At 32.4% G+C, this 57,671-nt stretch carries 21 protein-coding genes (1 of these 21 running past the window's edge); 16 read left to right on the top strand and 5 right to left on the bottom strand.

What is annotated here, in order from left to right; translation table 11 throughout:
* Positions 1 to 2,313, top strand: the 3' portion of a protein-coding gene (gene priA, locus ACVC08_RS03590; protein WP_452601018.1) for a replication restart helicase PriA. It extends 141 nt beyond the left edge of the window; the window shows 2,313 of its 2,454 coding nt (coding positions 142-2,454); the start codon falls outside the window, past its left edge; it ends in the stop codon at positions 2,311 to 2,313.
* 208 nt (positions 2,314 to 2,521) lie between these two features.
* Here the strand turns inward: priA and ACVC08_RS03585 are convergent, their stop codons facing one another.
* Positions 2,522 to 3,217 (bottom strand): LytR/AlgR family response regulator transcription factor, encoded by a 696-nt coding sequence (locus ACVC08_RS03585; protein WP_452601017.1) that lies wholly within the window; start codon positions 3,215 to 3,217, stop codon positions 2,522 to 2,524.
* Positions 3,218 to 3,427: 210 nt separating this feature from the next.
* Between ACVC08_RS03585 and rpsF the strand changes: the two genes are divergently transcribed.
* The 6 genes from rpsF to hisS all read left to right on the top strand — a co-directional run bounded on the left by rpsF (position 3,428) and on the right by hisS (position 7,753).
* Positions 3,428 to 3,766: a 30S ribosomal protein S6 gene (gene rpsF, locus ACVC08_RS03580; RefSeq protein WP_452600285.1), complete on the top strand. Its 339-nt coding sequence runs from the start codon at positions 3,428 to 3,430 to the stop codon at positions 3,764 to 3,766.
* Between the two features lie 2 nt (positions 3,767 to 3,768).
* On the top strand, positions 3,769 to 4,065 hold the full coding sequence (gene rpsR, locus ACVC08_RS03575) for a 30S ribosomal protein S18 (protein WP_452600286.1): 297 nt from the start codon (positions 3,769 to 3,771) through the stop codon (positions 4,063 to 4,065).
* A 12-nt stretch (positions 4,066 to 4,077) separates the two neighbouring features.
* The gene (rplI, locus tag ACVC08_RS03570; RefSeq protein ID WP_452600287.1) at positions 4,078 to 4,530 is read left to right on the top strand and encodes a 50S ribosomal protein L9; all 453 of its coding nucleotides are present in this window, start codon (positions 4,078 to 4,080) and stop codon (positions 4,528 to 4,530) included.
* 75 nt (positions 4,531 to 4,605) lie between these two features.
* Entirely contained in the window at positions 4,606 to 5,496 is an 891-nt protein-coding gene (locus tag ACVC08_RS03565; protein WP_452601016.1) for a glycerophosphodiester phosphodiesterase family protein, read from the top strand.
* A 148-nt stretch (positions 5,497 to 5,644) separates the two neighbouring features.
* The gene (locus ACVC08_RS03560; RefSeq protein ID WP_452601015.1) at positions 5,645 to 6,112 is read left to right on the top strand and encodes a DUF6495 family protein; all 468 of its coding nucleotides are present in this window, start codon (positions 5,645 to 5,647) and stop codon (positions 6,110 to 6,112) included.
* A 243-nt stretch (positions 6,113 to 6,355) separates the two neighbouring features.
* Positions 6,356 to 7,753, top strand: coding sequence for a histidine--tRNA ligase (gene hisS / locus ACVC08_RS03555; protein ID WP_452601014.1), 1,398 nt, complete (start codon positions 6,356 to 6,358; stop codon positions 7,751 to 7,753).
* Between the two features lie 69 nt (positions 7,754 to 7,822).
* On the opposite strand, the gene ACVC08_RS03550 is transcribed toward hisS, so the two are convergent.
* The 4 genes from ACVC08_RS03550 to ACVC08_RS03535 all read right to left on the bottom strand — a co-directional run bounded on the left by ACVC08_RS03550 (position 7,823) and on the right by ACVC08_RS03535 (position 22,136).
* Entirely contained in the window at positions 7,823 to 8,899 is a 1,077-nt protein-coding gene (locus ACVC08_RS03550) for an AAA family ATPase (RefSeq protein WP_452601013.1), read from the bottom strand.
* Positions 8,900 to 9,058: 159 nt separating this feature from the next.
* Complete coding sequence (locus tag ACVC08_RS03545) at positions 9,059 to 13,522, bottom strand: LamG-like jellyroll fold domain-containing protein (RefSeq protein ID WP_452601012.1); 4,464 nt, start codon at positions 13,520 to 13,522, stop codon at positions 9,059 to 9,061.
* A gap of 281 nt (positions 13,523 to 13,803) precedes the next feature.
* A complete protein-coding gene (locus ACVC08_RS03540; protein ID WP_452601011.1) occupies positions 13,804 to 19,152 on the bottom strand; it encodes a LamG-like jellyroll fold domain-containing protein in 5,349 nt (1,782 codons plus the stop codon).
* 269 nt (positions 19,153 to 19,421) lie between these two features.
* Positions 19,422 to 22,136, bottom strand: coding sequence for a M14 family zinc carboxypeptidase (locus tag ACVC08_RS03535; protein WP_452601010.1), 2,715 nt, complete (start codon positions 22,134 to 22,136; stop codon positions 19,422 to 19,424).
* Positions 22,137 to 22,843: 707 nt separating this feature from the next.
* Between ACVC08_RS03535 and nusG the strand changes: the two genes are divergently transcribed.
* The 9 genes from nusG to ACVC08_RS03490 form a co-directional block, all read left to right on the top strand.
* Positions 22,844 to 23,368, top strand: coding sequence for a transcription termination/antitermination protein NusG (gene nusG, locus ACVC08_RS03530; RefSeq protein ID WP_452599523.1), 525 nt, complete (start codon positions 22,844 to 22,846; stop codon positions 23,366 to 23,368).
* Between the two features lie 76 nt (positions 23,369 to 23,444).
* Positions 23,445 to 25,583, top strand: coding sequence for a TonB-dependent receptor family protein (locus ACVC08_RS03525; RefSeq protein WP_452601009.1), 2,139 nt, complete (start codon positions 23,445 to 23,447; stop codon positions 25,581 to 25,583).
* Positions 25,584 to 25,779: 196 nt separating this feature from the next.
* Positions 25,780 to 32,394, top strand: coding sequence for a Pnap_2097 family protein (locus ACVC08_RS03520; RefSeq protein ID WP_452601008.1), 6,615 nt, complete (start codon positions 25,780 to 25,782; stop codon positions 32,392 to 32,394).
* 71 nt (positions 32,395 to 32,465) lie between these two features.
* The gene (locus ACVC08_RS03515; protein WP_452601007.1) at positions 32,466 to 33,794 is read left to right on the top strand and encodes a hypothetical protein; all 1,329 of its coding nucleotides are present in this window, start codon (positions 32,466 to 32,468) and stop codon (positions 33,792 to 33,794) included.
* 149 nt (positions 33,795 to 33,943) lie between these two features.
* A complete protein-coding gene (locus ACVC08_RS03510) occupies positions 33,944 to 34,213 on the top strand; it encodes an acyl carrier protein (RefSeq protein ID WP_452599148.1) in 270 nt (89 codons plus the stop codon).
* A 65-nt stretch (positions 34,214 to 34,278) separates the two neighbouring features.
* Positions 34,279 to 35,502 (top strand): cupin-like domain-containing protein, encoded by a 1,224-nt coding sequence (locus ACVC08_RS03505; protein WP_452599149.1) that lies wholly within the window; start codon positions 34,279 to 34,281, stop codon positions 35,500 to 35,502.
* Between the two features lie 43 nt (positions 35,503 to 35,545).
* Entirely contained in the window at positions 35,546 to 35,893 is a 348-nt protein-coding gene (locus ACVC08_RS03500) for a hypothetical protein (protein ID WP_452599150.1), read from the top strand.
* Positions 35,894 to 35,951: 58 nt separating this feature from the next.
* On the top strand, positions 35,952 to 44,147 hold the full coding sequence (locus ACVC08_RS03495; protein WP_452601006.1) for an SDR family NAD(P)-dependent oxidoreductase: 8,196 nt from the start codon (positions 35,952 to 35,954) through the stop codon (positions 44,145 to 44,147).
* Positions 44,148 to 44,182: 35 nt separating this feature from the next.
* Positions 44,183 to 57,671, top strand: a 13,489-nt coding sequence (locus tag ACVC08_RS03490) for an amino acid adenylation domain-containing protein (RefSeq protein WP_452601005.1), incomplete at its 3' end; no start/stop codon positions are given.

The raw sequence follows: 57,671 nt of genomic DNA, 5'->3' as shown, positions 1-57,671 counted from the left end.
TTAGTAGGAGCGATTCATACCCAAGCCCCTTTGGCTTACGAGGCTAAAGCCATTCACCAAATATTAGATGAATCTCCAATAGTAACTAAAAAACAGTTAGAGCTTTGGCAATGGATAGCTAAATATTATATGTGTAGTGTTGGTGAAATTATGCGAGCAGCATTACCCAATGCTTTTATTTTAGAAAGTGAAACACTAATAAGTAAAAACAGCCTAAAAGAAATAAATGATGAAGAATTAAAAGATGATGAGTTTTTAGTATACGAAGCATTACACTTTCAATCGGCATTAAAAATTCAGGAAATATCTAATATTTTAGATAAAAAAAATGTACTACCAGTAATTAAGCGCTTAATAGAAAAAGAAGCCATAACATTACAAGAAGAAATTTACGAAAAGTATAAACCTAAATACGTTAGGTACGTAAAATTAAATGCAAATTATACCTCTGAAGCGTCATTACAACAATTATTAGATGACCTAAGTAGAGCAGCGAAACAACGACAAGTTATAATGACACTGTTTTCTATTTCTGCAAAAACCAAAAAACCAATTAAAGTATCAGATTTAGTAGCAGAGAGTAAAACCTCTTCAGCAATAATAAAAGCATTAATAGATAAAGATATTTTAGAAGAATACCATATTCAAACCGATCGCGTACAATATTCTGGGGAGGACAATGAAAACTCAAAAGCATTAAACGAATACCAAACCGAAGCATTACAGCAAATACAAGAGACCTTTACAACACAAAATGTAACCCTGTTGCATGGTGTAACATCATCAGGAAAAACAGAAGTCTACGTTAAACTTATTGAAGCTATTTTAGAAAAAGGAGAACAAGTCTTGTATTTACTACCTGAGATTGCTTTAACAACACAGTTAGTTAACAGATTACAAAATTATTTTGGAGAACAAGTGGCAGTGTTTCATAGTAAATATTCGGTTCACGAACGTGTTGAGGTGTGGAATAATGTGTTGAATAATTCCGCAAAAGCGAAAATAATTTTGGGCGCAAGATCCTCAATCTTTTTACCATTTCATAAACTAGGATTAGTAATAGTAGATGAAGAGCACGAGCAATCCTTTAAACAGTTTGATCCAGCACCGCGATATCATGCCAGAGATACAGCTATAGTATTAGCACATTTACATGGAGCAAAAACATTATTGGGGAGTGCAACGCCAAGTTTAGAAAGCTATTATAACGCTAAAGAAAATAAGTATGGTTTAGTTGAAATTACTAGACGTTACAATAATGTGCAATTACCAGACATAGAACTGGTAGATATAAAAGATAAGCACAAGCGAAAACTAATGAAAGGGCATTTTAGCGATAGAATGCTAGAAGAAATTGCCGAAACATTAGAAGAAGGCCACCAAGTTATCTTATTCCAAAACAGAAGAGGCTATTCTCCCATTGTAGAATGTAATACCTGTGGGCACTCACCACAATGTCCTAATTGCGATGTTAGTTTAACTTACCATCAATACCGTAACCAATTGCGTTGCCATTATTGTGGGCACACAAATGCCATGCTTCAAAAATGTATGGCTTGCGGTACGGCTAACCTAGACACCAAAGGATTTGGAACAGAACAAATAGAAGCCGAAGTAAAACAACTGTTTCCTAAGCATAACGTAGGACGTATGGATTTAGATACCACAAGAGGTAAATACGGCTACGAAAAAATAATAACTGCCTTAGAACAACAAGAAATAGATATTTTGGTAGGAACACAAATGCTTACCAAAGGTTTAGACTTTAGAAACGTAAAATTAGTTGGTATTATGAATGCCGACAATATGCTAAACTTTCCAGACTTTAGAGCACACGAACGTAGTTTTCAACTCATGTTACAAGTGTCGGGTAGGGCAGGGAGAACCGATAAAAGAGGGAAGGTATTAATACAAACCTATAACCCATATCATAAAATACTACAGCAAGTCTCTACCAATAATTATAAGGGGATGTTTAGTGAACAATTGCAAGAACGCTATAATTTTAAATATCCACCATTTTACCGCTTAATTAAAATAACAATTAAACACAAAGATTACGATCGTGTAAATATGGCTAGCGAATGGTTTGCAAAATCTTTACGACAAGTTTTTAAAGCAAATATTTTAGGACCAGAGTTTCCACCAGTATCTAGAATTAGAAATCAATACCATAAAAATATTCTAATAAAAATAGCGCCAAAACAATCGTTAGGAAAAACTAAGGAAGCCATAGCTAAAATAAATACAAGTTTTAGTCTAGTAAAAGATTTTAGACCAGTACGTGTAATTATTAATGTAGACAATTATTAAGTTCAGTATTCAGTATTCAGTATTCAGTATTTAGTATTTAGTAAAAAAGTGATATAAAGTATAGAATATATTTTGCACTCCATTTTTTATGTTTTGTTTCTTAGAGGTTAGAGGTTAGAGGTTAGAGGTTAGAGGCTAGAGGCTAGAGCATAAAAAAATCCCACTCGTAAAAGCAGGATTTTCAGTATTCAGTAATTTTTCAAATAAATTAAATATTATTTAAGGCATCAACAAGTAATGTCTTCTTGTTTCTACTTAAAGGAATTTCGTAAGAGCCAACTTCAACATTTTTACTGTTAAAGCGATCTACCTTATCTAGGTTTACTATATAAGATTTATGTATTCTTAAGAATTTACCTTCAGGTAACTCGTGCTCAAAAGCTTTCATTGTAGATAACACAACTAAACTAGTTTCTTCAGTAACTAATTTAACATAATCACCTAAAGCTTCAATCCACTTAATATCTTTAACATAAACTTTACGTTTTTTAAGGTTACTTTTTACAAAAATATGTTCACCTTCAGTTTCGTTAAAGTCTAATTTTAATTTATGTTGTTCTAGAGCTTTATCTACAGCTTGGTTAAAACGAGCTCTAGTTATAGGTTTTTGTAAGTAATCGGTAGCGTCGTAATTAAAAGCTTTAAAAGCATACTCCGTTTTCCCTGTAACAAATATAATTTGAGGCTTATTGTTTAATACATCTAATAACTCAAAACCATTTAAAACAGGCATCTCGATATCTAAAAATATTAAATCTACTTTTTGAGTATTTAAACCATTTTTAGTTTCAAGCGCACTACTGTACTCTGCAATAAGATTAAGCGAGTTATGATTTTCTATAAGCTTTACAATAGATAACCTTTGTATCGCCGAATCATCTACTACTACACAATTTAGAGTCATAAGGGTTTTATATTTGGGTTTAATTATCGACAATGTTACAAAAAATTCGGTTAAAAACCAAAAAACATCGGCAAAGTGTTTTCTTTAACATTTATTTAACATAAAAACCGAATGCTTTAAAATTGTCTGAACTTTATTTAAAAAGTATTGTAAGATAGAATAAAATTAATTACTTTTGCAGCCATTTTTAACAATAAAATAGATTTTTATATGAATCATTATGAAACTGTTTTCATCTTAAATCCCGTTTTATCTGAGACACAGATAAAGGAAACAGTAAAGAAATACGAAGACTTTCTTGTTTCTAAAGGAGCTAAGATGATATCCAAAGAAGATTGGGGGCTAAAAAAATTAGCTTACCCAATTCAAAACAAAAAAAGTGGATTTTATCACTTATTCGAGTATCAAGTAGATGGTGCTGTAATTAACCCTTTAGAAGTAGAGTTTAGACGTGATGAGCGTTTTATGCGTTACTTAACAGTTACTTTAGACAAGCATGCTGTAGCATGGGCTGAAAGAAGAAGAACTAAACTAAAACAAAAAGCGTAATTATGTCTTCAATAGAACAACAATCGAAAGGAAAAAAAGAAGGAGAAATTAGATATTTAACTCCTTTAAATATTGAAACAAACAAAACTAAAAAGTATTGTCGTTTCAAAAAGTCTGGAATTAAGTACGTAGATTACAAAGATGCAGACTGGTTATTAAGATTTGTAAACGAGCAAGGTAAAATTTTACCAAGACGTTTAACAGGAACTTCATTAAAATATCAAAGAAAAGTATCTGTAGCAGTAAAAAGAGCGCGTCACTTAGCGTTATTACCATACGTAACAGATTTATTAAAATAAAATACCGTAACAATGGAACTTATATTAAAACAAGACGTTGAAAATTTAGGATTTAAAGACGATATTGTAACAGTAAAGAACGGTTATGGTAGAAACTTTTTAATTCCTACAGGGCACGCTATTTTAGCAACAGCTTCTGCAAAGAAGGTGTTAGCTGAAAACTTAAAGCAACGTGCATACAAAGAACAAAAAATAGTTGATGATGCTAATAAAGTTGCAGAAGCACTTAAAGCATTAGAAATTAAAATAGCATCTAAAGTTGGAACAGGAGACAAATTATTTGGTTCTGTAAATAACATAGATATTGCTGAAGCTTTAGAAAAAGCTGGACAGTCTATAGATAAAAAATTCATTACAGTAGCAGGTGGAAACATAAAGCGTTTAGGTAAATATACTGCCGCTATACGTTTACACAGAACTGTATCTGTTGATTTTCCATTTGAAGTTGTAGCAGCACAAGCTTAATACAAACTCAAATTAAAATTATAAATTAAAACCGTTTAGATACAGTCTAAACGGTTTTTTTAATTAGTATTAGTTATGAAAAAATATGTTGTAATACTCTTTATTATAGTATTTAGCATTTCTTGTAAAAAAGAAACAACTAAAACCGTACTAGATGCTAAAGTAGAAACCAAACAAGTAAAACAATCTGCCTTAATTAATGCATTTAAATATAAACCAAATGCAGAACCAATTATAAGTGTACATAGAGGAGGGAAAGCTATTAAAGGTTATCCAGAAAACTGTTTAGAAACTTTAGCTTACGTTAATGATAGTATTAAAGCAATTTACGAAATAGATGTTGCTAAAACAAAAGACAATGTTTTAGTTTTAATGCATGATAATACTATAAATAGAACAACAACAGGAAAAGGGAAAGTTGTTGAAAATACTTATAATGAGTTAAAAGCATTTAATTTAGTTGATGACTTTGGAGTAATAACAGAATTTAAAATTCCACTATTTAAAGAAGTGTTATTTTGGGCTAAACAAAATAATGTTGTATTAACTGTAGATATTAAAAGAGGAGTTGATGTCGGTGCAGTTGTCGATTTAATTAGAGAAGTAAAAGCCGAAGATGTATCTATAATTATAACTTACGATTTAAAACAAGCTGAAGCAGCCTATGCCGTTGCACCAGAATTATTATTATCAGTTTCAGCTAGAAATACTAAAGAGTTAGATTGGTTATTACATTCTAAAATACCAACTCAAAATATGTTAGCCTTTACAGGTACACGATTATCGGATACTACACTCTATAATGCAATACATGCAAAAGGCATAAAAACAATTTTAGGAACTTTAGGAAATTTAGATAAGCAAGCAGAAATTAAAGGAGACGCATTATATAAAACTTGGGTTGAAAAAGGAATAGATGTTTTAGCAACAGATAGACCTTTCGCAGCAGCGAATGCTGTGAATTAAATAAAAATTACGTCAGTTCGAGTGATTCCGATTGCTATCAGAATTGTATCGAGGACTAATTTTATCTCAATGTAAAAGAAGTTTTAAAAATATATTATATAGTAAAAAATTCCTATGAAAATGGGAATTGAAAAAAAGGTTTTTTTCAATGAAATACGCAAGACTAACAAAAGAACAATTTGAAGAGTTACACCAAGAGTTTATAAACTTTTTGGCAACACAATCTATTACAGCAGACGAGTGGACAAATCTAAAAGCCAATAAACCAGAAATGGCAGAAATGGAATTAGATGTTTTTAGTGATTTAATTTGGGAAGGTGTTTTAGGGCAAGCTAAATACCTAGAGCATATATCGCCTAATAGCATTCATTTATTTGCTTTAAATGATGACCACATGCATCTTATTGGAATTAAAATTAGTAATGATAAAGATGTTACCACTAAAGAAGGGTTTAACTGGCTTAGAGAAAACTTAATGGATGACGCTGTAGAGTTTGTACAAGCTAAAAAAGACTATTCGGAAGATGATAAACTAGATAAGTTTAAGCTAATAGAGCAAGGTGCTAATATTACAAAAGGGGAGTTGTATAATTATATGCACAAGTTGATTAACTAGCAAATAAAATCCTGTGAAAACAGAAATCTTGTTTACGATTATAGAGCATTTCAATGTATTAATATATTTTGAAATGCTTTTTTATTAAAAAGATTCGCAATACCAATAATCATTAATTATTTTTGTCATTCCTGCGCAGGCAGGAATCCACTTCAAAACGCAATGTCACATTGAATGTAGTTGAAGTGTAATAAAATAAAGAGGATAAACATTAAACAGATTTCTGCCTACGCAGGAAATATTATGGCACAAAAACCAAGCACGCCAAAAGGCACAAGAGATTTTAATCCAGAGCAAGTTGCAAAGCGTAACTATATATTTAGCACCATAAAATCAGAATTTCAGAAGTTTTGTTTTCAGCCTATAGAAACCCCAAGTTTTGAGAACTCTTCAACCTTAATGGGGAAGTATGGAGAAGAAGGTGATCGCTTAATTTTTAAGATTTTAAATTCAGGAGATTATTTAAACCCTAAAAAAGGAGCTATTTCTGAGGCTGAATATGTAGAGAGAAATAGTAATACGTTAACGAAATATATTTCAGAAAAAGCATTACGTTACGATTTAACAGTGCCCTTTGCACGCTATGTAGTGCAGCACCAAAATGAGATTAGTTTCCCATTTAAGCGTTACCAAATACAGCCAGTTTGGAGAGCAGATAGACCACAAAAAGGGCGTTTTAGAGAGTTTTATCAGTGTGATGCAGATGTTGTAGGTTCTAAGTCGTTGTGGCAAGAAGTAGAGTTTGTGCAATTGTATGATAATGTGTTTTCTACTTTAAACTTAAAAGGCACAACCATAAAAATAAATAATCGTAAAATTTTATCGGGTATTGCTGAAGTGATTGGAGCAAGCGATAAATTAATTGATTTTACTGTTGCTTTAGATAAACTTGATAAAATAGGAGAGGAGAAGGTTAAAGAAGAAATGCTAACCAAAGGAATCCCGCAAGAAGGCATAGATAAATTACAACCTTTATTTAGTATTTCGGGTGAATTTGGTTCTCAAATAGAAAGCTTAAAAGACATTTTAAGTACTTCTGAAGACGGTAAAAAAGGAATTGAAGAATTAGCATTTATAAATGACGCCATTTCAACCTTAGGTTTAAAAACTGCAACCTTACAACTGGATGTTACTTTAGCTCGTGGTTTAAATTACTATACAGGTGCTATTTTTGAAGTCTCTGCTCCAGAAGGTGTAAAAATGGGCTCTATAGGAGGCGGTGGTCGTTACGATGATTTAACGGGTATTTTCGGGCTTAAAGATGTTAGCGGTGTTGGTATTAGTTTTGGTTTAGATCGTATTTATTTAGTCCTAGAAGAGTTAGGTTTATTCCCTGAAGCCATTACAAAAAGTACCGAGGTAATATTTATAAACTTTGGAGATAAAGAGGCGTTATTTAGTTTAAAAGCTATAAAAACTCTAAGAGAAGCTGGAATAAATGCTGAATTATATCCAGATATGGGAAAATCGGGTAAACAAATGAAAAAGCAAATGAATTATGCTAATAAGCGTGAAATTCCTTTTGTAGTTTTAGTAGGTGAGCAAGAAATGAATGCTAATGTGTACACTTTAAAGAATATGAACTTAGGAGAGCAATCTAAAGTTTCGTTAGAAGAATTAATAGTCTCTGTTAAAGGATAAGCGTTTTAAAATAAAATGATAAAAACTCCTAAAATAATATTTTGGGAGTTTTTTTGTTTTCTATGAGTTTTAAAACCCAATTTTATTACGTTCTAAATTATTATAGTTAGCGTCTGTATAGTTGTAAATATCAGAAATAGTAAGTCCTTTATCTGTATTTTTAAGTTTTAAAGCGGTTAACAAGTTGTTTGTTTTTTCTAGCGTAAGTGTTTTAAACTCATACATAGCAATTAGTCTTCCTTTACGCATTAATGCTGTATCTATTTTAGATAAACTGGTATTAAAAGTGCAAATAACTTTAATGTTTAGATAGTCGCTAAACAAACCATCGGTTAATTGTAAAATGGTAGACACTACAGAGTTTTGATTAGACTGCTCTCTGGATGTTAGTACTTTTTCGGCATCTTCAATAATGAGTATAGCGTTTCGCTGTTGTAATAAGAACGAAATAAAATCGGGATCTAGAAGATTATTTACAAATTCATTCTGGATAAAAATGAAATTTAAATTATTGTGATTACTAATTAAACTCTTTATGTATGTTGTTTTGCCTGTTCCAGGAATACCATGTAGTAGTATTAGCCCAGATTGTTTAGATTGTATTGCTTCAGAAATCGTGTTATGCGTGTTTGCAAAATCATCATTATAGTTACTTTTTATGTCTAAATCTATGTTTTCTGTTCTAACATCTTCAGTGTCAAAATGAGAATGAGATTTAATTAATACTTTAAATGTCGATTTTTTAGAGAGGCCAAAAGTTTGTCTTAACTTATGGTTTGTGTTTATAATCCATTGTTCTAGTTCAAGGTCTTTACAATCATAAAGGAACTCTACATCTAGCATATCATTTTCCAGAGTAATCCATATTAAGCACTTTTTAGTATTGCTTTTATAAAGCATTTGGAAAGGAAAATCTTTACTATAATCTGCATTGCTAGAATCTTCTGTATTCCATGCTTTAAAGACTAATTCGTAATTATTTGTGTCTAGGCTTATAAGATCTAGAACTTTAGCTATATTTTTTTTAGATTCTTCTAAAGGTGTTTTTAAGGTTAGTATAGATGATAGCTCATTGTATAATAGTGTAAAAAACGAAGTGCGTTCAAATTCATTGTAGGAGTCGAATGCTTGAAGTAACTTAGACATGTAATCTGTTTTTTGAAAATGATTGCTTTTTCTAATAGAAATATATGGTAAACTTAATCATTTATTTTTATTAAATAAGTAGGAAGCTGGTTAAACGCTACATAAATAAAAACCCCAAGAGTAATTCTTGGGGTTTCTTTTTAACTTAAAACGAAACTGTTATTCAATTAACACTTTTTTCGATAGTCTGTTGTCTGTGGTTATAATTTCTAAGATATAATTTCCAGTAGCTATCGCGTTTGTTTTAAGTTTTACAAAGTTTTGCAATTCTATAGTGTTAAATTCTAGAACGCTTTGTCCTGTTATATCGTATAACTTAACAAAGGTAATAAATTTTAGTTCAGGATTATTAATAACAATGCTATTAGAGCTATTTTCAAAATAGAATTGTATCCCAGTTTCTTCAATTTCAAAATCATCTATACTTAATGTAATAACCTCCTCATTGTTTTTAAAACGTAATTCAAAACGATCAAAATAATCCCCTGCAGAAATATTTAAAGTTACATGTCCTGCTCTTAAATCATGATAGACTTCTGTTTCAGAATCATATAAGTAAATGTTTAAGTCTTCAGGTACATTTTCTAAGGCATCAATTTTAAAAGTGTTATCTCCATCTGCGCTGGTATGTAGTCCAAGTGGTAGGATGGTGTTTTCATTAATGACATTTATTCCTTGAATAGATAATTTAATATCATCAATCATCCAGAACATATCGTCTATTTGAGATTCTACATTTTCTGCATCATATCCATAATCCATTCCTACCGTTGCATTTTCGTCTGCAGTAATTAATATTTGTCTACGTATAGTATTTACAGAGTTTAGTCCTAATCTAATTTTTAATCTATTATCTATTTCTGGAGTCGTATTATTTGTTAGGTTAGAATTGTTTTTTATAAATATAGAACTTCCATTTTCTTTTTGAAAAGCACGTTGTCCATTGTTAAAAACAATATGTCCTGTAGCTTCTCCACTTACAAAAAAGCCTTGACCTACGGGAATGTAACGACCTGGTAATTTTGTGGGAGTACCTCCGCTTCCTAATGTATTAACTCCTAATGCAGCTGCAGGTACAGCACCAGATAAATTATATGTTGCATAACCACCTTGGTATTCTGCTGTAACGTGAGATCCGCCTCCCCAATGTTCCCAGAAGTATAATGTTCCATTTGTTGCACCTGTTCCTGTAATTGTAGCTGCGTTGTCTATAATAAACTTATTGGCGTCTAATGCAGATGCGTATGGGTTTCCAACAAGGTATTCATTATCTGCTGTAATAGGTAGTGTAATATCTCCGTTATTTGGTTTACCTTCAAAAGTATAATTCTGCTCTAAAGCAACATTGCCTTCTGTATTGTTTACGCCTTTCATGGTAAAACCTTCACCTGCAAGTACTGTTCCTGTACTTCTTATTTGTTGCCAATCGTAGAAACTACCGCTTTGGTTGCTGTATTTAAATAACCAGAAGTCTGCTATGGTTATTGGCGAACCATTACTACCATCGAACCCTAAGTCTGTAAAATTAATATCTATAACATTATTAGGGTCTGTTCCATCTTTTAAAACCGTTGCTACTGTGTACTCGTTATTATTACTTATTGTGTTACTAGTTCCTACTGGAGAGCCCCAATAATTATATGTATATAAGTCTTGAGTGCCTTGTTGGTCGCGTTCTAATGTTCCAGAGCTATTGGCATCGAAGTCGCTTCCAACTGTTTGTATTAATTGAGATTCGCCTTGTAAATCTAATTTACCATGAATATTTAAATAATGTGTAATTGTTAAGCCGTTTCCTGTATCTGTATCATTACTTCCGTTAACTGTTAATTGTGCATTTTCTATAGATAAGGCTAAAAGGGTTCTATTATCTCTATTAGAAATAGGTAAATTATTATTACTTAATGTAATATTGTTTTCTGTTTTAACAATATTCCAGTCTATTGTAATATTGGGGTTTACTATAGAAGCCGAACCTGGAATGTATTGGTCTGTTCCATTTTGCCATGTCGTGTTGTTGTTCCAATCTCCATTAGTGGCAGTTTTATAAGGTAGAGGAGAGGATTGAAACTCTAAAGTAAATTGGTCTGGATTTGCTAAACTCCCTCTATTTCCGTTACCAGAAACATCATTTAGGTGGGTTCCTATGTAGGAATTCATTGAGTAGTAAGCTAAAAGATTGGACCAATCTACTGTTTCTATCTCGTTTTTTGTTATTGTGTTAGGTATAATAACGCCATTTACTTTATCTCCATTTCTAATAATTTCCTGATTCATAATGTAGCGTAATTGGTTTAAAGAAAGTGCTTCGTCCCAAATACGTATTTCATCTAAATCTCCTTTAAAGTGATTACTTATATTACTATTATCTACATATAGCGCTCCAATAGCAAACTGAGAATTATTGGCTGTTGAAGCTATCATTGTTGAAGTGTTGTCTAGTATGCCGTCTATATACAGTTTTACAGTAACTCCATCGTAAGTAGCAGCAACATGATGCCAAATATTATTGGGTAGTGTTGTGTTAGATTCAATTTTATCTAAGGCTGTATTGCCTACGGCAAAACTAACCTTATTATTATCTGTAAGGAATAACTTATAGCCTTCAATTCCGTTGCTTTTAGCGACTATAGTTTTGTTAGAGTTCGCAGCATTTGAACCATCTGGCTTTATCCATGCAGAGACAGTAAAACGTCCTGCTAAATCTAATTTATCTCCAATTAATGTAAAGTTGTCTACACCATCAAACCCTAAGTGTCTTGTTCTAATTTCTTCATGTGCAACTCCAAAAGTGAAATATTGAGTGTCATGAAAATCGAATAGACCTTCTCTTGTTGCTAAACCATTAAATGAGCTAGGGTCCATAAAAATTGTTTTTACATCTTGAGTAAAGTTTTCATCGTTAGCAACAATCATAACATAGGCATCATTACCAACTAAAGGAGGTAATCCAGCAAAGTCTGTATCGAAAACAGAAACTTCTACTTCGCCAATGTTACTAGAAGGTGTTTCTGTTATTTTCCAGCTTCTATTCATCATGTCGGTAACTGTGGTAACTGTTGCTGGCCCTAAATTTACTACTATAGAGCTTGCAGATGCGTTGGTGTCTAAACCATTATTTCCCCACATTAAAAAATTGTTATTTGTAGTAAACTCTTCGGTATTTAAACTATTAGTTAACTCTGTGTTTGTTAGGGATAAAGAGACTATTGCACTATTATTAACGCTTCTGGATTGTTTTTGGTTTAATAAGGAATTATCATCTCGTCCTATTCCTGCAATATCAAAATTGTATCCTGTATTTGCAGAGGCATCCCAAATTGTAGTTTCGTTAGAGTCTACATAATCTTGACTTACTCCATTAACTCCAAGTGTAATGCCATATTTAATGGCTAAATAAGACTCAATTTTATTTCGATTTGCTTGATTATTTCTTGCTGTAAAAGAAATAACTTCAAGTATGCGACCGTCTAGACTACCATTAAACCCTTCACTTCGCCCTAGCCAGTATTTCCCATTATCTATAGTGCCAAATTGTGGTACGCCTACTTGTGTATTAACTACGTTTTCACTGTTATATAATAGTTGATATCTAGTATTGTTGTTATTATGTCTGGCATTTATAATCCCTACATTATCGTAATTAATAGTGCTACTTGTTTGTGCTACTCCATAACCTCTACCATTTACAGGTGTAGACCCGTTTGGGGTTGTACCGTGTGCGTAGGCTAATACTTCATTTTCAAATCTTATGGAATAGCGGCCTAATCCAATTCCAGTACCATCAGTTTCTTGTTCTGAAGTGTTAGAATCTGAACAAAAAATATCCATACTTGGTGTTGTTGAAGTTGTATTAGTGTCTGGAATAATAACAAGGTAAATATCGTCTGAATAATATCCTGCTGCACCTTGCATTTCATTTCTATCTGTATCTGTGTATGAAAAATCTAATCCAGCAGTTGAAGGATTGTTTTCAAAATCGACTACAGGATTAAAGTTAACATTAAAATTTGGGTTGTCTCTATAGGTCGGTTCTTGGCCAGGAACATTTACAGTTGCATCGTTGTTATTTGCTTGATCGCTCCATAAGGAAACCGCTTCCCCATCATTTGTACCTGCACCTTGATCTGCTTTTAGCCATAAACCAATATTTGTAGTGATGCCTCCTGGTCCTTCTGTAGGCGTATTATTGCAATCGTTTCCAAATACGTTAAAATTTAATGTTACTCCGGTTGGTGAAGCTGAATTGCCTGAATTAGATAACACCGTTATTCCTGCCGATTGTATAGTAATATTTGAAGAAAAGCCATTCCATCCATCACCAAAATTATCTAACAAAATAACAGAGTAATTTGTACCATTTGGTAGGCATCCTAGGTCTAGTGTTGTAGAAAAAGAGTTGTTGATACCCCCGGTAAATCCATTATCGATAGTAGCTATTAAAACACCACTTGGGTCATATATTTCGGCTCTGTTTTCTGAGGACCAATTAGGCCAGTTTACAGAGATTTCTACAGAGGAATTTTGTGCCTGTATGCTATTGGATAGTAGTGTTAAAATTAAAATAAGCAGTAATTTTTGGGCATAAGTAGTCATGATACCCGTAGGAGTAATTTTTTTCATGGTAGCAAATTTTTGGGTTAATTACTTTCTTTTAAACTTATCTATTGAGGTTTTAAAGAGAGTTTTAGAAAAAACACGTGGCCTAGTGCTTTTTTATGTTATACTCTAACTTTTTATGTTTAAAGCGTTTACCCTATTTAAGACGAATACATTACAATTTGCTTACGTTAGTCTTTAATTTTTTTATGTTAAAGTTTTTGAGAATAAAAAATCCCAAAACATAAAGTTTTGGGATTTAGAAAGTTACTGTTGTTGTATTATAGATTTGAGGCTACAATTAACTACTCAATCAGCACTTTTTTTGATAATTTACCTGTCTCAGTTTTAAGCTCTAAGATGTAATTTCCTGTGCTTATTCCTGCAGTTTCAAATTCAATATACTCTTGAGGTCTAGTCTCGTTTTTAATTTTTATAATAGATTGACCCAATACATTAAATAATTCAACAGATTTTATATTTTCTAACTTAGGATTTTCAATAACTATAGTTTTATTGTTATTTGCAAAGTAAAATAGTATATCATTATTAATTTCAACACCTTCTACGCTTAGTACATTGTCATTAGAGAAGCGTAACTCGAAACGATCTAGATATTCTCCTGCTTCTAAATTTATAGAGAAATCATTAGTTTTTACATCATGATATAATTCTGTTACTGTATCGTATATATAGATTTCAAGATCATTAGGCGCATTAATTAATTCATCTACTTTAAAAGTGTTTATGCCTGTAGTGTTTGTATGAACACCTATAGGTAGTATTGTAGAGTCTTCAATAGTATTTATACCTTGTATTACGTATTTTTTATCATTCATCATCCAATACATATCGTCCATTTGTGTTTCTGTATGTTCTCCATCATAGCCATAATCTAAACCTAAACTAGCATTAGTATCTACTGTTACTAGTAATTGTCTGTTTAGTTCATTTACAGAACTAAAGCCAAGACGAATCTTTAATCTTTCATCTCCACTAGTGGTTGTTATGTTGCTAGCTGTGTTTTTAACAAAAATAGAGTTTGTTATATCTTCTTTTTGAAATGCTCGTTGTCCATTATTGAATACAATATTTCCCGTTGCTTCTCCACCTACAAAGAAACCTTGTGCTACTGCAATGTAACGTCCTGGTAATTTAGTAGGTGTACCTCCGCTTCCTAATGTATTGTTTCCAAGCGTAGCTGCTGGTACTCCTCCTGATAAATTGTAGGTTGCATAACCTCCTTGGTATTCTGCGGTAACATGTGTACCACCTCCCCAGTGTTCCCAGAAGTATAGTGTTCCTGAGGTTGCTCCTGCGTTTTCAATAACTGGTGCGTTATCCAGAATAAACTGGTGTGCATCTATGGCCGAAGCATAAGGGTTACCAACTAAGTAAGAATTTCCTGCTGTTATTGGAAGTGTTATATCTCCGTTGTTAGGTTTTCCTTCTAAGGTGTAGTTTTGTTCTAATGCAACATTTCCATTAGTATTATTAATGCCTTTCATAGAAAATCCTTCTCCAGCTAGTAAGGTTCCAGTACTTCTTACGTGTTGCCAGTTGTAGTAACTTGTGGCATCATTACTATATTTCCAAATCCAGAAATCGGCTATTCCTAAAGGTGATAATGTACCATCGTAACTGGTAGTAAGAAAGTTTATAGGTCCTGGGGCTGCTGGGTTTGTTCCGTCATTAAAAATATCGGGTACTGTATAGCTATTATTGTTTGTAGTTGTATTACTTACGCCCACTGGAGAAGACCAATAGTTATAGGTAAATAAATCCTGAGTACCTTGCTGATCTCTTTCTAGTGTTCCAGAGCTAGCTGGATTAAAATCACTTCCTGTTGTTTGTATTAATTGCGATTCTCCTTCTAAATCTAATTTTCCATCAATACTTAAATAATGTGTTACTGTTAAAGCATTTCCTGTATCTGTTGCATTATCTCCAATAATTTCAACCTCATTAGTATCAATCATTAAACTTAATACAGTTCTTACATCTTTATTTGTACTAGGAAGGCTTGAAGTATTATCCATAGTTATATTATGGTTGGTTCTAATTATATTCCAATCTACAGTAATATTTGGGTCTACTATTGAAGGAGATCCTGGAATGTATTGTTCTCCTCCATTCTGCCAAGTTGTAGCTGTGTCCCAGTCACCATCTGCTAGAGAGCTGTATGGTAAAGGAGACGATTGGTATTCTAAAGTAAACTGATCTGGATCGGTTAAGCTTCCTCTGTTTCCATTTCCAGAAACATCATTTAAATGTGTTCCTATATAGGAGTTCATGTTATAGTAGGCTAAAAGATTAGTCCAATTAACAACTTCTATTTCATTTTTAGTAATGGTATTTGGTACTACTGCTCCGTTTACAACGGTTACTGCTTTTTCTAACTCTTGGTTCATTACATAGCGTAATTGATTTGTGGTAAGAGCTGTGTCCCATATACGTATTTCATCAATGTCTCCTTTAAAGAAGTCTTGTATATTAGATTTACTTACATAAATTGCTCCAATTGCAAAAGCTGCTCCGTTTGGAGTAGGAGAGGTCATGGTTTTAGTTGTGTCTAAAACACCATCTATATATAAATTAGCGGTTGTACCATCGTAGGTAACAGCTACATGATGCCAAATATTATCTGGTAAAGTTGTATTCGAATCTATTCTGTCTGCTGGAGTATTGCCCACAGAAAAGCTAACAATATTTCCATTTGTAATGAAAAACTTATAACCAGATGTGCCATTGTTTTTTGCAACAATAGTTTTATCTGATGACATCGCATTATCTCCATCTGGTTTTACCCATGCAGAAGCTGTAAAACTACCTGCTAAATCTATTCTGTCGCCAACTAAGGTATAGTTGTCTATTCCGTCGAAGCCTAAGTGTCTTGTTCTTACTTCTTCATGTGCAACACCAAAAGTAAAATATTTAGTGCCATCAAAATCGTAAGTTCCTTCTCTAGTAGCTAAACCATTAAAAGTGCTTGGGTCTAAAAATACAGTTTGTAAACCTGTTGAAAAATTAGCATCGTCAGCTACTAGCATTACATAAGCATCATTTCCTGTTAAAGGCGGAAGCCCTGCTAAATCTGTTTCGAATACAGAAACTTCTACAGTTCCAATATCGTCTCCAGCCGTTTCATTTATTTTCCATTTTCTATTCATTACATCTGTTACTGTAGTAATTGTAGCAGGTCCTAAACTTACAGTAATAGAGGTTGCTGAAGAGTTTGTGTCATTTCCATCATTTCCCCATATTAAAAACTCTCTATCTGTACTAAAGCCATTAATGTTTAAGTTGTTTGTTAATTCTGTATTACTTAGAGATATGGCAACTATAGAACTATGATTAACACTTTTTGATTGTTTTTGGTTTAATTCAGAATTATCATCACGACCAATTCCAGCTATATCATAATTGAATCCAGCATTCGCAGAAACATCCCAGATTATATTTCCATCGGAGGATAAGTAGTTTTGGCTAACTCCATTAACTCCAAGTGTAATTCCATACTTAATTGCTAAATAGGACTCTATTCTGTCTCTATCTACTCCATCGGAATTTCTAGCAGAGAATGTAATTAGCTCTACAATTCTGCCATCTAAACTCCCTTTATAGCCTTCACTTCTTCCTAGCCAATAATTAGCGTTATTTACAGTTCCGAATTGTGGGACACCTACTTCTGTATTTACAACATTGTTACTATTATAAAGTAACTCGTAAGCGCTGTTTGATGTGTTATGGCGCCCATTTATTATTCCAGCGTTATCATAATTTGAGGTGTTGTTAACTTGTGCAACACCATACCCTCTATTGTTAACAGGGGTTGTACCTGAAGGAGTAGTACCATGTGCAAAAGAGAGTACTTCGCCAGCATATCTTATAGAATAGGCTCCAAACCCTATGCCAGTACCATCTGTTGCTTGTGTGCTTGTGTCTGAGTCGGCACAGAAAATATCCATACTTGGTGTAGCAGATGTTGTATTAATATCTGGTATAAGCACTACATAAATATCGTCTGAGTAATATCCAGATGCTCCAGCCATAATGTCTCTTGTAGTATCTGAATAGGTGTAATCTACGGGCGCATTATTGTAATTGTTTTCAAAGTCTACTACAGGATTAAAGTTTACATTGTAATTTGGATTGTCTCTATAGGTTGGTTCTTGTCCAGGATTAGGTGTGGTGGCATCATTAGCATTTGCTTGATCGTACCAAGTTGTTAAGGGTTGCCCATCTGTTGTTCCTGCTCCATCGTTTGCTTTTAACCATAATTCTAAATTTGCAGTTACTCCACCTGGCGCTTCAATGACTGGTACACCACCAAAACCTTCAACTAAAAAAGTAAATGGGTTCTCGTCTGTGTCATTATTTGCTATTGTAATTATAGCTGTTCTAACACCATTTGCTGTAGGATCGAAAGTAATATCAAAACTAGTACTACCTCCAGGAAGAATTGGGGTGGTGGGAGATGCAGTTAGGGTAAAATCGGTTGGATTTGTTCCTGTAATAGTTACATAAGGTGCGCCTCCAGTTAAGTCTAAATTTAAAGTACCTAGGTTGTTAATGGTAAATGTATTTGTGATAGAGCCTACTGCTACATTTAAAGCTCCAAAATCGCTATAATCTGCAATACTTGGTGTAGAATCTCCATTAGTAAAAGAGTTGCCATTTCCTGTAACTTCTATTTCGGGTTGCGGTGTACTTATTGTGGTTAATGAGATGTCATCTATAGACATATCGCTTGTGTAATTTGCACCTGTAGTTCCAGAAAACCTAATTTTAATAGTTTGCCCTATATATGCACTTAAATCTATAGTTGCAAGATTCCAAGCAGCACCATTACTAGTTTGTACTTGTCCGGTTTGTGACCATAAATTGGTTGGATATGTAGAGCCTCCATCTGTACTTAAATCTACATTTAAAGTTCCCATACTGTTTCCATACATATGGTAATAAAAAGTAAATAATGCAGAAGACATTGATGTTAAATCAAAACAAGGACTTTCTAGGTATGCATAATTATTATAGTTATAGGATGCTTCTGTATACATATAATATGCGCCATCTGAAGCATTATTTGGGCCAGTAGAAGAGGATATAGTTCCTCCTGTATTTCTAGTCCAATCAAACCCATCAAAAGCATTTTGGGTCCATAAACCTGTGCCAGATTCAAAACTTTCTGTATATGGAAAAGTGTTTACGAAGGTTGTGCATGAGCAACTTCCAGTTACATTAAAGTATAAAGTATAACCAGCTGCGCTTGCATTAGCTCCAGAGTTTGTTAGCGTTGTAACTCCTCCAGCATTTATAGTAATGTTTGAAGCGCCATTCCAGCCATCTCCATAGGTGTCATACATTGTTATGTAGTAGTTATTACCTGTAGGCATGCAACCTAGGTCTAATGTTGTGGAATAGGCATCATTGTATAGTCCTGAGTATCCATTATCTATAGTTGTTATTAGTGTGCCCGAAGGGTCATATATTTCCACTCTATTTTCTGATGACCAATTAGGCCAAGTTATAGAAAGGTCTACAGAGGCGTTTTGAGAGTTAGAAAATTGAAATGAAAATGCTATTATAATTAATAACATTGTACGTTTTAAATTTACATTATGTAAATCTTTTTTGAGGGTAAAAGTTTTCATAAGCAGGTAGCTTTGATTGGTTTGGGACTAATTTTCTATTAACTAAATATATTTAAACAAAAGATTAAATGCAATTATTTTCGATAAACGGTAGTTTATAGAATTATTTTTTCGATGAAATGCGTTTAAAAAGTTTTAAATATCGATGAAGTACATAATTATGATGGTTAAGTGGTTTTATTTAGAATGATATTTTATAAAAAAAGCCTGAAATAATTATTTCAGGCTTTTTTTATAAATATTAATGAGTGTAGTTAAGTCATTTGTTTTTATTTAATGACTTTATGTTTTAGAGTTGCATTGGTTTCTAAATCAGTAATTTGTAATATGTAAGTCCCTTTAGATAGAGTATTTAAATTAGTTATTTCTAATCTATTATTTTCTATGACGGTTTTTCTGGTATTGTAAATAATACGCCCACTTAAATCATATAATCGAATAGTTACATTGTTTAATGTATTAGGGAGAATTATATTTATTGAATTGTTAAAAGGGTTAGGGTATATGTCTAATGTTTCTAATGTGTTTTCTGAAATACCAAGTGTTGTGATGTTAACAGTAACAGAAAGTGTTTTAGAATCATTTCCACATGTAGAGCTTGTACTAGTTAAAGTAACATTGAATGTACCAGATTCTGTATATGTATATGTTGGGTTTAAATTAGTAGATGTTCCAATAGCATCTCCAAAATCCCAAGTGTAATTATCTGAGTTTAAAGAGGTGTTAGTAAAGGTCACTTCTCCATTATTGGAAGCATTAACCTCATAGGAAAAATCGGCTACAGGATTAGGTGTAACAATTACGTTTACAGCTTTTCTGGTACTCTTTACATTAGCAATGTCCCAATTATAAAAGAAATAATAAAAAGAACTTCCTGCACTACTATCTTTTATAGAGATACCACTGTTTGTATAGGGATAGGAAACACCAGTACCTGTTCTGTATAGAGATAACCCACTAGATAACTCTACAGCAGTTAATCTTAAATCTGTAGCGACAGGTATTAAGAAATCTAATTCTATGGTTTGTACTCCAGGAGTTTCAATTAAAATAACTCTAGAGTCTAACATGTTTCCATTACTATCTTGTAGTTGTACTTCCATTTCTCCTGCTTGACTAGGGTTAATAGTTACTTTTTGCAAGAGTACAGATTCTGTAGCATCAAAAACTAAGTATCTGCTACCAGATCTTTGTGCTCCATTATTCTGACTGTCTAAAATTCCTACTGATGGTTTTGTGATTTCATCTTCTACATAGTATGTTGTATTGTTTTGTAATGAAGGTGTATTATATGTTGGTCCTGTATAAATAGGAGTCGTAGCATCTATAGAACTGTACCAATTTAAAACCCCTGAACTGGTAGCTGTTAATGTCGCAGATTGAGAGCTACAAATAGTCTCGTCGCTTGTAACGGGTTCTGGTGTAGTAGCTACTAATGTTACATTTTGTATTGTTTTGGCATTGTTAGTAACAGTAATGTTAATAGTTTGAGGTGTATAACCATTAGCCTCGTATGTAACATTGTAAGTTCCAGCTTCTATTAACCTATAGTAGTCACCTAATGTTTTACTAGAGTTAACCCAAGAATTATTAAAGTCGTGTCCAGTTATAGATATTTTTGCTGCAATTGGATTTCCAGAAGCATCGCTAACAATGCCTTGAAACCCATAATTTGCTTGTTTAATGTAATCTAAAAAAGCTTGTTTATTAAACTCCCATAAATTGGGTAATTGAGCACCATTAATAAATTTAACATTAGAAAGTTCTATAGTTACTTCTTTTGCATGTCTATAATATGTCATGTAATCCTGTCTTCCTCCATATACAGTATACCACGATGCTCCATGGGTAACGCCTGGGCTAGGGTATGTTCCTTGGTCTTCATCTACCGTCATATAATTAGTATCCCCAAGCGCATTACTAGCATTTTGGGCATGAGTTGCATACTCAACCGAAATATATTCGTAATAATTATGATCTGCATGTTGTGTAAATGTATTATCTCCAGGATAGTTAACTAACTCTGTACCTCCATGAAAATTAGCAGACAGAACAAAATCTTTAGAAGCTTCAAAATTCATAAAGGCAGTAGTTTCTAATTCATATACTCCTCCAGTACTATTAACATGCAATCTACTAGTATTACCTGCACCTTCATTTATTCTACCAATGTTTTCATGATCGGGATAGTTTCTATTTAAATCTTGTCCGTTAGCATTAGAACGTGTAGGGCTATTTATAGTTATGCTTCCTGTATTTCCATAAGTTCCATCTGGATTAGCTGAAGGATTAATATATATTTCTGTAGCATTAACTAAATTGGTAACTTCTGTATTTGTACCATAATTATTTAAAAGATAATCTATTAACCTAATCATTAAAGGGAAACCTGCAATTTCATTTCCATGCATAGAAGAGGTGTAAAAAAACTCTGGTTCTGCTTCTTCCATTGTTACATTATCAGAAATTTTAAGCACTAATAGGGCTCTACCATTTTTAGTTGTACCTATATTTTCTAAAGAACAAATAGAAGGGAATGTATTGGCATAGTATGTCATTTTATTTACATATTCTGTATATGTAGGGTAAGCATCCCATGTTACATCCCATCCAGCTGCAATTGCTGCATTTTTTCCGTATTTAGATATTGCTTGAGGTGATTGACCACTTAAATGCGGATCGAACAATAATTCATTGTCTTCAGCTTTTACACTGTATGGAATATTGTATTCTAAGAACTGTTGAAATGTTTTTGAATTTGCATAAGCCTCTACCTCTAAGGCATCTTCATCTACATGTTTATGTCCTATAGAGATTATTTTAGATAATGCATTAAATTGTGCTTTGTTACTTGCTTTAAATGTAAAGCAGACTTCATCCTTTTCTTTTAAGTATTTTTCTGCTTTTTGTTTATGCGTTTCTTGGGCGTTTAAGTTAGTTAACGAGATAACTAACACTACTAATAGGAGTATAGTTTTTTTCATGGTAGGTACTGTTTTTGGGGGAGCTGAGCCTTACTAAAGTATGAAAAAAACTTTAAAAACACTTTGAAATGCAAATAAAATCGATAAAGTGTATGTTTTTAGTCAAACTTGTACTAGTATTCAAAAGAAGTAAAACGCAACTATGGTTTAATAAATAAATGTGTTTATAACATATATGTCGCTTTTCTGTTTCATTAATTACGTAATAGTTAGTCTCTGAAAAAAATATTATAAAATTGGTTTTTCAAAAAAATGTAATTGTATTTAAAATATTAAGATGATTAACAAGAGCTTATTTAAATCCTATTAGGATTGTTTTTCTCAAATGCGTCTAATTTTGAAGGTGTTAATCTCATTTTTAACTCTCAGTAAACTCAAAAAAAGACTTTGATAATTAAATAATTAATAGTAAAAAACTTCTTTTTTTGAATAAAGATGAATAAAAAACAAAGATTTTTTGAAAGTTAATAAAATCATAATATTCGTTTAACCTAGTATTTGAACACTTTATCTATTGATTTAAATAGGTGCAAAAAATGTTAAAAAAAAGTAAGGAACGCCCTTACTTTTTTTATGGAATAGAAGTGTTTTTTCTTCAGTAATATTATCGAGATTTGTTTTAACTAACAATCTTCTCTTTGTAGAAATAACTTCATGTGACTGAGGGAAGCGAAGCTATATTTTGTGCTGAAAAAACACACTTTTTTATGAATTTTAATATTGGTTGGCATATTTTATATGTCAAATCTCGCTGTGAAAAAAAGGTTTATCAATCTCTTAAAGATATAGATTTGGACTCCTTCCTCCCAGAATATAAAACTGTAAAACAATGGAGTGATAGAAAAAAAACTATTATAAAACCATTATTCCCTTCGTATGTATTTGTGAATATTAATTCTTCAATGGATTTTCATAAAGCATTATCCGTTCAAGGTGTTTGTACATATATAAGTTTTGGGAAAGATTATGCAAGAGTAAGCGATAAAGAAATAGATAGAATAAAACTTTTTATTGGAACCAAAGGATTAACAGATATTGAGACTAATGCAGAGCTACCAAAAGTAGGAGAGATTAGAACAATTAATGAAGGTGCCTTGAAAGGATTAGAATGTGAAATATTAAAAGTAGATAATACTAATAAAATAATTGTAAGAATAGAGTCTCTTAAGCAAAATATAATGGCTACTATTCCTGTTGAAATAATAAAAACCCCTCAAGAATTAGTTAATTAGAAATACTTATTTGAAATTGATTTAAAAAACATATAAATTTATAAATACTTAAATAAGTATAAGCTCCCTCTTTATAATGATTAATTTAAATACAATAGCGTTAACACGTTATTTCCTTACATACCCTTTATCTTCCCCAATTAAGCTTAATGTAGCATTGCTTAGTTGCTTTTTAGCACTATATGTAAATGCGCAAACTACACCTAAAGATTCTGTAACAACAATAGAAATAAAAGAAGTGATTTTAACCAATACATTTAAAAAAAATGCTACTGGTATAACGTCTTCTGCAATTGTTAATTCAGAAATTCTAGAAACTTTTAGCCCTTTAGACATTACAACATCAATTAACCAAGTTCCAGGCGTTTATGCTTTATCTGGAGCTTTAAACACTAATAGGATAACGATTAGAGGCATAGGAGCAAGAACGCCCTTTGGTACAGACAAACTAAGACTTTATTATAATAATATACCTATTACAAATGGAACAGGAAGTTCTACAATAGAAGCTTTCGATTTAGAAAATTTAGGAAGTATAGAAGTTATAAAAGGCCCAAAAGGAACAGCATATGGTGCTAATTTAGGAGGTGCAATATTATTAAAATCCAGGACACCAAAATACAATACCACTGTACTCTCTAATAATTTTACTTTAGGTTCTTACAACTTAATTAAGGATAATTTAAGTGTACAGCATAATTCTGATGCTTTTTATATAGGTTTAAATTATAACCATACAGATTTAGATGGATATAGAGAGAATAATAGCTTTAAACGAAACGGACTATTATTAAACACCGAGTATCGTATTAATGCCTCTAATACAATAGGTTTACTTGTAAATCATATAGATTATATAGCACAAATACCAAGCTCTATAAACCAAACAGATTTTAACGAAGATCCTACTCAAGCCGCAGGAAATTGGTTAGCGGCACAGGGGTTTGAAGATGATATCTATACCCTTATTGGTGTGCATTACAAAGGGAAATTAAGTGAAAGACTAGAAAATACAAGCTCTATTTTTTATAGCCATTTAGATAATAACGAAGCAAGACCATTTAATATTTTAAATGAAGCCACAAGCGGATACGGATTTAGAACTCAATTTAAAGGCTACTCAAATATTAATACCACTAAAATTGAGTATACATTAGGAGGAGAATTATACAAGGATAAATACGATTGGAAAACCTTTAGAAATGAGTATAGAGATAATAATGGAAATGGAAGCCTGCAAGGCGAGCAAATAAGTAATAACACAGAATATAGAGATCAGTTAAATATTTTTGGATCTTTTAGTTATCCTATTACAAATAAATTTAGGGCACAGTTTAACCTCGCTCTAAACCAAACAACTTACGATTTTAGAGATTTATTTAATAATGGAGAGGATAATAAAAATGCCTCTAGATCCTTTGATCCCATTCTGCTTCCTAGTTTAAGTTTAGAGTATGCATGGAGCCCTTTATATAATCTATATTTTAATATAAGCAGAGGTTTTTCTAACCCTGGATTAGAAGAAACATTAACACCAGATGGAGTAATTAATCCTAATATAGAGCAAGAAAAAGGAATGAGTTACGAAATAGGTTCTAGTTTAAAACTGTTAGAAAATAACCTGCTGTTAAATATCTCATTATACCAAATGAATATTAAAGACTTATTAGTTGGGGAGCGTATTGGAGAAGATCAATATGTTGGTAGAAATGCTGGTAAAACAAAACACCAAGGATTAGAGATAGATGCAAATTATAAGTTTCCATTTATTGGCGGTTCTATTTTAAAAACTTTTGTAAGATATACCCATAATAATCACTCTTTTGTTGATTTTATAGATGAAGGCGAGGATTTTTCAGGAAATAACTTAACAGGTGTTCCTAAAAATAAGCTAGATGCAGGTTTTTATTTCCTGTTAGATGGATTTTACTGGAATACAACGTATCAATTTGTAGATAAAATTCCATTAACAGATGCCAATACATTAAGTAGCGATCAATTTTCTGTGTTCAATACCAAAATAGGTTATAAAAAAGGAATAACAGATAAATTAACTTTAGGTATAAGTATAGGAGTTAATAATCTATTTGATACCAAATATGCACAATCTGTACTAATAAATGCTGTAGGCTTTGGTGGCGCAGAACCAAGGTACTTTTATCCAGGAAATAACAGAAATTATTATGGAAGTTTTAAAGTAAACTACCGCTTATAGATAAAAAAGAGATAACGTTACCTGTTTTCTTATTGGTAACACGACAATAACTTATTAATCAGCAAAAAACATTCTAGGAGTAGCATAGCAAATATGTTGCTCTACTTTGTAGTACACCGCTTTTAAGGCTTTAAGTACTATATAACGCTATTTTAATTATAGAAAGATGAGCTTAAAAAGACAATACAAATTAAACATGCCTCAACTATTATGGGGAGGTTTAAGCGAAAATTGGTTACTTAAAGAACTAGGAGATGTTCATTGGCAACAAATAACAAATGCTTTAAATACAGCTTCAGACCAATTAACAGATAGTAGAGGAGAAAGACTATATGCAAGTTTTGTACGTTTACATTGGTCCGGAGCTAATATTTCAAAATTTGCAGAGAATGATAGTCTAGAATTACAAAGTAAACTTTCTAGGTACGGAAGTAAAATGTTTTTTAGTGAAACAGATGGAGTAGGAACATCAGGAGCATTTAAAGCGAATTTAATGTCTGTATTTTCTACAAGAGAAGCTTCAGATAATACTAAACTAAAAAAGGGAGCTTTAAAAGCAGAAATAGATTCAGATGCTATAAAACTACACAGTAAACTTCCTCCAGTCGCAAAAGAATATTTAGAAAATAAAAGCGGAATCTTCGATGAAAATAATCAATTAAAACCAGAAGGAGTCGAGCCAATTATTTACCAAAAAGAATACATAATAGATGCTTATGATGATATAAATGGTGTTGGATTATTATATTTTGCTAGCTATCCAAAAATTAATGATAAATGTGAGCGTGAGTATATTAAAAACCAATATCAATTAAAAGGAGACTGGTTAGAAATTGCAGGAGTAATTTCAAGAGATATACACTACTATGGTAATGCTAACTCTGGAGATAAACTTATTTACGAGTTAAATAAACTAGAACAAAAAAAGGATGAAGTAACATTACACAGTTCGTTATACAGAGCAAAAGATCAACAATTAATAGCAAAAGTATACACTACAAAACAATTAAAAAACAGTGATGCTTTAGAGATTAAAAAAGAGCCTGTAGTAGTAAAGCAGCAAGATTTAAAGATAAAACAGTCTAAAATTGACTATAAAACACCAATAACATTAAACGCTAAGCCACTAACAGATTTAGATAAAAAGACATTAAATACAATTGTATTACAATTTTTGAAATCTGTGTTAGAGGTAGACACATTAACAAAAGACACAAAGCTTAATGAGTTAGGAATAGAATCAATAATCTATCAAGAACTATCAGAGTATTTATATGAAAACCACAAAATAGATAGTAACCCTAGTCGGTTTTATGGAACAGAATCTGTTGACACATTAACTAATTATCTTTTAGGAATAGAAACATCAACAATACAAAATAAAAGGAATGGATATAGCGCTTCTATAGAAGAAGATATTGCCATTGTAGGAATTAGTGGTAGATTTCCAGGAGCACCAAACCTAGACACCTATTGGGAAAATTTAAAAGCAAATAAAAATACCATCACAGAAGTTTCTACAGAGCGATGGGATTGGAAAACATTTAATAAAAATCCAGAAGAAACAACAACAGCAAAATGGGGCGGTTTTATAGAAGGAGTTGGTAATTTCGACCCACTATTTTTTGGAATTAGTCCTTTTGAAGCAGAGCTAATGGATCCGCAACAACGTATTACACTAGAAAGTGTTTACACAGCTTTAGAAGACGCAAACATAGTACCATCGGCATTAAAAGGAACAAATACAGGAATATATATTGGTGTCTCTGGCTCAGATTACGCACACATATCTGGAGAAGCAAGAAAAGGAAAAGCAGAAGCCTACGATGCAATTGGTACAGCCAGTTCTATTTTAGCAAATAGAATCTCTTATTTATTAAATATACATGGGCCAAGTCAGGCAATAGACACAGCATGTTCATCATCTTTAGTAGCTGTAGATCAAGCTGTAAAAAGTATTAAAAACGGAACAAGTGATATTGCAATAGCAGGAGGCGTACATACAATGTTAAGACCAGAGTTAACTGTATCTTACAGTCAGGCAGGCATGTTAAGTGTAGACGGACAATGTAAAACTTTCGATAATGAAGCAAATGGATATGTTAGAGGAGAAGGTGTTGGAATTGTCGTATTAAAAAAGTTAAGTAAAGCAGAGCAAGATGGAGATTACATCTATGGAGTAATAAAAGGAAGCGCAGTAAATCATGGCGGAAAGGCAAATACGTTAACATCTCCAAATCCAGAAGCACAAAAAGCATTATTAATAGAAGCTTACACCTCTGGAGATATAGATCCTAGAGATGTTAGCTATATTGAAGCACACGGAACAGGAACACCACTTGGAGACCCCATAGAAATTGAAGGCTTAAAACTAGCTTTTAATGAGTTATACAAAGAAAAAAATATTAAACCGTCTAAATATAGCTATTGTGGAATAGGAAGCGCAAAAACTAATATAGGGCATTTAGAAGCAGGAGCAGGAATTGCTGGGTTATTAAAAGTACTATTATGTATTAAAAATAAAACACTACCAGGAAACCCTAATTTAAAAACGCAAAATAAGTACATTAATCTAAAAGAAACACCTTTCCATTTAAGAACAGAAACGACACCTTGGACAATTGCTAAAAATAAAACAAGAATTGCTGGCGTTAGTTCTTTTGGATTTGGAGGTGTCAATGCGCATGTTGTTTTAGAAGAGTATAAAAACAAACAAAAAGTATATAAAAGCCTTAGTCCAGCACTTATAATCTTGTCGGCTAAAAATAACGATAGATTAAAAGAAAAAGCAATAGAACTAAAAAAACACCTTCAATCTAACCTGGTGCAACTTCACGATTTAGCCTACACACTTCAGTATGGCCGTGAAGAAATGGAAGAACGCCTTGCATTTAAAGCAGAAACAATAGATGATGTAATAACAAAACTAAATAGTTTTTTAGAAGGCGATACAATAGATATAGCTACAGGGAACTCTAGAAAAGACAATTGCAGTTTTTTACTAGAAGGAGAAGCAGGGCAAGCCTATATGGATATTGTAATTTCTAAAAAAGAGTTTACATTATTAGCAGAACTCTGGGTAAAAGGAACAGATTTAAATTGGGAATTTTTATATGGAAAAACAATACCAAATAAAATAACATTACCAACATATCCTTTTGCAAAACAATACTACTGGGTATCTAAACCAGAACAAGAAACCTTAGAAACGACCAGTACTAAAACCAAAGTATTAGAAATACAGGCCTCAATAGAAGAAACCGTAGAACTTACAACAGAAGAAAAAGTAAAAAACTTTTTAATGACTGTATTAAAAAAGGTTTTAAAACTAGACGAAAAGGATATAGATTTCACGTTAGATATTGGCGATTATGGAATAGATTCTATTATGTCTGGACTTATGATAGCAGATATAAGAGAAGTTGTAGCAGAAGTACCACCATTACTTTTTATGGAGTACAGAACCTTTAATGACATTGTAGAATATTTAGTAGCAGACTTTGGAGATAATTTTAACGATATTAAGCAAAGCGCACCTGTAGTAAAAGAAGTAATAAAGGTTGTTAAAGAAACACTGCAAACCGAAAATATACTACCACAAAAAGAAGCAGAACCTCAAGAAAAAGAAACAGAAAGTAATGCAATTGCAATAATAGGAGTTAATGGTATCTTACCGCAATCAGAAAATACATTGCACTTTTTTGAGCACCTAGAAAAAGGAGACTCATTAACAGAAAAAATTCCACAAAAGCGATTAGACCTATTAGGTTTAAAAGATGAAGAGCGCAAACAAATAGCAGAATTTTATGGCGGGTTTATTGATGGAATAGAGTATTTCGATTATAAGAAATTTAAATTCACTAAAGAAGAAGCAATACAAATAGATCCACAATTAAGAAAACTAATAGAATCTGTATGGAATGCAATTGGAGATAGCGGATACAAAGTAAAAGACTTTCAGAAAAAAGAAACAGGTGTTTTTGTTGCTACCACAGGAAATTCAGGATACTTAGATGTTATGAAGCGTGAAGCGCAGGAGTATGAAGTAGAAACACCAGCACTCTATGCCAATCGTTTGTCTCATGTATTTAATTTAAAAGGCCCTAGCCAAGTAGTAGATACAGCATGCTCATCGTTTATAGCAGCAATGGAAAGAGCCTCTCACGCTTTCCAAAGAGGCGATTGTAAACAAGCTATTGTGGCCACAGCCACACTTAATTTATCCTCTCATGAATTAATTAAAGAAGACCTTACAGGAATTTATTCTAAAAGCGGAGAAACTAAAAGCTTTAGTGAAGATGCAGATGGGTTTGTAAGAAGCGAAACCATAGGATCTATAGTTGTAAAACCTTTAAACGAGGCAGAAAAAGATGGAGATTATATCTATGGAGTAGTTAAAGGAATAGGAGTATACCACGGTGGTAAAGCACCTTTAAAATGGAATAGCCCAAATATAAAAGGGCAGAAAAAAGCCATAGAGAAAGCCATAGCACAAGCAAAAATAGATCCCTTAACAATAGATTATATAGAAGCAGAAGCCAATGGTGTATCTTTTGTAGATACATCAGAGATGGTTTCAATTCAATCCGTATATGGAAACTATTTTAAAAACCCAGTAAATGGAATAAAAGATAAAACAATTTACGTGGGAAGCTTAAAACCATTAATGGGGCATGCAGAAACCTCCTCAACGTTCCCGTGCTTGTTAAAATTAATAGCAAGTACACAAAATAAAAAATTATATGGAGTAAAAGGATTATCGCAAATAAATGGAGCAATTACTCTAGATAAGCACTTTTCTATTTTAAAAAATGATATAGACTGGCAAACTTTAACCGATAACCCTAAACGAATGGCAATGAATTGTTTAGGTATAGGAGGCGTAAACACCCATTTAATTTTTGAAGAATATCAAAATAAGACTACAGAGAATGTTGAAAATGAACGAGAATTTAGTTTCATATTCTCAGATGAAAATGAAGAACAATTAACTAAACTATTAGAACAATTTGTAATAGCATTACCTAAACTAAAAGATAACTTTAGCACATTCGAATTACTAAATAGACTAGAGTTTACTTTACAAGAAGGAAGACATATAGAAACCTGCCGTTTAGCAATAATAACCAACACGTATAAAGACTTACTAGAAAGTATTAAAGCATGGCTGTTAGACAAAAATGCATGGGCAGACAATAAACAACGTTTTTATAACGCAAATAAAATAGAAGCAGGAGACGCAGTATTAGTTCAAGAAGCCTATACTACCAAAGATATAAAGGCGCTCACTAAATATTGGACAAAAGGCGCTGTAATACAATGGAGTCGCATTCAAAAACACACAAGTATTTTAAAACGTATTCCTATACCAACAACAACCCTTAAAACAACATATTGTTGGCCATTTAATATTAAAACTCCCATACAAAATAAAATAAAAATGAGAGAAACAGACCGTCCAAAACCTATTTACGATTTAATAAAAGGACAAACGGAGTCACCTTATAAAATTAATAATAACCATTTATTTCTTTTCGATTTAAAATGGGATAAAGTTGAAAGCAACACTTTTAATGAGGCAACAACTACGGTATTAGAACAACATGCTATTCTATGTTATATAGATACAGTAACATTAAAAGATATTAATGGATTGGTAGTACCAAAACCAGAGTATTATAATGAAAAAACATACACAGAATTAGTAAATAACGTATTCCTATACATTCAAAATGTAATTAAACAAAAACCAAGACATACGGTAAGTATTCAAATTATTTTACCAAAATCTTGTATAGATAATAGTTATGGATTAACAGGGTTAGTACACAGTACTAGGCAAGAATCTACCAAAGTAAAACCACAATTAATTTTTGTTGAAGACACGGTAGAAGAAAATACGTTGCATACTATTTTAAAAGATAATATTGCTAATCTAGATATCGATAGAATAATAAAATACGAAGGGAAAACACGCTATGTAGAATATACTAGTCCAATAAATATTATAAATAAGCCAATAAAATTAGAAAAGACTTATAAGTCTGGAGACGTTATTTTAGTAACAGGAGGACTTGGAGGCTTAGGTATTGCTATGACTAAAAATATTTTAAAACATAGTAAGTATGTAACCATAGTACTCGTTGGGAGATCAATACTAGATAAAGCTAAAAGTGAAAAACTAAAAGAATTAAACAACGACACAAACAAGGTTGTTTATTATGATACAGACATTTCTAAAGAAAAAGAAGTTAAAAACTTAATACAGAAAATTCTTAGAATACATCAAAAACTAGATGGCGTTATTCATTGTGCAGGAGTTATTAGAGATAACTATATAATGAAAAAAACAGTAGAAGAAATTAAAACAGTATTCGAGCCTAAAGTATACGGAGCCAAATATATAGATGAGCATACAAAAGACATCGCATTACGATTTTTCTTATGCTTCTCTTCATTACACTCCCTCGGTAATGCAGGGCAAGCAGATTATGCTATGGCTAATGCTTATCTAGATGGCTTTATAAGGGCAAGAAATAAAGCTGTTAAAAATGGTAGAAGACAAGGACAATCAATAACAATGAATTGGCCATACTGGGCAGGTGGAGGAATGCAACTTTCTGAAATCGCTATAGACCTCATGACAGGGACTAAAGGATCTGTACCAATGCCAACAGAAATAGGCGCAGAATTAATGCATTACGCAATACAATTAGGGCAAGAACAAATGTTTGTTGATTTAGGCGATTACAACAAAATAATAAAACAACACAATATAGACCGTTACGAAGCAAAACAGCTTCTTATCTAAACATTTAACCTCTAAAACTATATATAAACAATCCATTTTAAAACTAATAAACTAATAAAAACAAAACCCTCATGAAACATATTGTTACACTATTTGCTATAGTATTTATGGTAAATAGTTCAATAGCTCAAAAAGCAAAAGATTCTATTAAACCGTCTTTAGGAATAAACTCGGAGCTCTCATATAAAATGCTTGAACCAAATCAAGATTTGAGAAAAATAAATATTTTAATAACAGAAAGACAAAAGGGAACGCTTAAAAACAAAAGCTTAACATTTGGAGCATCATTGATAGCATTAGGAGACTATCAAAAGTCTAATACCGATTCAAAATTTGGATATTTAATGCGTCACCCAACACCTAATAATCAATTAGGAAAAGAAGTAAGTGAAGCAGTAATACATTCATTTCAATTTTCGGCAACAGCAGCCGTTAATAATTGGTTAACCGCTTATGCAGAAATACTTTACGATCCACAACAAAGTTTTGGGCCTGGAACTATTACAACACTTACTAGAAACCAATTACAATTACGTAAAGGATATGTGTTAATAGGAGATTTAAATAAATTTCCTGTATACGGTGCTATAGGTAAAATGGATGCCCCTTTTGGCATAACAGGAAGTGTAAACCCTTTTACAAACTCTACATTATGGCATGCCTTTGGTGGTCTGGGCTATGGAGCTCAAGTCGCATTTAAAAAATGGGATGTTCATGCAACATTTATGGCAGTACAAGGCGGATCGCAATTTAGAGCATTAACAATGCCTGTAAACGATAGTAATGTGCCATCTAGACTAAATAATTTTGTTTTCGATTTAAATTATACTTTAAATATTAAAGAAGGGGTAAATTTACTTTTTGGAGGCTCTTATTTACATGGAAGCGCATACTGCCACGGCTTTCCAGTAACTCACTTTTCTGGATGTGCAGATAATAACCCAGCATATACATTTTATGGGAAACTAAATATTAAAGACCGATTAACTTTAAAAGGAGGTTTTGCAAAAACATTAGAAGTTTGGCCAGGAACACATAACCCAACACCTCCACTTGATGTTTTTGAAGCATCAAAAGTATCCTCGATGGAAGTAGGAGCTAAATATAATTTTAATAATAGCGGCGCTTTTAAATATGCAGTTTCTGGTGAGTTCTCTAATTTTATCTCAGGACCAGATGGAGCACCATGGGAAAGACAAAATCAAATAGTATTAGGGTTTTCAGCACTTTTAAATAATTCATCAAAATTATTCTTAGAACTTTTTAGAACAGATGGATATGTACCATTAAACTTTATAAGTGGTAGTGCTCCAAACGCACCATTTCCAGCAGGAGAAACACATAGTGAAAGAGACGTTTTTAGCCATGGGATTGTGCTAGGAGCTCAAATAACACTTTAAAAAAACCAATAAAATATATAGATAATAAAGGTTAAGATATTTAGCCCAAGCTTCCTATTGGCTTTTTTTAAAGTATTTAGAAAGCTTAGGCATATAAATAATAAATATAAACAAGCAAAAATTTAAATAATAATTAAAACTGGTAACCAATGAATGAATTAGAAGAACAAATTAAAGAGTACTTAACAAACAAATCTGCAGAACTATTAAGTATTGAACCGTCTGCTGTAGAGTGGGAGTCGGACATAGACGAATATGGATTTGAATCTATGAAAATAAACAAATTGTGCGTGGACATTAACAACACTTTTGGTATAGAAGTACGTCCAGCAGTACTATTAGAATATACCTCTTTAGCTGAGTTTAGCGACTACCTAAAGAAGGAACACTATGCTAAAATGGAGGAAGTATTAATGTAATGTCTTGCATCTCTATATAACTAGAATCACAACTAATATATATGAATTTTTAAAAACAAATCACAATGAGAAAAGAACTAGATATGAACGCGTTCGAATATGATAGTGATCAGCAACGCATTTTAGAAAATGCTAAGTATTTATACTTAGACGATGCAGAGATGGTAGAACACTACTCGTATGTTCAAATGAGACACCAATTAACCTCTACAAACTATGCGCTAGATGCAGAGAAAGAGTTTATTAAAAATAAGTTTGAGAAGTTTAAAAAAGAATGTAAAGATTTCGACAAAATCGATTACAGAAAATCTCACATAAAACTTAAAGCATACAAACCAGAAGAAATAGATCAAGAAAAACTGACTAAACTACTATGCGATCCTGGAGCACCACCAGTAGTTATAAAAGGGTTAATGAATGATACTAAGGCAGCAAAGTCTTGGAACCATGAGTACTTAATAAAAAACTATGGAGATGTAGAATTATTTGGTATGGATTACTCTAAAAACGATGGAGCAGATAAAAACATTGGTTTTGGAGAAGGAGCTAAAAAAGTAACCGCTAAATATGTTTTAGAAAATCAGTTAGATCCAAAATCTAAAGAAACATTTTACATTAATAACTCTGTAGACTTTTTTAATGCTTATCCAGAACTTTTAGAAGATGTTGGAGTAAGTAAGTTAAATAACATGGTAGATAATTTAGTAAAACCATTATTTCCACAGTTATTTATAGGAAACTTTAAAACCTGGGGAACAGACTGGCATATTAATAATGATGTTAGTGCAACCTTTGGAATTTCAGGAGTAAAACGTTGGTTCTTTATGGATCCTTTACACGCCTATTCGTTACAAATTATACCAACACCACATACACCAGCAGGAATGCTATCTTCTGCCTTTGTTGGCGGTTCTACAAGTATACGTTACGATTTAGATTATCACGTATTACATAACCCTGTATATGCATACATTCCTAAATATTATTACGATCAAGGACCAGGAGATGTTATTTTCTTCCCAAAATGGTGGCCACACTCTATTATTAATCAATCGCCATTAACAATTATGGCAAACCAACGCTATACAGAAGTAGATTTAGTAGAAAACACAAAATCTTTCGATACAGCAATTAGAATGCCATTATACGAAAATATCTTAAGATCAGACCCAAGATATAGAGATTACAACTTCAAGATTTACCAATCCTTACAAAAGGAGGAAATCATTACCGGAGCTACATATTTTGGAAGAGAACAAGAAGAAAAAGAATTAGAAAACGCAGAATAGATAAAGCTAAAACATTATGAAAAGTAAAGAATTTTTATTGAATATGGGATTTTTCTACTCTGTAGTCATTCCAGAAGAAAAAAAGTGTTACATCCTTAAAGGAAAAGAATTTGAACACGCAGATGTTCAGAATTTTATTAATAACGAGACAATGGATTATTCTCAATATGAATCTACAGGTTTCCCTTACGATGTAAATGAGAGTTGGACAAGTTATTTAGAAGCTCAAAACCCGGTAAACTACACATCTGAAAAAGATTTATCTGAAGAGCAATACATAGAACGATTATCAGCAAGAAAAAATACTGATGGATTAGTATTGGCTATAAAAGATCCAGCAAAAGATAAAGTGAAAGTATTTAAGAAAAATATGCAATTATTTCACGGCTAGTAGGTGCTAGTAATAAGTGAAGAGGTTAAAGTTATTGCAAACATAAGCATATATAAAAATGTCACAGAAAGAAGAATATAATAACGTATCTAAAAAGAAACCAGTTGCAATTATTGGAATGTCTGGAGTATTTCCAGAGTCAGATTCAATAGAGCAGTTTTGGGAAAAATTAGAGAATCAGGAACAATTGATCAAAGTAATTCCGGAGGATCATGACCCAAAAAGAACGATACAACCAAAGCGAGGTGCATTTGTGAAAAATCTGCAAGGATTCGACGCAAAACTATTTCATATTATTGGCAAAGAAGCTAAATATATGACACCACAGCAACGTAAGTTATTACAATCTGTGTGGCATTTGTTCGAAGATGCATGTATTTTACCCTCTTCCCTTAAAGATAAGAAAGTAGCTGTTATTGTAGGTAAAGAAGTTAATCCTTACATGGAATACCTTACAAAAGCTCCAGTAACAGCTTATTCTTGTTTAGGTATGGCACAAACCTATTTGCCAAACCGCATCTCTAACTACTTTAATTTAAAAGGGCCAAGTTACTGCATTAATACCTCATGTTCTAGTGGATTAACCGCATTACATCATGGTAAAAAAATGCTTCAAAACGGAGAAGTAGATTATGCAATTGTAGCAGGCGTTAGCTTAATATATGGAGAAGAATGGACACGCTCTTTTTTTGGAGGCTCTCAATCTATGGGACTAATGTCTACAATAGAAGATGGAGGTAGTCCGTTTCAAGATAGCGCATCTGGATTTACACCATCAGAAGGAGTTGTAAGCCTACTATTAAAACGAAATGAGGAAGCAGTTAACGATAACGATAATATTCATGCTTTAGTTATAGGATCAGAATCAAGTCATGTAGGAGGAAATGGAAATATAGCCTTCCCAGATTCAGGACAACAAAGCAAAGCAATTATAGAAGCCTATAAAGAAGCTAATGTAGATCCCTCAACGGTGACGCATATAGAAGCACATGCCGCCTCTGCAATTTTAGCAGACTCTCAAGAAATTAAAGCATTTAAATTAGCCGATAAATATTTTGGCAAAGAATTAAATAATGAAAAGACACCACCATGTAAAATAAGCTCGCTAAAACCAAACATTGGTCACATGCATGCTGCCTCTGGTTTAGCCTCTGTAATTAGGTTAGTCTATTCGTTTAAAGCAAATAAAAAATTAGGAATAAAAGGATTTAAAACATTAAGTCCAGAAATTAAACTAGACAAAACACGCTATTATATTTCTTCAGAAACAGAAAACTGGCCAAGATTAATAGACGAAAATAAACAAGAAATACCACGAAGAGGAGCCGTTAATAACTCTGGAGGTGGCGGAAATGTTATTCACACCATATTAGAAGAATACATTCCAGAAACTAAAAATAATAAAAATGATGAGCAAAATGATACCGCTTACTATTTAGCATTATCATGTACAGAAGCATCACAATTTGTACCATATGCAGAACGCATAAGAACTTTTTTAGTAAAACATAGCGATTGCAACCCTAAGCAATTAGAATACCAATATTTAATTAGTAGAAAAGAACTAAATCAACGTATTGTATTTAGATACAAAACAATAGAAAACTTAGTAGAGAAATTAGATAAGTTTATAAGCTCTAAAGGAAAACGAGGCTATTATGTAAATGGAAACCATAAAGAAGAATTAAGTCTTAATGAAATATTCTTAAAGAATGGAAAAGTAGTAGACTTTTTAAATGAACTAAATGATACAAGAGATAAATCCTTTTTGTTCGATTTATGGGCAAAAGGTTATGAAACTCCTATTCATAAATATTTTGAAAACATAAAATATGCAAAATTATCATTGCCAGGATACCCATTTAACGAACAAAACTATTGGTTAGATATTTATGCAGACAAAACAAGTTTAAAAATAGAAGACACTAATCTAGAAACAAACATAAATGGAGCTAACACTATTAACAGTTCTGCTCCAAAAACAATAAATATAGAAAAAGAAGTAGAACACTATTTACTTCAAACAGTATCCGAGTTATTAGACGTATCAATAACTAATATTTCTACAGAAGAAGAAATAGGAGATTATGGTTTTAACTCAGTTGGGCTAACCGAATTTGCAAACGTATTAAGTGAATTTTACACTTTAAAAATACTACCAACACTATTTTATAACTATCCTACTATACAAAAACTAACAAGATTTTTATTAGAAGAGCATAAAGAAGCAGTAGCAAAGCAACATCAATTTACAATACCAGCTACAGTAGAGAAAAGTACTGAAGCACCAGTAATATTAAAAAAACCTAAAAATTGTAAAAAAGAAGAATGTGCAATACGAGCTTCAGTAAATAAAGCAAACGAACCTATAGCAATTATAGGAATGAGTGGTCGTTTCCCAGGCTCTCCAGATGTAAATACATTTTGGGAAAATATTAAAGCCAATAAAGATTTAGTAACCGAAATCCCTAAAGACCGTTGGGATTGGCAAGCATATTATGGCGATACAACAAAAGATAAGCAAAAAACAACTGCAAAGTGGGGAGGCTTCATAGACGATATAGATAAATTCGATCCATTACATTTTAGCATATCTCCTAAAGAAGCAGAATTAATGGATCCGCAACATCGATTAGCAATCGAAGAAGCATACCATGCATTAGAAGATGCAGGAGTAAACCCTAAAAGTCTATCGGGAACAAATACAGGAGTATTTATTGGAAGTTATTTTGATGATTACGCTACGCTTATAGATAGAAGTAGAATAACAGATTCGCAAGTCATTACAGGCCTATCACAAGCTATGGTAGCTAACCGCATTTCTTATTTATTGGACCTTCACGGACCAAGTGAAACAATAGATACAGCATGCTCAAGCTCTTTAGTAGCAATAAAAAGAGGATTAGAAAAAATACAAAACGGAGATTGCGATGTTGTTATAGCAGGAGGTGTAAGTTTAGTATTAATGCCAGATTTATTATTTCCATTAAGTCAAGCAGGATTTTTAAGTAAAGAAGGACGCTGTAAAACATTCGATCAAAGCGCAAATGGTTATGTAAGAGGAGAAGGTGTAGGTATGATTGTATTAAAACCATTAAGCAAAGCTAAAGAAGATGGAGATCGTATACATGCCATTATTCGAGGCGCATCAGAAAATCATGGAGGAAAAGCAAATACATTAACGTCACCCAACCCTAATGCACAAAAAGAACTCCTAATAAAAGCATACAAATCTGCAAAAGTAAGCCCAGAGCAAGTAGGATATATTGAAGCACACGGAACAGGTACCCCATTAGGAGACCCAATAGAAACAGAAGGTTTAAAATTAGCATTTAAAACCCTATATAAAGATGCCGGTAAAACATTACCAGTATCACCGCACATAAAACTTGGAAGTGTAAAAGCCAATATAGGGCATTTAGAACCAGCAGCAGGAATTGCAGGAATTATAAAGTTAATACAGATACTAAAACATAAAACGATTCCAGGAAACCCACAATTAAAACAACCTAATGACTATTTAGATTTAGAGAATAGTCCATTCGCATTACAAAAAGAAACCACACCATGGTTTACAGAAAAAGGACAAACAAGAATAGCAGGAATAAGTAGTTTTGGAGCAGGAGGAAGTAATGCCCATGTAGTATTAGAAGAATATATTTCTGAAAATAAAATATATAAAAGTAAGGAACCAACAGTTGTTATTATTTCTGCAAAAAATAAAAACAGGTTAAAAGACCAAGTACAACATCTATTAACTTACATAATAACTAATAATACAACATCTATTTACGATTTAGCCTACACATTACAAGTAGGAAGAGAAGCTATGGAAGAACGTTTAGCAATCTCTGTAAGCAGTATAAAAGAGTTGCAAAATGAATTAGAAAATTACTTAAATAGTAATGACGCTAATTTTCTACTAGGTAATACACGTAAAATTAAAACCACGATAGAAAATCAAGAATTACAAATAGCATTAGATGGTATAGATTTAAAAACCTTAGCAGAATATTGGGTAAAAGGAGTAAGCATAGATTGGAAACAATTATACAATAAAGATAACTGTCCAAACATTATATCATTACCAACGTATGCTTTTGCTAGACAACGCTATTGGATACCAGAAACAACATTTAAAATAGTAGAACAACCAAAAGCAATTGAGAACAGTAAAACCCCAGCAAAAACAATAGAACTATACAAAGAAAACTGGAAACCAATAACATTAAAAAACGAAGTTGCAATAGAAGGAACAGTTTTAATTTTAAATGTAATAGAAGACAATAAGGCTATAGCAGAGGCATTAACTAAACATATAAATAAAACATTAGTTGTAAACCTTTCAGACATAGAAAATATTCCATACAAAACGGTAAGAGCAGTAATAGATTTAGGAAGTAAATCTATGGAAGACTATACTTGGGTAAAAGTCATTCAAAAAGTAATAGATCGCTCAAACCACGAAAATATAAATCTTGTACAACTTTGTAAAACAAATGAAAACATAATAGGCAAAGGATTATACCAAACATTAGGAGCCGAGTATAGTAAAGTAACCAGTATAAGTTTAGAATTAGAACCAGATTCAACACTAGAAGTAAACGTAAATGCCATTTTAAAAACACTCTCGTCGGTATCTAGAAATGTAAAATTACAATACATTAACAACCAATGGAAAACGCCCTACCTAGAACCAGTAGAACTAAATGCAGATGCAAAAATAGAAGGCCCAATATTAATAACAGGAGGAACAAGAGGGTTAGGAATGGCATATGCCAAACATTTGGTAACAAAACATAAAGTAAAGCAATTAGTGTTATTAGGAAGACAAAAATTTCCGCCAAGACAAGCGTGGAATAGTATTGTTAAAGAGAATAATACATTGGCACAAAAAATTAAAGACATTTTGTTTTTAGAAAATTGTGGCGCTGAAGTTAAATTAATACAACCAGATTTAGTAAATAAAAAAGAAGTTTCGTTAGCATTAGATAAAATAAAAAAACAATGGGGAGCGATTAAAGGATTAATACACTGTGCTGGGTTAGTAGATATGGAAACACCAGCATTTATACGTAAACCAATAGAAACAATTATTAAACTTCAAGAGCCAAAAGTTATAGGATTACATAACTTATATGAGGTTTTAAAAACACACAATATAGATTTTGGAATTTTATTTTCATCCATTTCTGCATTAGTACCACATTTAGGAGCAGGACAATGCGATTATGCTATGTGTAATGCTTATTTAGAAAATTTTGCAGCCTTACACTATAAAGAAGGTTACAGAAGTATTCAGTGGCCAAGTTGGAAAGAAACAGGAATGGGAGAAGTAACCGAAGGTATATACAGAGACCTAGGGCTATTATCTCTAACCAATTTAGAAGGTGCTAACATAATAGATAAAGTAATAGCGTTAAAACCAGAAGATAAGATGCCAACTATAGCACCTATGGTATATAATCCAGAAGTATTCTCTGTAGAAAACCTATTACAAATACCAAAACAAAAAGAACAAGTACAAGTTGAAATAACTAAAGCAGATGATACAGTCGTTAGTAACTGGGTTACAGTACAAATTAGCGAAGCTTTAAAATTACCAGCAGACAGTATAGAATTAGATATACCATTTCAAGAGTACGGTGTAGATTCTATTTTATTAGCAGACTTAGTAAAACAATTAGAAAAAGAACTTGGCGGAAATGTAAGCCTATCACCAAGTATTATATTAGAACACCCTACAGTTGGAATGCTAAGTGAGTACCTGTCAGAGCACCATAAAGACGCATTATCTAAGATTTTAAACCAAAAAATAGAATCAGAATCTATAATAATAGAAGACACATTAATAACAGACGTCGAGCAGAAACACAAAACAAAACAACAAGATCACATTAACAAAAATGAGCCTATAGCTATTATAGGAATGGCATGTCATTTTCCAGACGCTAATACCATTGGAGACTATTGGGATAACTTAAAACAAGGAAAAGACAGTATAAAAGAAGTGTCAGCCAATCGTTGGGATATAAATACATATTACTCACCAAATAAAGAACAAGGAAAAAGCTATAGCAAATGGGGAGGTTTTTTAGATACAATTGAAGACTTCGATCCAGAATATTTTAAAATACCAGAAGCACTAGCAAGTCAATTAGACCCTCTAGAAAGACAATGGTTAGAAGTAAGCGCAGAAGCTATAGAAGATGCAGGCTACGATAAAAAAAGCCTATGGGGAAAATCGGTAGGAGTATATGCAGGCTCTAGAGTTGGGAATTTTAAACACAAACTAAAGAACTTACATAAAGACTTTATTGTAGGAACAGGACAGAACTTTATAACAGCACATTTGGCACATATCTATAATTTAAAAGGACCAAATATGGTTGTAGATACCGCATGTAGTAGTTCGCTAACCGCGATGGATTTAGCAGTAAAAGGATTACGACAAGGTGAAACCGAAGTAGCGTTAGCTGGAGGAGTAGATATTTTATTAGACGAAGGCCATTTTGTAGGATTAAGTATAGCTGAAGTATTGTCTAAAGACGGACGAACAAAAGCATTTGATGAAAAAGCAGATGGAACAGGATTGGGAGAAGGCTGTGGAGTTATAGTTTTAAAACGATTAAGTAATGCCATAGCAGACGGTGACAAAATCTATAGCGTTATAGAAGGAACCGCAGTAAATAATGATGGGAGTACAATGGGCATAACAACCCCAAACCCAAAAGCACAACAAGAACTGCTGGAAATAGCTATAGAAAATGGGCAAATAGACCGCTCTACAATTAGTTATATAGAAGCACACGGAACAGGAACCTTAATAGGAGATCCAATAGAACTAAAAGGCATTACCGCTGTATTATCTAAAAGTAGCGATCCAAATCAAAAATGTGCAGTAGGAAGTGTAAAAACAAATATAGGGCACTTAATGAGCGCTTCAGGTGTAGCAGGAGTTATAAAAACAGCATTAGCAATAAGTGCAGCACAATTACCACCAACATTAAATTGCGATACACCAAACCCACGTTTCGATTTTAACAACTCACCAGTATACCCAGTAAGAACATTACAAGATTGGGATGGCGTTAATGGAATTAGAAGAGGAGGAATAAGCGCCTTTGGATTAGGAGGGAATAATGCACATGTAATATTAAGTAATGAAGGTATTCCTGAGGCAAATAAAATTACCAAACCATTTAATAAAACCAATATAGCCTTTAACAAAAAGCGCTATTGGCCAGAAACAATAACAGAAACAAAAAAAGTAGAAATACTAGAGCCAATAAAAAATAAAGTAGAACGACCTCAAAAAATAAACGACGTCTCTGCAAAAAGTATGGCAACATACTTTAATATGAAAAAAGAAAAACAAGGAGCAGATTGGATCTTTACTTTAGATATGAATAATGATCACTATGTATTAAGAGATCACAAGGTACATGGAGTAAGTATAGTACCAGGAGTGACCTATCTAGACTTAATATTAAGATGTAGTAAAATTCTATTCGGTAAAACATTCGAGATAAGCCGAATCATATTTATAGAACCATTAGCAACAGACGAAACCTATAACCGTAGAGTAGAAGTACGCTTTAGAAAAGGAAAACATGCCATTAGCGAAGCAATGGTACGCTCTAGAAGATTAGATCATAACGGAAACAGTTATGGTAAATGGGACAAGCATGTGCAATGTAGGTTAAATAATATGCCAAGTGGAATAAAGGAAACATTTAACATAGAGGCCTTTAAAACAAATAGTGAACGTCAATTAAACATGGCAGAAGTCTATAAATCAGCCAGAACGGTAGATATAGTTCATGGTGAATTTATGGAGACTTTAGGAATGGTATACCAAAAAGGAAGAGAAGAATTAATGCAATTACATTTAAGTGAATTATCTACATCATACCTAGATCGCTTTTATTTAAGCCCTGCATTTTTAGATGGCGCAACTTTTTCAGGAAGCTCATTTCATGCCATTACAAAAAATCAAGTATCCTATATTCCATTTTCAATAGAGCAATTTAGAGCCTATAATACATTGCCTTCAACAATCTATGTTTATAGCAAACACAAAGAAGAAAAATACGATACACCTTCAGAAGTTATAAAAAGCGACATAAGCATCTATGATGCAAACGGTACACTATTAGTAGAGTTTAAAAACTTAGCTATAAAACGTATCAGACATGCAGGTTTAATAACAAACCTGTTACAAGAAAACAACGATAAAGTATTACAAGCCTAACCTCGCGTTACAAGCACAACCAAAATATTAGTATTATGAGTTCAAATGGTATAAGTACAACCAGAGTGAAAGAAACTATTCAGCTTTATTTGCAAGAATTATCAGGAATAGCACTAGGGAAACCAGCAAATTCAATAGACATAACAGCAGGGTTTTTCGATTTAGGAATGGATTCTAAAATGACCATGCAGTTAGTAACAGCATTAGAAGAAAAAGTTGGGCATGAATTATATCCAACCCTATTATTCGAATATCAAAATATAGAAGATTTAAGTCTGTATTTATTAGAAAGCGATAAAGAAGCATTCTCTAAAGAAACTACAGGCGAATTACCAAAAACTGTTGAGCAGAAAGTAGAACCAGTAGCTGTTACAAAAGTAAAAATGGTAACCATAGAATTAATTCAAAGCTATTTACAAGAATTGTCGGCAATAGCTTTAGAAAAACCAGCAGCTACTATAGATATAACAGCAGGGTTTTTCGATTTAGGCATGGATTCTAAAATGACAATGCAGTTAGTAACAACCCTTGAAGAAAAGGTGGGGCATGAATTGTATCCAACATTATTATTCGAGTATCAAAATATAGAAGATTTAAGCACATATTTATTAGAAAATGACAAAGAAGCATTCTCAGAAATAAAACCAATAGCAAGTGCAGAAGAAACCTTACAAAGCAATATAAAACAAGAAAAAACACCTGTAGAACGTTCAGTAACACCAGAAACTCTAATAGAAGATGATGTATGGGGAGATTTAATAGTAACAACAGAAACCCCAGAGTATAAGCCAGAAGTTAAAAAAGAACAAAATAAAACGGCAAATAATAATGCCATAGCAATTATAGGTTTAAGTGGACGTTACCCTCAAGCAAAAACTATAGCCGAATTTTGGGACAACCTTAAACAAGGTAAAGACTGTGTAACGGAAATTCCTAAAGACCGTTGGGATGCAGATGCGCATTTTGATAAAGAAAAAGGAAAACAAGGTAAAACCTATAGTAAATGGGGCGGTTTTATTGAAGATGCCGATAAATTCGATCCGTTATTTTTTGGAATGTCTCCAATAGCAGCCGAGAATATGGATCCGCAAGCTCGCATATTTCTTGAAGAAAGTTGGAAAACTATCGAAGATGCAGGTTACAACCCTGCAAAGCTTTCAGAATTATTTAAAGTAGGTGTTTTTGCAGGAGTATTCTGGACAGACTATCAATTATTCCGTTTAGACAAAAGTGAAAGTTCACCAAGTAGCTTTGTCTCTACTGTAGCCAATATGACCTCTTTTTACTTAGGGTTAAGAGGTCCAAGTATAGGGTTAGATACGCAATGCTCATCATCTTTAACAGCACTACATTTAGCATGCGAAAGTATACGCCGTTCAGAATGCGATGTCGCTTTAGCAGGAGGTGTTAATTTAAGCGTACATGCCAGTAAATACAATTGGTTATCTAATGCCAGATTTTTATCAGATAAAGGAAAATGTGAAGCCTTTGGAGAAGGCGGTAACGGTTATGTTCCAGCAGAAGGTGTAGGCACCGTTTTATTAAAACGATTAAGTGATGCAGAAAGAGATGGTGATAGAATTTACGGAGTAATTAAAGGAGAAGCTATTAATCATGGTGGAAAAAGTAGTGGTCTAACAGTCCCTAATTTAAATGCTCAAGCTGAGGTTATAAAAGATGCAATGCAAAATGCGGGGGTAAAACCAGAAGATTATAGCTATGTTGAAGCACACGGAACAGGAACAAGTTTAGGAGACCCTATAGAAATTGCAGGATTAAATAAAGCCTTTAATAATGTAACAGGACAATATTGTGCAATAGGAAGTGTAAAAAGTAATATTGGACATGCAGAATCAGCCGCAGGAATAGCAGGCTTTACTAAAGTATTATTACAACTACAACACAAGCAAATTGTACCAAGCATACATTCTAAAACATTAAATAGTAAAATTAATTTCGAGAAAACAGCATTTACCGTTCCACAACAATTGCAAGATTGGCACACTAGCTCTAATAATAAAAGGCTAGCAGGGTTAAGTAGTTTTGGAGCAGGCGGTAGCAATGCACATATAATAATAGAAGAGTATGTAAACCCTGTAAAACACTATAGCAGCCATGCGCCAGCTATTATAGTATTATCTGCAAAAAACACCGAACGTCTGGGCGTACAAGTAAAGAATATCTTAGAGTATATAGAAACCAATAGCACAACAAATGTTTACGACATTGCATATACATTGCAAGTGGGAAGACAAGCAATGGAAGAACGATTTGCATGTTTAGTAAACGATATTAGCGATTTAAAAACAACATTAGTTCAATACATTAGTGGAAATAGAGAAGGTTTATTATTAAGCAATGTAACCAATACAAAACACACAAACAGCTTTATATTAAAAGGAAATGCAGGAAAAGCATATATAGAAACAGCAATAAAAGAACAAGAAGTAGAAGCCTTAGTACAGCTATGGAGTCAAGGTATTGAAATAGACTGGAATTTATTATATAACAGTAATAATAAGCCAAATAAAATTAGCTTACCAACCTATCCTTTTGCAAGAGAACGCTATTGGGTAGCAGAAGCAAGTGAAACTACATCTACAGGAAAAGGAATTAGTAAATTACACCCATTAGTACACACTAACGATTCCACATTAGCAGAACAAAAATATACGACAGTTTTAACAGGAAACGAATCGTTTTTAAGAGACCATAAAGTAGAAGGAGAAAAAATATTACCAGGAGTAGCTTATTTAGAGTGGGCAAGAGAAGCAGGAGAAAGAAGCTTGGCTACAACAATAACACAATTAAAAAATGTAACATGGTTACAACCAATTAAGGTAAACTCTAATTCCGAAAAAATTCAGATTAATTTATTCGAAGAAGAGAATGGTTATGGCTATGAAATATACAGCCCAGCAACATTTGATAAAGACGAAATTATCTATGGGCAAGGAACCTTGCATACAGAAGAACAAACAAAACTTCCAAATGTTAACATAAATGCTTTAAAACTAACCTTTAATAGTAGTAAAACAGGAGAAGAATGTTATGCAATATTTAATGAATTAGGCTTTAATTATGGAAACAGCTTCCAAGGCATTAAACAATTATACTATAATAAAACAGCATCATTAAGTAAAATAGCATTAGAGGAAGATTATAATTATGTATTACAACCAGGAGTACTAGATAGCGCCCTACAGTCTATTTTAGGAATTAGTTTAGCAAAAGAAAATATAGTATTAAACTTACCCTTTTCAACCAAAAAAGTCACGATATATAATACTGTACAGCAAGCCAAATGGTGCCATGTAAGACAAAGTGATACCTATAAAATAGGAGATAAAGTAGTTATTTATGACATAGACATTTTATCGGAAACAGGAGAAGTTTTATTACAATTTAAAGACTTAACAACTTTACCCGTAAAAAAATCAATCCAACCAAAAACTACAAGCTCTAAAACAGCTGTTAATAAAGATTTTGGGCTTCAAACCTATACAACACATTGGAAACCAAAAGCGATAGATAATGAAGCGAAAGAAATCGCAACAGAGCATATTGTATTAATAGCAGGCGGATCTGTAGATTTAGGCGAAAAACTAAAAGAAAACTTAGAGCAAGAAGTTATTGTAATAAACGAACCAACAGAAATCGAGTATTACAATAAAATACAAGAACTTATAAAACCACTTTTAGGTGCAAAACAAACTATAGGATTAACTTTAATTTATAACACAAGCGAGTATATAGATTACGCATTTGCAAGTGGGATATTAAAAACTGCACAATTAGAAAGTAGAAAACTAATTACCAAAACAATAGGAGTAGAGGAGTTATCTGTAAACAAAGTAGAAGAATTAACAGAAACCATAAGACTTGAACAAAGTCAATTAGGAGAAGAGATAAGATACGTTGGTGGTAATAGACAAGAGCGTTTAGTGACTGCAATTAAAGACGCAAAACATTCAGGAGTAACGGTAAAAGACAATGGTGTTTATTTAATTACAGGAGGATCAGGAGGATTAGGAAAACTATTCGCGTCATATATAGCTAAAAATAAAACAACAAAACTAATACTGTCTGGTCGTTCTTCAACTTCAAAATTAAGCGATGCAGAATTAAAAGCATTAAATGCAAGCTATTATAGTTGTGATGTAACAGATAAGAAATCTGTAGATCATCTTATACAGACTATAATAAAAGAATACGGAGCTTTAAATGGAATCATACATAGTGCAGGAGTAATAGCAGATAGCTTTTTAATTAAAAAAACGACAACAGAAGCAACAAAAGTATTACAACCTAAAATTAACGGTGTTAAATATTTAGATTATGCTACTCGCAATTTAAAGCTAGATTTTACAGTCTATTTTAGTAGTATGGCTGCAGTAACAGGTAACTTTGGACAAAGTGATTATGCAAGCGCAAATACATGGCTAGACTATTATGCAGTATATAGAAATGCATTAGAAAAGCAAGGAAAACGTAGTGGGCATACTTTAAGTATAAACTGGCCATTATGGAAAGAAGGCGGGATGACAATGGATGCAGAGAGCGAAAAGTATGTAAAGCAGAAATGGGGCATGAGCGCTTTGCCAACAGCAGAAGGTATTTTGGCTTTCGAAACCTTATTAAAAAATAAAACAGAACAAGGCGTAATAGCTTACGGAGAACGCAAGAAGATTCACAGTAAATTAGTAGGAGAAGAAGAAGCAGTAACCATTAAGGAAACAATAGAAACTTCTCCAATAATAGTTTCTACAGAGACAACAAGTACCAGCCATTTAAGTAAGATTATAGAAAATGAAGTCTTTACCTTAATCTCATCAATATTAAAATTAGACGCCAATAGAATTAATAAAGAAAAAGGTTTTGGAGATTATGGATTCGATTCAGTAATGATGATAAATCTAGTACAAGTATTAAACGAGAAGTACGAAGGATTAGATTTGGCACCGACAGCGTTAATTAATTATACTACAATTTCAGAATTCTTAGAGTTTTTGTTAGAGGATCATGGAGATTTATTTAAAACAGGAAATACTGTTGTAAGCGATACAAAAGAAACTAAAAATATAGAAGTTAAAGACCATGTAGTAACCCCAAAACCAGTACAAGTTTCTAAACGTCACCAAAAAAATATTAAAAGAACTCCTGAAGTAAAAACTAAGCCATCTACTACAATGGCTATTGTGGCCATGAATGGGCGATTTAGCTCGATAAAAACAGAAGAAGAACTATGGTTTAATACAGCAACCAATGTACAATTAAACTTAGCCAAAGAAACAACAGCATCCCATGTAGCCTATAGCCAAATAGACTTAAAAAATGCAGAAGAAAACTGGTCTGTTTTAAATATGGATGCATCAGAAATTAGCCAATTATCTGCACAAGAAAAGTTGATTTTTGAAGTCCTATCTAATGCTATGGAGCATTATAAAATAGATAGAAAAGCCTTAGCCTCTAAAACTACAGGTGTTTTTATTGCAGCACAAGAATATGCAGAAAAAGAACATCAAACACTAGCATATTTAATACCTAATAAAGTCTCATACCACTTAAACCTTAAAGGCCCAAGCGAATTAGTTAATACATACTGTACAAGTAGTTATGTCGCTATCCATCGCGCAATACAAAGTATTACTAGTGGAGAATGTAAACAAGCCATTGTTGGAGGCGTTAATTTAGTCTCTAAAGAAGAAATGGAAAAAGCCGTTGCTTCAGATTTTGGCGGCTTGTTTAGTAAAAAAGGAGACACAAAAAGTTTTTCTGAAAATGCAGAAGGCTTTGTAAGAAGCGAAGGTGTAGGAATAATTATTATAAAACCATTAGAAGATGCAGAGCGAGATAATGATAATATATTAGGAGTAATTAAAGGAAGCTCTGTATGCCATGGCGGGAAAGGGTTTTCAATAGAAGCACCAAATGCCAAAGGCTTAAAAACAGCTATAGAAGAAAGTATTTTAAAAGCTAATGTCCCAATAGATACAATAGATTATGTTGAAGCGCACGGTATAGCAAACCGTATGGCAGATGCTATAGAGTTAAGCGCTATAGATACAGTATATAAAAAGTTCTCTAAAGACCCAGATAAAAAATGGCATGTAGGCACCTCAAAACCAGTTGTGGGACATTCAGAACTAGCCTCTGGTATGGCATCTATAATAAAAGTATTAAAAGCTTTCGAACATAAAACAATACCAGGAATTGCTGGGTTAGAAACCATAAATTCAGAATTAGATCCAAACCATTCTTTAGTATTAACTACAGAACCATGTCAATGGAAAAATGGAGCACATCCAAGACGAGCAGGGCTTAATAGTTATGCAGTAGGAGGCGTTAATGCACATTTAATTTTAGAAGAATACCCAAGTAAAACAGTAACTAAAAACCCTATTAAAGAAGAAAAAGAAACTGTAGTAGACGCTGCTAATGAAGAAGACGTAGTACCTCTACAAGAAGAAACTGTTAGAGAAGCAATAGAAGCCATTTCTAATGATGTATTTAAAATCCCTACAGCAGATTTTGATGAAACATTATCTCCAATAGATTACGATTTCGATTCTATTAAAGTAATAGAACTTGTAAACCGTTTAAACGAACACTTTGGGGTAAACGTAAAAATGGGACAGATTTTAGGAGCAGATGACTTTAAATCTATATTCGATGTTTTTGAAACTATTATTGTAAAAACTAAGAGTGCCAAAGCAAAAAACAGAGAACATAAAAAGAATAATTTACCAGAATATTTTCTATTGTCTGAAGGACAAAAAGGACTTTGGTTCATTCAAAATAAAAATCCAGAATCAACAGAATACAATGTGCCAATAGGGTTTAGCGTTGATAAAGAAATAGATGCAACCGTTATTTATAAAGCAGCAGAATACCTTTTAGAAAAACACCCAACACTAAGAGTTTCATTTTTTACCGATGAAGAAGAAGGCGTTATTCAACAAGAGGTAAAATCGGCATCTGGTTATTTAAAAGAAGATGTAAAAACAATATCAGAATCCGTAGAAACAGAATTTAAAATTTTACAATCTATACCATTCGATTTAGCTAAAAATGTAACAAAATTATACATTAGAAAAGATGCTACAACTCATAAAACATATATACTTTTTATGGTGCATCACATTGTTTTCGATGGAACTTCAGTTGCCCCTTTTGTATCAGATTTTAAAACACTATTAAACGCACTAGATTCAGGATTACCAATTTCAAAAATAGAAGAAGATAAAAGTTATTTCGATTTTGTAAATCAAGAAAAAAAGTATTTACAAGCAGAAGAAAGTAAAGAAGATTTTACTTTCTGGAATAATAAAATGAGTGGTACTATAGAAGCAATAGAATTGCCATATAGCAATACTAAAACCGAGTCATTAGAATCAATAGAAAAAGAAGGGATAAGTAGTATAGAGATATCTGGCGACACCTTATTAAAATTAAAAGCATTAGCAAAAACATCTAAAGCTAATCTTTCAATAGTAATGTTAGCCATATTTAAAGTCTTACTACATAGATTAACAAGTACAGAAGATGTAATTGTAAAAACACCAATAGCTGGCCGTTTAAACGAGAAGTATGCAAAAAGCATAGGCTATTATATAAACATGATGCTAACACGTACATCAGTTTTTGGTGAAGATTCCTTTGCAGAAGTTGTAACTAAGGTAAAAGCTGAATTTTTATCGAACATAGATTATGCGAAATATCCTTATGCCAAATTATTAACAACATTGGATGCTACTAAAGGAAAAGGAGATACCTTATTTTCTATTGTATATACCTATCAAAATATATTTGGAGACATTTTAAATAATAAAGATAATACAGACGTAAAAGTAATAGAATCGCTTAAGCAAAATGCAGTAGAAGACTACTCGTTAGAAGTTATAGACTTAAAAGATAGCATTACAGTAAACCTTAAATATCTAAGAGCAAAATTTACAGCAGAAACAATTAATGCTCATATAAATTATTATAAAAACATAATAGAAGCAGTAGTAAGTAATCCAGAATATAAAGTTAAAAACATTAATATTTTAACAGAAAAAGAACAACTAAAATTACTTGCAGAGTTTAATGCAACAGAAACAACATATTCAAAACAAGTTACCATTGTAGATTTATTTGAAACCCAAGCAAAACAAACTCCAAACGCAACAGCTATAAGGTATTTAAATGAAGCAATTAGCTATAAAACGTTAGATGCTAGAAGTAAACAATTAGCCATTTATTTAACACAAAAAGGTGTAAAAGCAGATACTTTAGTAGGGCTTTGTATGGAGCGCTCTGTAGAAATGGTAGTAGCCATGTTAGGCGTATTAAGAGCAGGAGGAGCGTATGTACCAATTGCTCCAGATTACCCACAAGACCGTATTAAATATATGGTTGAAGATAGTATTATAAAAGGGAATGCTAAAAACAACATACAGTTAATTTTAGCTCAAACAACACTAGAACAATCCATAAAAACACTTATAAACAAAACCGGTGTAGAACTAGACTGTATTTCATCAATATGGGAAAACAATAAAAGTATAATAACAGCAAAAGGACGTTTAAAAACAAAACCATCATTAAACGATTTAGCCTATGTTATTTACACTTCAGGATCTACAGGTAAACCTAAAGGAGTATTAATAGAACATAGCAGCTTTGCAGATTTAATACAATATCAAAAACAATATTTTGAAGTTAATGAAACGGACCAATTTATACAGTTCTCTAACTTTTCATTTGATGCTTCAGGAGAGCAAATATATTTACCATTAGTCTCTGGGAGTACGTTAAATATAGTGCCTAGAGAAGACCTATTAGATATAGATAAGTTTAAAACAATATTAGTAGAAAAAGAAATAACACATTTACATGCCGTACCATCGTTTTTAGGAGAAATTCCTTTTGTACCAAATACAAAGCTAAAGCGAATAATTTCTGGAGGAGATGTATTCGATTATAGAGTTTTAGAAACATGGGCAAATAAAGGCATAAGAATAATAGATAAATATGGCCCAACCGAAACAACTGTAAGTGCCATACAAAGAGATTTAGAATACCCATTACAAAATAAAAGTATAGGGAAACCACTAGGCGATACCAAGTGTTACGTAGTAGATAAAGCAAATAACCTTCAGCCAATTGGGGTTGCAGGAGAGTTATGCATAGGTGGTACAGGCTTATCTAGAGGCTATTTAAATAGACCAGATTTAACAAAGGAGAAATTTATAGACAACCCTTTTGGAGAAGGGAAAATATATAAAACAGGAGATTTAGTACGCTGGACACCAGAAGGAAATATAGACTTTTTAGGTAGAATAGATAATCAAGTTAAAATTAACGGATTTAGGATTGAGCTAGGAGAAGTAGAAGCTACAATTAACACAAGTAACCTTATAGATAACTGCGCAGTTATAGCAAAAGAACATGCAGGAAGTAAACAATTGGTAGCTTATTGTGTATTTAATACTAATAATGAAGAAGCGTTAATTCCTGAGTTAAAAGCATATTTATCTCAATTGCTACCAGATTATATGGTTCCAACATATATAATAGCAATTAAAGAGTTACCATTAACTCCTAACCAAAAAATAGACAGAAAAGCACTTTTAGAACAAGCATTAGTTATAAATAGTGAAGAAGAATATGTTGCGCCAAGAACAAAAACAGAAGAGCAATTAGCTACAATATGGCAAAATATTTTAAAAATTGACCGAATAGGAATTTATGATAACTTCTTTGAACTTGGAGGACATTCTTTACTAATAATCAAACTATTATCAGAAATAAAGAAAACCTTTAAAATAAAATTAGAACTATCTACAATATATGAAGCCCCTATATTAAACCAATTAGCAAAAGCAATAAATACAGAAGACGAAGGAGAAGAAGATATTATTACCGTAATAAATAACAGGGAAAATGCAATACTATCATTTGCGCAACAACGCTTATGGTTTTTAGCCGAATTAGGTCAAGGAGAACAATACCATATTCCAGAATTACTAAGAATAAAAGGACAATTAGACGTATCAGTATTAGAAAGAAGTCTAAACTATTTAATAAATAGACATGAAAGCTTACGAACTATATTTCGTAAAAATGAACAAGGAGAAGCTTTCCAGTATATATTAAGAGAAGGAAGAATACAAATAGAGCAAGAAGATTATAGCCATTTAACACCCTCAGAAAAAGAAGCTACGCTAAGAAAATACTCCAAAGCATTTATAGATAAACCATTCAATTTATCAAACGGCCCTTTAATTAGAGCAACAGTAGTAAAATTAGCAGAAACAGAATATGTATTTGGTTTATGCATACATCATATTATTGCAGATGGGTGGTCTTTAAGCATCTTTAGAAAAGAACTTAACGAAATATATTCATCATACATACGTGAAGAAGCAATTATATTACCAAGCTTGCCAATACAATATGCAGATTATGCAGCGTGGCAACAAAAGCTATTTAAAAAAGACAGTTACATAAAAGGATTAGCACATTGGAAATCTCATTTACAAAATCATAAAGACCTATTATTACTTACAGATTACCCAAGACCAAAACAATTAAAAGGCGAAGGGAAGCGTATAAATAAGGTTATAGATACTAAAACAAAAGCACAATTAGCAATATTTAATAAAGCCACAGGGGGCACATTATTTACCAGTTTATTAACAAGCATATTTATTGTATTGCATAAATACAGTGGACAAGATGATATATGTGTAGGAATACCAGCTGCAAATAGATCGCATAGAGACACCGAAAGGTTAATAGGCTTCTTTGTAAATACATTAGTAAATAGAATACAATTTAAAACAAACGAAACATTACTAGACGTTTTTAATAATGTACAAAAAGAACTAATAAGGAGTCAGCAATACCAAAACATACCATTTGATAAAGTGGTCGAGGCAGTACAACCCAATCGAGAAACAAATGTTAGCCCTATTTTTCAAGTAATGGTTAACTACCTTAAAAAAGAAGAAGGAGTAAAACTAGGGAAAGCTTCAACAACTTTTGAGAATATTGATTACGATAAGGCAAAGTTCGATGTAACAATAGATTTTATAGATACGCAAAACGAAGGATTAATACTGTCTGTTAATTATAACACAGAATTATTTGAAGAGAATACTATAGAGCGATTTACAAGCGCTATTCAGTATGTGTTATCTAATATGATAACAAAATCTGAAATGCTTTTAGAAGATTTTAGTCTGGTAACAGATGAAGATGAACTATTGTTAAAAGAATTTAATAATACAATAACAGACTATCCTAAGCAAAAAAGCATTTATGAGCTATTTGAAGCGCAAGCAAAAGAAACACCAAATGCTACAGCTGTAATATTTAAAGAAGAAACAATAACATATAAAGCGTTAGACAACCGCAGTAAACAATTAGCATTATACCTACAAGAACAAGGCGTAGAACAAGAAACCTTTGTGGGAATTTGTATGGAACGATCAATAGAAATGATGGTTGCTATCTTAGGAATATTAAGAGCAGGAGGAGCATACGTTCCTATAGATCCAGAGTACCCAAAAGATAGAATTAATTATATGCTTACAGATAGCATTGTAGAAGGTAATACAACAAATTCTGTAAAACTATTATTAATTCAAGAACACTTAAAACGTACAGTATTAGATAAAATAGAGGATACTATAACCACAATTTCATTAGCAAAAGAATGGGAAGACAATAAAGCAGTTACAGAAGCAAAAGGAACATTAAAAAACAAAGTAGCAGCTAATAACTTAGCTTATGTAATATATACCTCAGGATCTACAGGGAGACCAAAAGGCGTAATGGTAGAACACCGTAGTGTTGTAAGATTAGTTAAAAACTCTAATTACTATCAATTCTCTTCAAACGATACTATTATATCAACAGGAGCATTTTCATTCGATGCTACAATATTTGAATTCTTTGGACCATTATTAAATGGAGGGACGTTAATATTAGCAGAACAAAACACACTATTAAATAGTTGGTCGTTAGCTAAAATTATATCAGATAATACGGTTAATATTATGTGGATTACCTCTAGTTGGTTAAATCAATTAATAGATTCAGATATAGAACTTTTTAGAACACTTAAAACTATTTTAACAGGAGGAGAACGCATTTCTCCAACACACATAGAGAAATTAAAAAGTACATATCCAAACTTAAAGGCAATAAACTGTTACGGGCCAACTGAAAACACTACATTTTCAACAACATTTAATATTGAAGAAGTTAATGGAGATATTTCAATTGGAGCACCAATAAATAATGATAAAGTACATATAGTAAATACAAAACATAAATTACAACCAGTAGGAGTTTCTGGAGAGTTATGTATAGCAGGAGATGGTCTAGCAAGAGGTTATTTAAATCGTCCAGATTTAACACAAGAAAAATTTATAGATAACCCTTTTGGAGAAGGAAAACTATATAAAACAGGAGATTTAGCACGATGGAAATTTAATGGACAAATAGAATTTCTAGGACGTATAGATAGTCAAGTAAAACTAAGAGGGTTCCGTATAGAATTAGGAGAAATAGAAACCCTATTAAATACACAAAATAATGTGCAAAATAGTACTGTTATAGTCAAAGACCATTTAGGAAGTAAACAATTAATAGCCTATTGTGTATTAATAGATAAAACAAAAACACTAGATGTTTTAAGTATAAAACAACAACTGTCTGTTAGCTTACCAGAATATATGGTGCCAACTTTTATTCTAGAAGTAGAAGTATTACCATTAACATCTAATGGAAAAGTAGATAGAAAAGCATTACAAAATTTAGAAGTTGAATTTAACGGACTAAATGAATACGTAGCACCAGAAACAGAAATAGAAAAGAAACTTGCTAGAATTTGGGAAGAAATCTTAGAAGTAAATCAAATAGGATTGTCAGAAAACTTTTTTGAATTAGGAGGGCATTCATTATTAGTAACAAAATTACTCTCAAGAATAAATAAAGTTTTTAATATAAACTTAGAACTAGCAACAGTATATCATACCCCATTACTAGGGCAGTTATCCCAAGTTATAGCCACCAGTAAAGCAACAACATTACCTAGAATAACAGTTGTAAAAAACAGAGTTCAACTACCGCTATCCTTTGCACAACAGCGCCTATGGTTTTTAGCAGAGTTGGGGCAAAGCGAAAGGTACCACATACCAGGATTATTAGAAGTAAATGGTGCGCTCAACATAGCACACTTAGAACAAAGTATCAATGCATTAGTAGCACGCCACGAGTCATTACGCACAACCTTTAAAAAAGACTCAGAAGGAATAGCCTACCAAGACATAGCAAGCAGTTTAGTCTTAACAATAGAACAAGCAAACTATAGTAAGTTAAAACCAAAAGAAAAGTCAAAAGCAATACAAGCACACAGCGATAAGTTTATCAAAGCCCCATTTAATTTATCAGAAGGGCCATTATTACGCGTGTTATTACTAACCACAGGAAAAGATAAGTATGTTTTAGGGTTATGCATGCATCATA

The sequence above is a fragment of the Pontimicrobium sp. MEBiC06410 genome (assembly GCF_053601615.1).
The sequence above is the reverse complement of the archived record's forward strand: the minus strand, read 5'-3'. Positions and strand labels throughout refer to the sequence as shown.

Bases quoted from the DNA above. Each gene is read 5' to 3' on its own strand.
- ACVC08_RS03585 (WP_452601017.1), bottom strand. From the start codon at position 3,217: ATGACTCTAAATTGTGTAGTAGTAGATGATTCGGCGATACAAAGGTTA.
- rpsF (WP_452600285.1), top strand. From the start codon at position 3,428: ATGAATCATTATGAAACTGTTTTCATCTTAAATCCCGTTTTATCTGAG.
- rpsR (WP_452600286.1), top strand. From the start codon at position 3,769: ATGTCTTCAATAGAACAACAATCGAAAGGAAAAAAAGAAGGAGAAATT.
- rplI (WP_452600287.1), top strand. From the start codon at position 4,078: ATGGAACTTATATTAAAACAAGACGTTGAAAATTTAGGATTTAAAGAC.
- ACVC08_RS03565 (WP_452601016.1), top strand. From the start codon at position 4,606: ATGAAAAAATATGTTGTAATACTCTTTATTATAGTATTTAGCATTTCT.
- ACVC08_RS03560 (WP_452601015.1), top strand. From the start codon at position 5,645: ATGAAATACGCAAGACTAACAAAAGAACAATTTGAAGAGTTACACCAA.
- hisS (WP_452601014.1), top strand. From the start codon at position 6,356: ATGGCACAAAAACCAAGCACGCCAAAAGGCACAAGAGATTTTAATCCA.
- ACVC08_RS03550 (WP_452601013.1), bottom strand. From the start codon at position 8,899: ATGTCTAAGTTACTTCAAGCATTCGACTCCTACAATGAATTTGAACGC.
- ACVC08_RS03545 (WP_452601012.1), bottom strand. From the start codon at position 13,522: ATGAAAAAAATTACTCCTACGGGTATCATGACTACTTATGCCCAAAAA.
- ACVC08_RS03540 (WP_452601011.1), bottom strand. From the start codon at position 19,152: ATGAAAACTTTTACCCTCAAAAAAGATTTACATAATGTAAATTTAAAA.
- ACVC08_RS03535 (WP_452601010.1), bottom strand. From the start codon at position 22,136: ATGAAAAAAACTATACTCCTATTAGTAGTGTTAGTTATCTCGTTAACT.
- nusG (WP_452599523.1), top strand. From the start codon at position 22,844: ATGAATTTTAATATTGGTTGGCATATTTTATATGTCAAATCTCGCTGT.
- ACVC08_RS03525 (WP_452601009.1), top strand. From the start codon at position 23,445: ATGATTAATTTAAATACAATAGCGTTAACACGTTATTTCCTTACATAC.
- ACVC08_RS03520 (WP_452601008.1), top strand. From the start codon at position 25,780: ATGCCTCAACTATTATGGGGAGGTTTAAGCGAAAATTGGTTACTTAAA.
- ACVC08_RS03515 (WP_452601007.1), top strand. From the start codon at position 32,466: ATGAAACATATTGTTACACTATTTGCTATAGTATTTATGGTAAATAGT.
- ACVC08_RS03510 (WP_452599148.1), top strand. From the start codon at position 33,944: ATGAATGAATTAGAAGAACAAATTAAAGAGTACTTAACAAACAAATCT.
- ACVC08_RS03505 (WP_452599149.1), top strand. From the start codon at position 34,279: ATGAGAAAAGAACTAGATATGAACGCGTTCGAATATGATAGTGATCAG.
- ACVC08_RS03500 (WP_452599150.1), top strand. From the start codon at position 35,546: ATGGGATTTTTCTACTCTGTAGTCATTCCAGAAGAAAAAAAGTGTTAC.
- ACVC08_RS03495 (WP_452601006.1), top strand. From the start codon at position 35,952: ATGTCACAGAAAGAAGAATATAATAACGTATCTAAAAAGAAACCAGTT.